Genomic DNA, 56,960 nt, shown 5'->3' with positions numbered 1-56,960 from the left:
TTGTCGGCTCGTCGGCGATCAGAAGCTTCGGATTGCAGGCAATCGCGATCGCGATCATCACGCGTTGGCACTGACCGCCCGACATCTGGTGCGGAAAGTGGTTCAGCCGCTCGGCAGGATCCGGCAGGCCGACCAGCTTGAAGAGCTCGATCGCGCGCTCGCGACGCTCTTTTGCTCCAAGTCCCATGTGCAGACGCAGGACTTCCTCGATCTGGAAGCCGACGGTGAAGCACGGGTTGAGGCTGGCGACCGGCTCCTGGAAGATCATCGCGACGTCCTTGCCGATCAGCTTGCGCCGTTCGGCGGCCGAGATCTTCTGAATGTCTCGGCCCTGGAACTCCATCTTGTCGGCAGTGATCTTGGCCGTCCAGGGTAGAAGCCCCATGACGGCGAGCATGGCGACGGACTTGCCGGAGCCACTTTCGCCCACGATGGCCAGCACTTCGCCCGGTTCGACCGACATCGACACGCCGTCGACGGCCTTGAACCAGCCGGTTGCCGTCTCGAACTGGACAGTGAGGTTCTGAATATCGAGAAGCGCCATGATCAGGACCTCTTCAGCTTGGGATCGAGCGCATCGCGCAGGCCGTCACCCATGAGGTTGATGGCAAGCACGGTGATCAGGATCGCGAGACCCGGGAAAGTGACGACCCACCAGGCGCGCAGGATGAACTCGCGTGCTTCGGCGAGCATGGTGCCCCATTCCGGCGCCGGGGGCTGGGCGCCCATGCCGAGGAAGCCGAGAGCAGCCGCATCGAGGATGGCGTTCGAGAAGGAGAGCGTCGCCTGGACGATCAGCGGTGCCATGCAATTCGGCAGGATCGTCTTGAACATTAGGCGAAGCGGGCTTGCGCCGGCAAGACGAGCCGCCGTCACATAGTCACGCGACTTCTCTGCCATGACAGCCGCGCGGGTGAGACGCACGAAATGCGGTTGCAGCGTCAGCGCAATGGCGATCATTCCGTTGGTCAGTCCGGGACCGAGGATCGCGACGAGAACCAGCGCGAGCAACAACGACGGGAAAGCCAAGATGATGTCCATGAGACGCATGATGGCCGTATCGAGCCAGCCGCCGTAGTAACCCGCGAGGACGCCGACGGCGATGCCGGTGGTCAAGGACAGGGTCGTGACGAAGACGCCGATGAAGAGCGAATACTGGGACCCGTAGATCAGGCGCGAGAGGATATCGCGACCGACAGGATCGGTGCCCAGCGGGTAGCTCCAGTTGCCCCCCTCCAGCCAGGCCGGCGGGAGGAGCACCACGTCGCGATACTGCTCGAAAGGCGAATGCGGGGCGATGACACCGGCGAAGACGGCGATAAAGACGAGAGCGAGGAAGACCACGAGGCCGATGACGGCGCCGCGGTTTTCCGAGAAGTAGAACCAGAATTCGGCCAGCATCTGGCGGCGCAGCTGGGCGCTCGAAACCGGTTGGCTGATTGTTGTCTCTGCCATGGGATTTTATCCTTCTAGTGGCGGATGCGCGGGTTGATCAGGCCGTAGAGCAGGTCGACGATCAGGTTGACGACCATGATGATGCCGGCGATCAGGAGGAGCCCCCCCTGGATGACCGGATAGTCACGGCGGAACACGCTGTCGACCATCCACTTGCCGATGCCCGGCCAGGAGAAGATGGTTTCGGTCAGGATCGCGCCGGCGAGCATGACGCCGATTTGCAGACCGATCGTGGTGATGACTGGGATCATCGCATTGCGCAGCGCATGCAGGCTGACCACACGAAACGGCGACAGACCCTTGGCACGGGCGGTGCGGATATAATCTTCCGACAGCACTTCCAGCATGGCCGAGCGCGTCTGGCGGGCAATCACAGCAAGCGGGATGGTCGCGAGCACGATCGACGGCAAGATCAGATGGCTAACGGCGGAGGCAAATGCCCCCTTCTGTCCCGACAAGAGGCTGTCGATCAGCATGAAGCCCGTTACGGGCGGGAAGAAGAACATCAGCGAGATGCGACCGGAGACCGGAGTCCACTGCAGGATACCCGAGAAGAGGATGATCAGAAGCAGGCCCCACCAGAAGATCGGCATGGAATAGCCGACCAGGGCGATGCCCATCATGGTCTGGTCGAAGGCCGAACCGCGCTTGATCGCTGCGATGATGCCGGCAGGCACGCCGATCGCAACCGCGATGAGGATCGCGCAGAACGACAATTCAACCGTTGCAGGGAACAGCGCGAAGAACTGGTCGATGATCGGGCTCTTCGAGACGATCGAAGTGCCGAAGTCACCCGTCAGAACGCCTCCGAGATAATCGAAATATTGCACCACCAGGGAGCGGTCGAGGCCAAGCTGTGCGCTGATTTCTGCATGGCGCTCCGGCGACATCACCCGTTCGCCGGACAGAAGCGCGACGGGGTCGCCCGGCAGCAGCCGGATGAAGGCGAAGGCAATGATCGAGACGCCGACGAAAGTCGGGATCAGGACGGCAAGCCGCCGCAAGAGAAAGCCAAACATATGTGGACCTGTTGTTTTTCTTGTGATGGTCGATCCCGGAGCTCACGGCATTCCGGGTCTGCTTTGGTGACCGCGACGGACTTCGAACCGAGGCGCGGCCGCAAATGCCTGCAGCTTCAACGACAATCGCCGCGGGCGCAATGGCCCGCGGCGAAAGAGTGATCGTTCCGATTACTCGGCGATGTCGACGTTTTCGAAGGTGAAGTCACCGAGCGGGCTCTGGACGAAACCGGAGACTTCCTTGCGCATCGGAACAACCGAGAGCGAGTGGTCAAGGGTCGCCCAGGGTGCTTCGCGCTTGAAGACCGTCTGTGCTTCTTCGTAGAGCTTGGTGCGCTCGGCCTGATCGGAGGTAACCTTGGCCTTCTTCACCAGCGCGTTGAACTCTTCGTTGCACCACTGAGCACGGTTGTTTCCGCCTACAGCTTCGCAACCAAGAAGTGTGTCGAGGAAGTTGTCCGGATCGCCGTTGTCGCCGGTCCAGCCAAGCATGACAGCACCGTCGCGATCCTTGGCCTTCGAACGGTCGAGATACTCTGCCCATTCGTAGGAGACGATTTCGACCTTGACGCCGATCTTGGCGAAGTCGTCCTGCATGATTTCAGCAGCGCGACGTGCGTTCAGCATGTAGGGACGCGAAACCGGCATAGCCCAGATCTTCATGGAGAGATCCTTGACGCCGGCTGCTTCGAGTTCCTTCTTGGCAGCGTCCAGGTCGTAGGCGTCGTCCTGCGTGGCTTCGTTGTACGACCACATGGTCGGCGGGATCGGGTTCTTGGCCGGAGTTGCCATACCCTGGAAGACGGCATCAACGATGGCTTCCTTGTTGATCGCCTTGTTCAGCGCCTTGCGCACTTCCGGCTTGTCGAACGGAGCCTGGGTCGTGTTGTAGGCGAGATAGGCGACGTTCAGGCCTTCCTGTTCCATGACGGTGAGCGACGAATCAGCCTTCATCGATTCCACGTCGGCAGCGTTCGGGAACGGCATCAGGTGGCATTCGCCAGCCTTGAGCTTCTGGTAACGAACGGCAGCATCCGTGGTGATGGCGAAGACGAGGTCATCGATCTTCGGTGCGCCACCCCAGTAGTCGGCGTTCTTCTTGTAGCGGATGACGGCATCCTGCTGGTAGCCGACGAAGACGAACGGACCGGTGCCAACTGGCATCTGGTTCAACTGTTCCTTCTTGCCTTCGGCTTCCAGCTTGTCGGCATATTCCTTCGACAGGATCGAGGCGAAGGGCATGGCGAGGTTGGCGAGGAACGGCGCTTCCGGACGGTTCAGGACGAACTTGACCGTCAGGTCATCAACCTTCTCGATCGACTTGATCAGTTCCGGGAAGCCCATGCCGGCGGCATATTCCCAAGAGGTACCGGCAACATACTGGTTCCAAGGGTGGTCGGCCTTGATCTGGCGTTCCAGCGAGAAGATGACGTCATCGGCATTCAGGTCGCGCGACGGCGTGAAGAATTCGGTGGTGTGGAATTTGACACCCGGGCGGAGCTTGAAGGTGTATTCCGTGCCTTCAGCGTTCACTTCATAGCTTTCGGCGAGTCCGGCTTCCGCGTCGGTGGTGCCCGGCTTAAATTCCATCAGACGGCTGTACACCGGATGAGCAGAAGCGTCGAAAGTCGTGCCGGCGGTGTACATGCCGGGGTCGAAGCCCTCAGGCGAACCTTCCGAGCAGTAGACGAAAGTCTTGGCGCTGGCCGCGCCCGACAGGAAGGTCGCCGCAGCGAGCGCCGCAGCAGCAAAGGCGAATTTGGTTTTCATCAACAGTCTCCCAAAGGCGAGGACGGCAACCCGTCCCACCGGTTCTTTTGGTTCCGCAGCGCGTGGATCGCGCCCGTGTTTTACGGGTCCGGCCGCAAGCCGAATCCGGCAATCTGTTCCAAGGGCTGGAAAGTCGCAAAATGACAACCCGCCAGCGCCGCCTGTTAGATCACTAATGCAGTGTCTTATCGGCTTGAAAAATGTTGTAAAGAGAAATTCTGCCGCATTTCCCCTGCAATTCGGTCCAGATTTTGGCAAATCGTTGGCCTTGCGCACAATCATTCGGCGTCGTCGCGAGTTCGCCTTAAAGATTCAAGACGTCGCGATCACCCAAATTGGTCGAGTTTATTGCCAAATTCCCTTGATCGCGTCGCAACAAGAAAAGCGGCTTTGCGACCATTCAGGCCGTATAACCGTCCCGAGCTTCCCGGTCGCGCTGTTTACGGTATTGCCAGGCCACGCGCGGAAACGGGCACCCTCCCCCGTGGCGAGCCAACTGCAACCAAGACCGGACCGACAGAGGTACACATACCCAGATGCGAATATGGTGAATGAAATGCCCCATCATACACCAGTTGGCCCGATGTACTGGCGAGCGCCAAATGGCGGCGGGACTGTTGACAGCTGTCAACAGCGACTGCGCTCATAGAACATGTGAGGTCAAAAGGCGTGGCCGAGGCAGGCAACGTTAAGCGAGGTTACGCACCCAACCTCAGAATTGAACTCGGTTTCAAGACGGTCGATAGCCGCGGCGAAGTTTACCGGTGCGGAGGTCGCCCATCACCCGCAAAGCAACCTCCATCGTCGGCACCACAATCTCTCGGCTTTGCCCCCCCGTGCCGATCCGCCCCCAGTTACGCCGGATGACGATCTCGCCGAACAGAGTTGCTTCCAAGGTCACGCGATAGAAGCGCGCCATGTTGCGGGTAGAATCGTAGCGGCGGAGATGGATGCAGTCTGCGGATCTGGTCATGAACGGATTCTCCGACAGAGCCATCAACCGGTCCAACGCATAATAAGAATCGATCCAGGCATCTCGATTCACCGCGCTGATGGATCCGAAGCGTCGGGCCGCCGCAAACCGGGTGAGGTTGACAGCTGTCAACACTTCCAGCCCACACCGCGGACGCCGTGCTGAAATCTGTGGAATGGCCCTTGCGCTGTAGCTCGAGACAGGGATCATGGCGCCGCATTTTGAATGCGGAGCAGCGGCACGGGCCGCGGTTCCACCGCACGAGGAGGAGCATCATGGGAAGAATGGACGGCAAGTTTGCCGTGGTTACCGGCGGCACCCAAGGATTGGGCGCGGAGGTCGCGCGCCTGTTTGCAGAGCGGGGTGCCGCGGGTCTCGTCATCTGCGGTCGCAGCGCCGACAAGGGGAAGGCAAGGGCCGAAGACCTACGACAGCGTTACGGATGTCGCGTTGAATTCGTCTCCGCCGACCTCGCGGAAGTCGATGCATGCCGCAAGGTTATCGCCACAGCCAGGAGCGCCTTCGGTCGGATTGACGCCTTGGTCAATGTCGCTGCCATCACCGATCGCGGCACCATCCTCGACACCGATCCCGCCCTCTTCGATCGCATGTTCGCCATCAATACCCGCGCCCCGTTTTTCCTGATGCAGGATACTATCAAGCTGATGATCGAGACCGGCACGGAAGGAACGATCGTCAACATCTCCTCCATGTCGGCGATGGCCGGCCAACCCTTTATCGCCGCCTATTGCGCGTCTAAGGGTGCCATCGACACGCTCACCCGCAACACCGCCTTTGCCCTGCTGAAGAACCGCATTCGCGTGAACGCACTCAACATCGGCTGGATGGCAAGCGACGGTGAGGATCGTATCCAGCGGGAGCACCATGGCGCCGATCCAGACTGGCTGTCTCAGGCAGCCGCGCGGCAACCCTTTGGCCGGTTGGTGGATCCTGCAGAAGTGGCCCGCGCCTGCGCCTATCTCTCCTCCGAGGAGTCGGGTCTGATGACGGGTGCCACAATCAACTTCGACCAGTCGGTGTGGGGCGCGTATGAAGACAGTCCACACCCGCGTGTTGCGATGACGGTATGACAAAATTGCCGACGGGCTGCGTGCAACTTTCACAGGGGTGCACGTGGCCTGTCGTCGTGCTGGACGTCAGGACGGATAGTCTGGGAATATGCCGGCGGCTCTAGCGAGCGTGGCGCCCAACGCAATCTGTGAATCTTCGACAAAAAACCAGCGTGCTGCAGCCTAGGCCCTTCCCCCGGTCGGCCCCTTGCACTAGCTTTGAGTCGCGAGACGCGTTGACACCCGACATCGGGTTTACAAGGCGATGAGGGAGTGGCGAACCCTAACCCTTGGATAGCTTTCGTTTTACGTTTCGTTTACCATAAATTCAATGTCTTATGATCTGGCACATCTGCCCGTGAAAACCCTGCTGCGCCCTGCCATTGACGCGGCCGCAGGTCTTGCGCGGCTCGATGAACGGATCGCTTGCTCCAGCCTGGGCCGAGGCTTAGTCGAACGAGCCCATTTCGCAGACGCCTGCGCTTCGCTGTGGGTCGACGGTGAACTTGTGACTGTAGAGGACCTCGTCCTGCATTCGGACGGCCACGATATCCGCGCCCCGACGCATGAACTGACCATTGCCCGCGATGTCCTGCGATGCCGCAGACGAATTGCGTCACATCCCCCGGACTGGGTGTTGAGCCAGGCGGGACTGAGCGCCTTGCGTGGGTTGGTGCGGGCGGCGCCGGAGACGAAGAGCTTGCCGCAGAGACCAATGGATGCTGCATCGATCACCGCCGCCGATGGCCGGGATGGTGAGAATGAGGATGCGCTCTCGCGCGAGCTCAGATCCCTCGATGCTTTGCTGAAACGAACAGAGGCAACCCTTGCCGGCGCGACGTCGCCGACAGTCCGACACTCACGCGAGCGCGACCCCTTCCTCTACGATCTGGATTGGGACGAAGATGCAAGGCTGGAGGAATGGCTCCAGATCGTGCTTCGCACTGCAGATCTGCCTCCTGTCTTTCAGGCGGTCATCGCGCTGGATGCCTGGAACTCGCTCGCCGTGCTTCAGCACGCCCCGTGGCTTGGGCGGCTGCTTGCAGCCGCAATACTTCGACAGTCGAGACTGACGACCGCTGGGCATCTCGTAACTTTCAACCTCGGCCTGAAAACCGTCGCCATCGATCGCAGGCGACATGCGGACCGGGACGTGCGCCTGCTTTCTATCACCCAAGCGCTGCAGGCGGCAGCCGAAATCGGGCTCAGGGAGCACGACCGGTTGGCGCTTGCCCGACAGGTGTTGGAACGCAAGCTTCAGGGACGACGCACCTCGTCGCGCCTTCCGGCGCTCATCGACCTCGTCATGGCGCGGCCACTAGTCTCCGCCGCTATGGTGGGCGAGACGCTCGGGGTGACGCAACAGGCAGCCCGCCGCATCGTGGCCGAACTCGGCCTGCGCGAAATGACGGGCAGGGGACGCTTCAGGGCCTGGGGGATTCTCTAGCCGGGATCGAGGCCCGCTTGCGGCGAAAGGATCATCGACACCACCGCAACGGCTGGCATCGGGACAGCCCGGGGAGGGGGATCACCGGGAGAGCCGCTGTTCGTCGTCGATCAGGGTAAGACGCGACGGAGCGACCGGACCCCACCCCCAGAGCACCAGATTGAGGTCGTCTTCAGTCGAGCCAGGTGCGAAACTTCTGACCAGAAGGCCGTGGTAACCGGCAGACACCAGTTCTCTTGCAAAGGCCTGCGTTCTCGCTTCACCCTTAGTCTTCATCTGATCCCGCCAAGTTGGATCCGCGAGGAGGGACGCGGTCATGCCGATGCGCGACAGCTCGGCGCCGTCCCGGGTATCGAAGACCCGCTCGATATCCGCATCATAGGCAATCAATGTGGTGGGCTGCAGACGACCGGCCTGGTTGGCCTCCCGCAGCGCCGTCATCACGGACAGGCACGTGTAGAGGGCCGGCGTACCCTTCCTGTTGAAGCGACCGCCATAGAGTTCGGCCCCGCGACCCGACAAAGGCTCGCGCGCAAAAACTGGATTGAGCGCTCTGTAGAGCTTCCCCTGAAATCGCATCGGCCGTCAGGCATGGACGCCGGCATCGACGGCGTCGATATAGTCGAGAACTTCTTCGGCACGGCCGTCGCGCACCAGTTGCATCGCCGTCATCCCGGAGAAACCCGGCAGAGGCTCGGAACGGTACCAGGCATAGGCCATCAGCGCCGATCCGAAGCGCGGCTCGACCTTGTTGACGACCTCGGTCATCTCTCGCAGACGTCGCTGGGTCTTGTCCGAGCGGATCCGATCCTTGCGCTGAATGGCATCCTTGCCCAGCCCGGCGGTCCGAGCGATTTCCTCGCTGGTCGTGCGCAGAACTTCCGCGATCTTACGCGGCGAAAACAGGCCGTCATCGGCGTATTGGGCAAGTCCCATGTGATGGCCTCTGTTTCATCTCAAACATTCTGCCGTAATATAGCGTCAATTTTTTTGGCATTCAAGCGTGGCGCGGGGGAGGGGAGGGCGGCAGTTGGCATCTTCATCGCCATTAGCGTCTTGCACATTCAAGTCGTCCTTCTGCGGATTCTTGGAGCCGCAGCCCGATCCGCCCCGTTGAAGCTGGCGCTTGGCGTCGGGGCGCCGTCACCACATCATCGCACATCCGTCCAAAGTGTCCTCATCACCATTTCCGCCAGGCGCCGGCCGGAAAAGGTCGGCGGCCAGGCGAGGGTGAGCTTCAGGTCATAGGCCGGGTCAAGAGCAATCGCCGATAGCGGCTCGTCAATATCGGAGAAGGCCGCCTCCGGTAGCACGGCGAGAAAGCCGTGTTGCAGAACGAGGTTGACTAGGATCGGCAGAGAATCGACTTCCACCAGCGTCATCGCCTCCCGCTCGGCCTCTGTCATAAGCCCGCCTAAAAGATCGGAAAAGCGCTGACGCAGTCCGCTGCGCTTGCTCGGCACGGCAATTGGCAGTCGTTGCAATAGGCTCCGCAGACTTTCCGCGCTGTCGCTCATCAGAGCCGGCTGCCCGACGACCGCGAGCCGAAGGCTCGCGACGATCTTCTGCTCCAGATGCGGGGGCACGAGGTCGGTGTCGAGCAAGGCAAGGTCAAACTGCCCAGACTGCAATCCGGCGAGCAGGTCCTCGGCCGTCGTGCTGGAGATGAAGAGCGGCGTCTTCGGCCGCTCCGAGAGCCAGCGCGCGGCAAGAGCCGCGAGTTGCCGCGCCGTCTCACTTTCATGTCCGAGCGGGATGATGGTGCCGAGCCGGAATGTCGAGATGGTCCGGCGAAACGCGTTGTCGGCCTGTCCGGTCATGCTCTGCCAGGTGGTCTCCAACATTTCGGCCAGCACCATGAGTGCACGACCGACCGATGTCGGCTGCGTGCCCCGGCCGCTGCGCTCAAGGAGGGGCTGGCCAACCATTGCTTCGAGGCCTGCGATCTGTCGCGACAGTTGCGGCTGGCCCGTCTGCAGACTTTGTGCCGCTCGCCGGATGCTGCCGGACCGCACGACCTCGCAAAACCGTCGTAAAGCGAGGAGGCTCACGGTGTTTACCGGTTTAGAGTCAGGTCGGGCAGTCACGAAGAGAGCATGCAGCTTCAGGCAGATGTCGGCTGCTCGCTCCAACTCCGATCGCAGGCGCTGCGCCTCGAGTGTGGGAGCACTTCGCGAGGGCGCCTTGATGATCAACGGCGTGGCAAGCGCCTTTTCCAAACGGGAAAGAGCGGCCGATACGCTGGCAACGGGACGTCCCAGCAAACGCGCAGCCTGACGCAGTCCCCCTGTCGTCAAAATCGTGTGGCCGGCAATCAGCGTGAACGTATCCATCCCGGTCCTTGGCGGAAGGGGACACGGTCATCCGCATCCCCTGTTCAACATATGGGATATCCCGCTTCGACGATAAAGCAATACACTTCCATTGCTGACATCACACAGGACGGCCGCAGGGGAGAAGGTCATGACGGACTTCGATCTGGTTCTCAAGGGAACCCTTGTTCTCCCCGATCGCATCGTCCCCTCCGGCTACATTGCCGTTCGCCAAGGCATGATCGCCGAAATCGGCGTCGGAACGGCCCCTGCCGGTCGCGAGCGGCATGATCTCGGCGATGCGCTTATCCTGCCAGGCGCGATCGATGCGCAGGTCCATTCTCTCAGCCAGAAGGATCAGGAGGATTTCATCTGGTCCACTCGGTCTGCGGCGGCGGGCGGTGTGACCACGATCGTCGACATGCCCTATGACGAAGGCGATCTGATCTGCTCGGCTGCGGCCGTGAAGCGAAAGGTGGCTCATGCTTCTGCCCAGGCGCGGGTCGATTTTGCACTTTACGGCACCATAGACCCGGAAGAGGGGCCGGCGCGGATCCTCGAACAGGTCGAAGCTGGAGTCGCGGCCTTCAAATTCTCCACCTTCGGCACCGATCCGAAACGTTTCCCCCGCATCCCGGCTGCTCGTCTGCAATCCTGTTTTGCCGCGATCGCCCCAACAGGGCTAACGGCCGGAGTGCATAATGAAGATGACGAATTCGTGCGGGCGGCCATCGAGGCCGTAAAGGCTGCGGGCATCACCGACTACCGCGCCCACGGTCTGTCGCGCCCCCCGCTCACCGAACTCCTCGCCATGCACCAGATCTTTGAGACGGGCGTGGCGACCGGCTGCCCCGCGCATGTCGTGCATTGCTCGCTCGGTCGCGGTTACGAGATCGCCGCTGGCTATCGCGCGCAAGGCCATGCGGCAACCGTCGAGGCCTGCATCCACTATCTCGTTCTTGACGAGGAAAACGATGTGCGGCGGCTCGGCGGCAAGGCCAAGATCAATCCGCCGATCCGGCCGCGCGCCGAAGTCGAAAAACTCTGGCGCCATGTCGCGGCCGGCAATGTCACCCTCGTCTCGACCGACCATGTCAGCTGGTCGGAGCAGCGCAAGACCCATCCGGACATGCTCGCCAATTCCTCCGGCGTGCCGGGGCTCGAAGTCATGCTGCCGCTTTTCGTCAAGGGCGCACTGGATCGCGGCATTTCGCTCACCTGGGCAGCGCGGCTTATGGCTCAGAATCCGGCCCGACATTTCCGCCTGGATCACGTCAAAGGCGCACTCGAGGTCGGCAAACATGCCGATATCGCGGTGATGACCCCCAGCAACCATAGCTATGACGCCTCTGCGAGCGGTCACAACGTCGTCGGGTGGTCGCCCTATAACGGCATGACGCTGCCCTACCGGGTGGCGGCCACCTATCTCCGCGGACGGCTCGCCTTCGATGGAAGCCGCGTGCTCGCCGAACCGGGCAACGGACAGTTCATGCGCCCGCCGGCAAGGCTGCCACTTCAGGATCTTCCCGCATGAGGCAGAACCTCGTCGTAGATGCCACGCGCATCTCAGCAGATATCGAGGCGCTCGCCGCCATCACAGAACCGGATCGCCCATACACGCGACGCGCCTTCACCCCGCTCTTTCTCGATGGGCGCGCCTATCTCGAAGCCCGTTTCAAAAGTGCCGGTCTCGAAACGCGGATCGATGCGAGCGGCAATCTGATCGGCAAGCGTCCGGGGAAAGTGCCCGGCCTCGGGGTGCTGATGCTGGGATCGCATTCGGACACGGTGCCGGAAGGGGGCCGCTTCGACGGCGTTGCCGGCGTTGTGGCTGCACTCGAAGTCGCACGCAGCCTTGCAGACCGGGGCATCACTCTCGCCCATGACCTGGAGATCGTCGATTTCCTCGCCGAAGAAGTCTCCATCTTCGGCGTCTCCTGTATCGGAAGCCGGGGTATGGCAGGTTTGCGCCCTCCCGAATGGCTGGAGCGACGGGCAGGGGATCTGACCTTGGAAGAGGGGCTCACCCTGGTCGGCGGCAAGCCGCAAACCTCAGGCGCCCGCAGCGATATCCGCGCCTTCCTCGAACTCCACATCGAACAAGGCCCCGTGCTTGAAACGGCGCGTCTCGACATCGGCGTGGTGACCGCGATTGCCGGCATCACCCGGATCGAGATCGTGGTGCAGGGCCGCGCCGATCACGCCGGCACGACACCGATGACGGCGCGGCAGGATGCGCTGGTCGCCGCCGCGAAACTGGTGCTCGACATCCAGCGTCTCGGTTTAGAACTCGCCGCGACGCCCGGACATTTCGCGGCCACGGTCGGGGAATTCGAAATCGAGCCGAACGCCGCCAATGTGGTGCCCTCACGGGTCCGCATGCTGCTCGATGTCAGGGCGGAGCAACGTGAAGATCTCGATCAATTTCAACGGCAGCTGCACAGTGCGGTCGACGCCGTGGGCCGAGAGACAGGCGTCATGATCGCCGCGCCAAGAGTGATTTCCGACAATCCCGCAACCCCGATGGACGATCAGGTGATCGAGGCCCTGGAAACGGGCTGCCAGACAACGGGCGCCACTCATCGCCGCATGGCCTCGGGCGCCGGCCACGACGCGGCCTTCATGGCGCGCATCTGCCCGACCGGCATGGTCTTCATCCCCTGCGCCGGTGGACGCAGCCACACACCGGAGGAATGGGCAGAGACCGCCGATATCGCGCTGGGCTCGGCCGTGCTGCTCGAAGCCGTCCTCACACTGGACGATCAACTCGCCAATCCAACCAGGGAGATCGATGATGGGACGCATACTGACTGAAAAGGACGTCGAAGCGGCAGTCAAGGGCGGTTCCGTCTATGCTGCGGGTGGCGGAGGCTGGGCCGATCACGGCCGTATGCTCGGCTATGCAGCCGTCAGCATCGGCAAGCCGGAACTCGTCTCGATCGACGAACTCTCAGATAACGACTGGGTGGCGACGGCCGCCGCGATCGGGGCGCCGGCTTCGACAACCCCCTGGGAAATGCAGGGCGTGGACTACGTCAAGGCGGTGCAGTTGCTGCAGGAGGCGCTGGGCGAAAAGCTCGCCGGCCTGATCATCGGCCAGAATGGCAAGTCCTCGACGCTGAACGGCTGGCTGCCCTCGGCCATTCTCGGTACCAAGGTCGTCGATGCCGTCGGCGACATTCGCGCTCATCCGACCGGCGACATGGGCGCGATCGGCATGGCGGGATCGCCGGAGCAGATGATCCAGACGGCCGTCGGCGGCAACCGGGCGGGAAACCGTTACATCGAACTGGTCGTCCGCGGTGCCACCGCCAAGGTCTCGCCGATCCTGCGCACAGCCGCCGACCAGTCCGGCGGCTTCATCGCCTCCTGCCGCAATCCGCTGCGCGCCTCCTATGTTCGGCGAAACGCGGCGCTGGGCGGGATCTCGCTGGCACTTGCACTCGGCGAAGCGATCATCGCTGCCGAAGCCAGGGGGGCGGGGGCCGTCATCGACGCCATCGTCAAGGCGACGTCCGGCACGATCCTGAAGGAAGGGATCGTGACAAAGAAGTCGGTCGTCTACACCAACGAAGCCTTCGACGTCGGGACCGTCACGGTCGGGTCCGACGACACGGCCATCACGCTGCACATCATGAACGAATACATGGCCGTCGACGATGCCGGCGGCAACCGGCTGGCGACCTTCCCGGATGTCATCACGACGCTCTCGACCGAAGGCGAGCCGCTCAGCGTCGGACAGTTGCACGAGGGCATGCCGATCTTCGTCCTGCATGTGCCGAAAACGGTGATCCCGCTCTCAGCGGGGGTGAAAGATCCAGCCGTCTATCCGCCCGTCGAAAAGGCGCTCGGCATCCGGATTGCCGATTACGCACTCGCCGACTGATCGAACGCCGAAGGAAATTTCCCATGCCGAAACCCAATCCGCGCCATCCCGGCTTTCCCATCCCCGGCGGTCCAGAACTGAGGGCGAAAGGCTGGCGGCAGGAGGCGCTTCTCCGTTTGCTTGAAAACGTGCTCTCCGTCGGCGAGGATCCCGATCGGCTGATCGTCTATGCCGCGCTCGGCAAGGCCGCGCGCAACTGGCCGGCGCATGCCAAGATCGTCGAGACGTTGTTGTCGATGGACGAGGACCAGACGCTGATCATCCAGTCGGGCAAGCCGGTCGGCCTTTTGAAAACCCATGCCAAGGCACCACTCGTCATCATGGCGAATTGCAACATCGTCGGACAATGGGCCAAAGCCGAGATCTTCTACGACCTGGAGAAAAAGGGGCTTATCTGCTGGGGCGGACTGACCGCCGGTGCATGGCAGTATATCGGCTCGCAGGGCGTCATCCAGGGCACCTACGAAATCTTCATGCGGATCGCCGAACGACGCTTCGGCGGATCGCTCGCCGGCCGCTTCATCCTGACGGCGGGCCTTGGTGGCATGGGTGGCGCCCAGCCATTGGCAGGGCGCATGGCTGGGGCTGCGATCCTCGCCGTCGACATCGATCCGGAACGTGCCGAAAAGCGCCGGGCGATTGGCTTCCTCGACGTCGTCGCGCCGGATCTCGACACGGCGTTACGCCTGATCGACGAGGCGGTGGCGGACAAGCGCGCGATCTCCGTCGGCCTCGTCGGCAATGCTGCCGACATCTACCCGAAGATCGAGGCGCGCGGCATCGTGCCCGATATCGTCACGGATCAGACCTCGGCGCATGACCTGGTCTATGGCTATGTACCGAAAGGCATGAGCCTTGCGGACGTCCGACGGCTGCGGGAGGAGGGACCGGCGCAGCTGATGGCTGCCAGTCGCGCGTCGATCGTCGATCATGTGCGCGCCATGCTCGCCTTCCAGAAAAAGGGTTCGGAAGTCTTCGACAACGGCAACCTCATCCGCACCCAGGCACGAGAGGGCGGCGTAGCCAACGCCTTCGACATCCCGATCTTCACCGAGGCCTATCTGCGTCCGCTGTTCTGCAAGGCGATCGGGCCCTTTCGCTGGATGGCTCTGTCGGGCGAGGAAAGCGACATCGCCCGCATCGACGATCTCGTGCTCGAACTCTTCCCCGACAACCAGATCGTCACCAACTGGATCTCACTGGCGCGGCAGTATGTGCCCTTCGAGGGCTTACCCGCCCGCATCGCCTGGCTCGGCCATGGGGAGCGCACCCGCCTTGCGGTCGCGGTCAATGAGCTGGTCGCCACTGGCGCGTTGAAGGGTCCGGTCGCATTCTCGCGTGACCATCTCGATGCCGGGGCCATGGCCCATCCCAACATCATGACGGAGAACATGAAGGACGGATCGGACGCCATCGCCGACTGGCCGCTGATCAATGCCATGACGCTCTGCGCCTCGATGGCCGATCTGGTCGTGATCCATTCGGGTGGCGGCGGTTATGCAGGCTTCATGACGAGTGCCGGCGTCACCATCGTCGCTGACGGGACAGAAGCGGGGGCCGAACGCCTTTCACATGCCCTCACCAATGACACCTCTCTGGGTATCATCCGCTATGCCGACGCCGGTTATGAGACGGCGATCGAGGCCGCAGAAGCGTCCGGCGTCGGCTATCTTCCGCTCGGATCGGCGTGAACACAAAACACCGGACGAAGATTTCACTTCGCGGTCGTCATAAGCAAGGAATTTGCTGCCTATTTATCCAGCAATAGACTAACAGAGAGGCAAATCTCTCGTGGAATTGCCATGTCCTTGCTTCAACGCCTCAGCCCTGGGCTGGTCCGCACCAGTCTGCGCGAGAGGCTTCGTGTTTCGGCCGGTGCCTTGACCGGTATCTGCCTTACCGGTCTCGTCAGCTCTCTGGCGCTGGGGGGCAATGGCAGCGTCCCAATGATCGTCGCCCCGATGGGCGCGTCGGCAGTGCTCCTGTTCGCAGCGCCCGCAAGCCCGCTCGCCCAGCCGTGGTCCATCCTCGGCGGCAATCTGGTGGCGGCCTTGATCGGGGTCACCTGCGCGCTTTTCATCCCCAATGTGCTGATCGCCGCTGGCGTCGCCATTGCGCTTGCGATCGCCGCCATGCTCGTCTTCAACTGCCTGCATCCACCGAGCGGTGCCGTCGCGCTCACCGCTGTGCTCGGTGGACCGGCCATTCATGATGCGGGCTACTGGTTCGCGCTCTCGCCGATCGCCCTGAATTCGGTCGTCCTGCTATCGGTCGCGCTGCTCTTCAACAATGTCACCGGTCGCCGCTATCCGCATCTTGCACCCGCGCCCGGCCAGCCGGCGCAGAAGACATCCGATCCCTTGCCTGGCCACCGCATCGGCCCCGGTGAAAGCGACATTGCCGCGGCGATCCAGGATTTCGACGAGGTCGTCCCGGTCAGCACGGATGATCTGGACCTCCTGTTTCACAAGGCGCAGATCCGCGCCTTCGAGCGTCAGGCCGGCGGCGTCACCTGCGAAGATGTCATGTCTCGTGACGTGCTGTCCGTCGAGACGGGCACCAGCCTCAAAACGGTGTGGCGCATCTTCATGACGCGTCACATCAAAGCTCTGCCTGTCACCGACGAGACGGGGCACCTGGTCGGCATCGTCTCACTGGACGATTTCCTGGAGAACTCGGTCCTCTCGGGGGAGGGCACCCTTCGCCTCGGCTTCGGCCATACGATCATGGCGTCGCTGCGCAGAGAAGCCTTGCCGAAGCGTGTCGAAGAGATCATGCGCCGCAAGGTGCAGTCGGCCATGCCCCAGACAACAATCACCGCGCTGGTATCACCCATGGTCGACCAGGGCATCGATCAGATGCCGGTGGTCGACGGTGACAACCGGCTGATCGGGATCATCAGCCAGTCGGATCTGCTGGGCGCACTCTTCCAGTCGAATCTCGACAGCATCGCTCATTTCTGACCAGAGACGAAAGTAGGCCGGAAATCAGGCGACGTCACACGCCAGGCGCTTCAGGAGCGCGACCAGTTTCTCGACGCCCTCGTCGAGAGCTCCGCTGTTGTCGATGGTCACGACGTCAAAGCTCTCCGGCAGGGGATCGACAGCGCGGGCGAGCCTTGCCTCGATCTCTTCCCGAGTTTCACGGCCACGACCGGCAAGTCGGGCGGCCAGAACGTCAGGGCTCGCCGTCACGTTGACGACCAACAGGCGAGGGAACACCGCCTGGAAACGGCCAAGTGCCGAGCGAGAGCCATTGACAACAACGACGCGGCCAGCCGCGAGTTCATCCAGGACCGCTGCAGGGACACCGTAGTTCAGCCCATGTGCGTCCCAGCTGACGGCAAAGGCTCCGGCCTTTTCGAGCTGATCGAAATCTTCCGCTGAAACCGGCATGTGATTCTCCCCGGCCTCATCGGCCGGGCGGGTAATCAGGCGCCGCGCGAAAACAACGGCTGACGAATCTGCAAACGCAGTTCTGGCACCGGCGATCAGGCTGTCCTTGCCGACCCCGCTCGGGCCTACCACCGCCACCAGCATACCGGCCTTCACCGAGACAGGGGATTGCGGCTGGCCGTCCATCACGCCACCCGCCGTCCCTGACGCCAGACGGCCTTGACCACCGGGACGCCTTCCGGCCGGCGGACATGCACCAGATCCGCACGCAAGCCCGGAGCGATCCGGCCGCGATCCTCCAGACCGACCGTGCGGGCCGGTGTCGCGGTCACCATGGCCAGAGCCGACGGGAGATCGATGCCGTCGATATCATCGGCGAGCACAAAGGCGGCATGCAGCAGGCTGAGCGGCACGTAGTCGGAGGACAGTACGTCGAGCACGCCGAGCTTGGCGAGATCGCGGGCGGCGATATTGCCGGAATGGGACTTGCCGCGCACGACATTGGGCGCGCCCATCAGCACGCTCATGCCAGCCTTGTGCGAGGCCTCGGCCGCCTCAAGGCTGGTCGGGAACTCGGCGAGTTTTACGCCATGACCCTTGGCTTCTTCGACATGGGCAAGCGTCGCATCATCGTGGCTTGCCACCGTGATGCCGCGCTCGGCACAGATGCGGGCGAGAGTGTCGCGGTGGATGCCGGAATACCGTGCAGACAGAGCCAGCCGGCTTTCGACGAAGCGAGCGAAGGCTTCGTCCGAGAGACCACGCTTGGTTTTGTAGTACAGCGTGTATTGATCCATCGTCTGGAACTGCCGCTGCCCCGGGGAATGGTCCATCAGGGAAACGAGACGGACATGCGGGTCGGTCTCGAAATCGGCGAAGTGGTCGAGCACGTTGTTCGAGGCGACCTCGCAGCGCAGGTGGATCAGGTGATCGGCGCGAAGACGGTCGTCCTTTTCGGCCGCCTGGATGGCATCGGCCATATCGCGCATCTCGCCCTTGTCGAAGCCACCATCCTCGTCCGAGCCCATGCGCAGGCAATCGAACACGGTCGTGATACCCGATGTCACCACCTGGGCGTCATGCGCCTGGATGGCCGACGTTTTGTCCCAGCGCACGCCGGGGCGCGGTGAATAATGGGCTTCGAGATGATCGGTGTGGAGCTCCACAAGACCCGGAACGATGTAGTCGCCGCCGAGGTCTTCGCCGACGCGGCTTGCGCCCTCATCGATCGCTTCGATCAAACCATTGCGAACGATCAGGCTGCCGTGAACGATACGGTCCTCCAGAACGATGCGGGCATTGGAGAGGACAAGTTCAGCCATGATGATAACCATTGGTTGGGGCAGGGGAGAGGGGCTGCCGGGAATGGACGAGGAAGGGGGCGCCGCGTTCGGGCTCGATGAAGAGCGTGAGCGAATCGATCACAAGCGGCCTTGCGGTGAAGAGGGCGAAACGACGTTCCAGCAGTTTCCGCATCACATCGGCGCGTTCTTCGGAGACGGGGCCGGTCAGTGTCATATGAAAGCGAAAATCCTCGAAGACATGGTGATAGCCCCAGGCCACCAGGTTCTTGCGCTGGCGCTCACTCAGTCGTTCGGGATTGCGCCGCGCGATATCGGCCTCAGAGAGAGGTGCGCGAAAGGGTTCGAAGGCCTCGACCACGGCAGCCGCAAAGTCCTGAAGCGGCGGATGCAGTGTTTCAGGCACCAGCGCGAAGAAGGGACCAAGCTGTCCGACGACAATCGAGGGGATGGCGAAGGCGGTTTGGCGTGCCCCGAACTCCGTAAGCGCTGCGAGCAGATCGGCCTCGCTGCAACCATTCTTCAGAGAAAACGGTGCCTTGAGCGTCGCGTGAAATCCGTAACGGCGCGGATCGTCAGTGAGTTTAAACACTTCGCCGGCTTCAAAGCCCGGATGATCTTCCTGGGGCAGGGTCTCCCCGGTAAAAGCGTCCCGTCCCAGCCAGGCAGAGGCTGCGCGGGTGAGGGGGGCGTCTTCGGCGGGCGTAAAATACAGGGCGTAGCGCAAGGTGGTGCTTTCGGAATGCTGGGGGACGGGCACAACGAGTTGCGCCCGTTCCGGATCAGTGCCGGCTTTTTCCCATGAGTCGGGAGCGCAGGCTATTGGAAATGGCATCGAAGACGAAGACGACGATCAGGATCAACACCACCATATAGGCGACATTTTCCCAGTCGGAGTTGGTGCGCATCGCTTCCCAGAGCTTCAACCCGATACCACCGGCGCCGACGGCACCGATGATCGTGGCCGAACGCGTATTGCTTTCCCAGAAATAGAGCGCCTGTGAGGCGAAGACAGGAAGAACCTGAGGCAATACGCCGAAGCGCTGGACTGTCATGGGCGACGCTCCCACGGACTTGACGCCTTCCCGCTGCTTGTCATCGATGTTCTCAAGCGCTTCGGCATAGAGCTTGCCCAGCGTGCCGGTGTCGGTGAAGAAAATCGCGGATATGCCGGCGAGCGGCCCGGGGCCGAAGGCACGAGTGAAAAACAGCGCCCAGATCAGCATGTCGACGGAGCGCAGGAAGTCGAAGAAGCGCTTGGTCAGCTGGTTCATCGGACGGTTGCGGCTGATATTGCGGGCGGCCACAAAGGACAGCGGGAAAGCCACCAGCATCGCAAGCAGCGTGCCCATGAAAGCCATGACGATGGTCTGCAGCAGTTTGGTCCAGACGTCGAGATGCTGCCAGGAAGAATTATACAGTACGTTGTTCCAGGCCAGCGCCAGATTGCTCATCTTCGGATCGATCCGCTCCTCCGACGCAATCTTGTGCAGCACCTGAGACGGCGTGAGATCGAAGAAGGGCGAGTTGGTGTCGAAGATGAAGTTTTCCCAGCCGAGGAAGCGCTTGCGCACCCGCACCCGCTCGGCGGTGACGTCGATCCAGCCGGCCATGCCGAAATAGGCGATGACGCGACCACCTTCCGAACGCTGCTCGACCCAGTCGGGAAGCGCGCCCTCGACGGTGACAGTGTCCGCGACATGGTCGAGTTTCAGCGAGACGGTCTCGCCGTCCCGCGTCAGCGTGAGATTGCTGCCGTCGAGGTCAATGCTTGCTGCGCTGCCGAGCGAGACATGAGCGCTGGTGATCACCTCTTCCGTCACCGTCTTGGGTGCGGCAGGCGCCGCTTGTTCAGTGCTATTCGCCTGCGGTGCGACCGGTGCGAGGAAGCTGAACGAAGACTTTGGCGCAGCCGGAATTGCCGACGACGCGGCACGGGCGGCATCCGTCAGAGTGCGGGTGATCGTTTCCTTTCTGGCGTCGATCCAGTCCGGGTTTGGATGGGGACCGATCGGGTCGAAGCGCGGATAGGTGATCTGCATCGTACCGTCAGGCGCAATCTGGAATTCAGGGCGGATCTCATAGGAAACCCAGTCGGCGAGATAGTTGCCGGCCAGCCCCCAGTTCGCCTGATTGATCGTCTTGCCAACGGCAAAGAACCACCAGCAGAAGACGAAGTAGAGCGCAACGATGCCGATCGACAGCGGCATCCGGTAGCGTTGCCAGAGACTGCGTTGCAGCACATGCGGATAGCGTTCGGCCAGACGGTTCAGCTCGGCGGTGTTGGTCATCGACATCGTCATATCCTCACGTTACCCCCTGAAAGGCCTGCTCACCGACCAGCCTGCGGCGCAGTGAAGCGGAGAACTGGTCGACAGCAATGACGGTCGTCAGCAGCAGAAGAACGATCGCAAGCGTCTTGGCCTCATGGCCCTGGCTGATCGACAGCCGCAGCAATTCGCCGATACCACCGCCCCCGACCGCACCGATGATGGTGGAGGCGCGGACATTGATCTCGAAGCGCAGCAGGAAATAGCTCAGGAAATTCGGCATGACCTGCGGTGTGATGCCGAACCAGACGCGCTCGAACCAGTTGGCGCCGACCGCACGCAAGCCTTCATCGGGGCGCATGTCGGCATTCTCGATCACTTCGTAAAACAGTTTGCCCAGCGCACCGATCGTGTGGATAGAGACGGCGATGATGGCCGGGATCGGCCCGAGCGACAGGATGGCGAGAAAGAAACCGGCAAGGACGACTTCTGGGAAGGCACGCAGCACTTCCATCACCCGGCGCATCGGCCAGCGCACCCAGACGAGCGGCATCATGTTGCGGGCGGCGAGAAAGGCGAAGCAGAAACCGAAGAGCACGCCGATCACCGTCGAGAGCAGCGCGATGTTGATCGTCTCGACCATCTTGTAGAAATATTCGGGGATGTAGAGGCTCTGGGTCAGGTAAAGCCGGCCATCCGGATAATTGTATTTCAGACTGCCGTCGTCATAGGGGGAGGGCAGATCAAACAGGGCACGCCAGATCTCCCAGCCGTCGCGCGGCACAAGATCGCCGAGGAAATCGAAGAGGTAAGGCAGTCGATCGAAGAACTTGCCGGAATTGGTCTCGTTGGCGAACCACACCGATCCGGTCACCGCAAAGAACAGGATGACGATCCCGAGCCCGGTATAGAGACGGCGCTTCGAGGCAAGTTCCTGCCAATGGCGTTCCACGGCGGCGCCGCTTTCGCTCAGCGGCTGCAATGTCGACATGTGCATCGACCATCCCCTTCGGACTGCGGTTCAAGAAAGAACCGCCGGTCGGCGAAGACCGGCGGTTCCTGACGCGGATAACGGGATCAGCCGCCGATGGTCGCCTTGCGGGCGTCGATGATCGGCTTGTAGAAGTCGACGTTGACTTCGGTGAAGCCCTTGAAGTCACCACCCTGGATGGCGGAGAAGCAGGCCGGGTCAGAGGTCGGCAGGTCCATCATGAACGTCTTGAACTTGGCCTTCATGTCCTCGTTCATCGAGGTGCGCACGACGACCGGGCCGTTCGGGATCAGCGGCGACTTCCACAGCTCAACGAGGTCGTCCATGTTCAGGATACCCTTGTCGACCATCTTGCGCAGGTTGCCGGAGGTGTAGCCGTCCTTGAACTCGCCGACGCCGGAACCGAAGGTCGTGCCGGCATCGAAGGTGCCTTTGAGCACTTCGAGAACGAGGTTCTCGTGGCCGCCGCCGAAGCCGGTTTCAGCAACATATTCCTTGACCGGAGCGCCGAGCGCTTCCGGAAGCGTGACGGAGGGAACGAGATAGCCGGAAGTCGAATCCGGATCGGCGAAGCCGAGCTTCTTGCCCTTGATGTCGGTGACCTTGGTCATGCCGCTGTCCTTGCGGGCAACCATGATCGAGTAGTAGCCCATCGAGCCGTCGGTCTGCACGGTGGTCAGGATCGGCTGAACGGCATCGGCATTGGCGAGATAGATCTTGGCAAAGCCCGAAGCGCCGAGTTCGGCATAGTCGAGTGTGCCGCCGAGCAGACCCTGGATGACGCCGTCATAGTCAGCGGCCGGGAACAGCGAAACCTTTTCAACGCCGATGGCAGCCGGCAGCTTGTCGACCATGCACTGAAAATTGCGCAGACGGTCGGCTTCGTTTTCACCGCCGAGGATGCCGATGCGGAATTCCTTCAAGTCTTCGGCATGAGCGGCACCGGCGAGAGCGCCGAGAGCCACGGCGGCAAGCAGGGTCTTCTTCAACATGAGCTTATCTCCTGTTTCCTGGGATCATTGAATTGTTTGAATGCACACCCGTAACGCCGGGCTTGGCGATCTTCGTGGCTCAGGCCTCGGCAGCTGCCAGCGGGCGAAGGCCAGGGGATGGGATTTTGCGCGCAGCGTCATTGTCCTGATGCGCAATATTGATGCTCGTCGACGTCATGGTCTCATCGATGCCGGCGCCGTGGCGATCGGCGCCATAAATCTCGTGCACGGCGTCCGCTGTCAGTTCCGAGGGGGCGCCATCGAACACCACCCGGCCACGCGCCATGCCGATGATGCGCTCGCAGTAATTGCGCGCGGTATCCAGGGTATGGAGGTTGGTGATGACTGTGATGCCTTCGCGTTCGTTGATGTCGCGCAGCGCATCCATGACGATCTTGGCATTGAGCGGATCGAGCGAGGCGATCGGTTCGTCGGCCAGAACCATCTTCGGCGACTGCATCAGCGCACGGGCGATCGCCACACGCTGCTGCTGGCCACCGGACAGCGTGCCGGCTGCCTGGAGCGCCGTCTGTTCGATGCCGAGACGCTCCAAAGCTGCAATCGCCATGAGGCGCTCTTCGCGAGAGAAGATGTTGAGCATGGACAACGCAGTCGAGCGATGATTGAGGCGACCCAGAAGAACGTTCGTGAGAACGTCGAGACGGGGCACCAGATTGAACTGCTGGAAGATCATGGCGCAGTCGCGCTGCCAGTTGCGGAGTGCTGCACCGCGCAATGTGGATATCTCGACATCACCGAAACGGATGGAACCAGAAGTGGGGTCGACCAGGCGGTTGATCATGCGCAGAAGAGTGGACTTGCCCGCCCCGGAGCGACCGATGACACCAACCATCTGGCCCGCCGGGATCTCGATGCTGACAGAATCGACGGCCTTGTGGTTGCCGAACTGTCGGGTGAGATTGTCCAACCGAAAGCGCATTGTGGTTCCTTCGCCGTCATTGATTGCGGTGCTGGTTATCCACTAGCGCTTCATCGTGAAGCGCGAATGTCAGATTTGTGTAGGATTTGTTAAACTATGCAAGCATTTGGAAAATAACGATTATCACGCATATTTTCCGATAAACTGTTCGGCGTCCAGATTGCGAAAATCCTCCAATGCCGCAAACAGCCGGTCGTGATTCCAGTCCCACCAGGCGAGGGCCTGCATGCGATCGGCGACGGGTTTGGGAAAACGTTCGCGGATGAACTTGGCCGGTACGCCGCCCACTATCGTGAACGCGGCGACATCCCTTGAGACCACCGCGCCGGCGCCGATCACGGCGCCATCTCCAACGGTTACGCCTGGAAGCACCGTCGCACCGTGACCGATCCAGACATCATGGCCGATGGTGACGCGGTTTTCCCGGCGCCAGGCAAAGAAGTCCTGATCATCTTCAGCGCCATCAAAATAGCTGGCGGCACGGTAGGTGAAGTGGTGCAGAGTTGCGCGCCACATCGGATGATTGGTCGCGTTGATGCGCGCCGCCGCAGCGATATTGGCGAACTTGCCGATCGTCGCGCACCAGGCCGCGCCATCACGCTCGATATAGGAATAGTCACCCATCTCCACCTCGTCGAGGCGGCATCGTTCGCCCACCTCTGTGTAGCGGCCGAGCGTCGAATTCCCGACCGTGGCGCCGGGATGAATCAGCGGTTCGAGCCCAAGTTTCTTGCTCATGCTGCAACCTTTCGCGGCGAAAACTGGGTCACGTCGAGAACGCGGTCGGCGACGGCCTCACGCACCTCCTCGTCATGAAAGATACCAAGGAGCGCGACGCCGGCTCTCTTCTTGGCACGGATCATATCCACCACCACCGCACGGTTGGCTGCATCGAGCGACGCGGTCGGCTCATCGAGCAGAAGGATCGCGTGATCGGTGATGAACCCTCGCGCGATATTGACGCGCTGCTGTTCGCCCCCAGAGAAGGTGGAGGGCGGCAACTGCCAGAGATCGCGGGGCAGGTTGAGCTTGGCCAGAAGTTCGGCCGCGCGCTCCTGGGCCTCCTCCGTTGCGGTGCCGCGCGCCACGAGCGGTTCGGCGACAACATCAAGCGTAGAGACACGCGGTACGGTACGCAAAAACTGGCTGACATAACCGAGCGCCGAACGCCGGACCTCCAACACAGCACGCGGATCGGCCGAGGCGATATCAACGATACGGTCGCCCCTGGCGACCAGGATCTGCCCCTGGTCGACCGCGTAGTTGCCGTAGAGCATTTTCAGGATCGAGCTCTTGCCGATGCCCGAGGGACCGCCGAGCACGACACATTCGCCGGCTGCGACGGAGAAGGACACGTTGGCAACGACGGGGAGGACGAGGCCGCCGCGCAAATGCATGGTGAAGCTCTTTGAGACTTCGGAAACGATGAGAGGCGTGGCCATGGGTATCTCCGTCAGACCTGCAGGATCGAGGACACGAGCAGCTGGGTGTAAGGCTCGCGCGGGTCGTCGAGCACGCGGTCGGTGAGGCCGTGTTCGATGACATGGCCGTCCTTCATCACCATCATCCGGTGCGAGAGGAGGCGGGCGACTGCGAGATCGTGGGTGACGACGATGGCCGAGAGGCCGAGGTCGTTGACGAGGCCGCGCACGAGATCGAGCAGGCGGGCCTGGACCGAGACATCGAGACCGCCGGTCGGCTCGTCCATGAAGACGAGGCGGGGACCGGTGACGAGATTGCGGGCGATCTGCAGGCGCTGGCGCATCCCGCCGGAGAAGGCGCGGGGCTGATCGTCGATGCGATCGGTCGAGATCTCGACGCGCTCCAGCCATTCGCTCGCCGTCTGGCGGATTTTTCCGTAGTGTCGATCACCGATGGCCATCAGTCGCTCGCCGACATTGGCGCCGGCCGAGACGGTCATGCGCAGACCGTCAGCCGGATTCTGGTGCACGAAACCCCAGTCGGTGCGCATCAGGAAGCGGCGTTCGGCCTCGCCCATATGGTAGAGTTCGCGGTACTGACCGTCGCGCATGTGGTAGTCGACACAGCCGGTCGTCGGCATCAGCCGGGTGGACAGGCAGTTGAGAAGCGTGGTCTTGCCCGATCCGCTTTCGCCGACGATGGCGAGAACTTCGCCCGGCCAGAGATCGAAGGAGACTTGAGAGCAGCCGATGCGGTTGCCGTAGAATTTCGACAGGTTGCGAACTTTCAGAAGGGGCTGGTCGCTCATTCTGCGGCCTCCTTGTTCTGGGCGAGCATTTCGCCGACATGGCCTTCGGCCTGGCGGGTCTCACAGTGGTCGGTGTCGGAGCAGACGAACATTCGGCCGCCCTTGTCGTCGAGCACGACCTCGTCGAGATAGACGTTGTGGGCGCCGCAGAGCGCGCAGGGCTTGTCGAATGTCTGGATCTCGAATGGGTGATCCTCGAAGTCGAGGCTAACGACGTCGGTATAGGGCGGAACGGCGTAGATGCGCTTTTCACGGCCCGCGCCGAAGAGCTGCAGGGCCTCCGACATGTGCATCTTCGGGTTGTCGAACTTCGGCGTCGGTGAGGGGTCCATGACGTAGCGGCCCTCGACCTTTACCGGATAGGCATACGTCGTGGCGATGCGGCCGTGCTTGGCGATGTCTTCGTAAAGCTTCACATGCATGAGGCCGTATTCTTCCAGCGCATGCATCTTGCGGGTCTCGGTCTCGCGCGGCTCGAGGAAGCGCAGGGGTTCGGGGATCGGCACCTGATAGACCAGAATCTGACCTTCTTTCAGCTTCTCCTCGGGGATGCGGTGGCGGGTCTGGATGATCGTCGCTTCGCTGGTCTTGGTGGTCACCGCGACCTCGGCGACCTTCTGGAAGAAGGCGCGGATGGAGACGGCATTGGTCGTGTCATCGGCGCCCTGGTCGATGACTTTCAGCGTGTCATCGCGGCCGATGATCGAGGCCGTCACCTGCACGCCGCCGGTGCCCCAACCATAGGGCATCGGCATTTCTCTGCTGGCGAAGGGCACCTGATAGCCAGGGATGGCAATCGCCTTCAGGATCGCGCGGCGGATCATGCGCTTGGTCTGTTCGTCCAGATAGGCGAAATTGTAGGTGGCGAGTTCCTGCATGGCGGCTTACCCTTTGCCTGGCTTACAAGCGTGGAGGCGTGACATGGACCCGAGCGGATCGGCTGTCTGGATGGAGGCGGTGGTGCTGTTTGCGGTGTTCGCCATCGTTGGGTTCATCTTGTTTTTGGGGGCCCGCCACGACCAGCGTGTCAAAAGCAAAGGCTCAGGAAACGCCGACGGTGGCGGCAACTGGACCGATGATTGCGGCGGTGACGGCGGGGGAGACGGTGGCGGGGACTGACGCATCATTCGGCGGCCTCCTTCAGATCTGTCTGTTCAATTCGGCTCGCATCGTGCTTTGCCCGCATGCGGCGGACGAGATCGAGTTCGGCCTGGAAGTCGACGTAATGCGGCAGCTTCAGGTGCTCTACGAAACCGGTCGCCTGGACGTTGTCGCAATGGGAAATCACGAATTCCTCGTCCTGGGCCGGAGCGACGACATCCTCGCCGAATTCCTGGGTTCGGAGCGCCCGGTCGACCAGTGACATGGACATGGCCTTGCGTTCGCTCTGGCCGAAGACGAGGCCGTAGCCGCGGGTGAATTGCGGCGGGGCCTTGGCCGAACCCTTGAACTGGTTGACCATCTGGCATTCGGTGACGCGGATTTCGCCGAGCGAGACCGCAAAACCCAGCTCCGGCACGTCGAATTCGACCTCGACCAGACCCATGCGGATTTCGCCGACAAAGGGATGGGTGCGGCCATAGCCGCGCTGGGTCGAATAGCCGAGGGCGAGCAGGAAGCCCTCGTCGCCACGGGCGAGCGCTTGAAGACGCAGGTCGCGGGGCATCGGGAATTCCATCGGCTCGCGGGTGATGTCGCCGGCGACGTGATCCTCCGGCATCTCGCCATCCGGCTCGATCAGACCCTCGCCATCGAGAATGTCGGAGACCCGCATGACGTCTTCATAAGCGTCATCGCGGAGTTCCGGCACGTCGACGTCCTGATCCTCGAGCAGGGAGGGATCGAGAAGACGATGGGTGTAGTCGAATGTCGGCCCGAGCAACTGGCCGCCGGGCAGATCCTTATAGGTGGCCGACACGCGACGTTCGACCCGCATCTTCCCCGTTTCGATCGGCCGCGAGGTGCCGAAACGGGGAAGGGTGGTCCGGTAGGCGCGCAGCAGGAAGATCGCCTCGATCATGTCGCCGCGCGCCTGCTTGAGGGCGAGCGCTGCGAGCGCGCAGTCATAAAGCGAGGCTTCCGCCATCACCCGATCGACGGACAGGCCGAGCTGCGCGACGATCTGGTCGATGGTGATCGACGGCAGATTGCGATCGCCGCGACGACGATCGGCGAGCAGGCGATGGGCATTGGCGATGGCCTTTTCGCCACCCTTGACGGCAACATACATGGCTCAGGCCTCCATCTGACTGATTTTCGTGGTGCGTGGCAGCGCTACGAAATGGCGGCCACAGGTCAGGACCACGTCAACGCCACGCGGAAACTGGGCGCGATTGTCGGCCCACTGGCGCAAGACGGTCTCGGTCATTCCCTTCGGCGCTATGGCGGCGGTCGCACGGATACCGGGACCGGAGAGCTGCAGGGCAGGGCCCCCTTCCAGGCTCTGGACTTCGATCACAACAGTTGTGGAGCGGTCCGGGTAGTCCTGGCTGCCGAGCGTGAAATGCGCAAGCGAAGGCGGCTGGGCGCCGGCCTCGACGAAGGCAAATTTCGCTTCGGTCTTTTCTGATGTCAGCGGCGCACCCGTATGGAAGCCGATCCAGCCGGGCAGGGCGGACTTCGACAATGCCGAGGTGAGCCAGACCGGCGTGTCGTGGTCACAGAGTGTCAGGAGCAGCGCGCCAGCGGCGGCACCGAGCGGGGAGGGCGGCGCCACCTGTGGCAGGACCGAACCAATTGTGCCCGGACGCGCCATGGCGTCCATCACGGCGCGGAACACCGTCTGGGCATCGAAGACGGGATCGGCAAAGCCACCGATCAGACTTTCAGTCGTTTGGCTCATCAGTCTTCTCCCCGCACCATGGTGAAGAAATCCACCTTCGTGGCTGCTGTTTCCTTGCGCGTCTGCCGCGCCTCATCCTCGAGGCGCGCCGTGATCTCGCAGAAAAGCCCTGCCTCGAGGGTTGCAAGCGTGGATGCGTCCTGCGCCAGCGCATCGATGACGGCCGCGAGCGTTGCCGCCTTGCGATCAGTGCCAAGGCGATACCCGTGACCGATCCGGCCATCTGTCAGCCGAATGCTGGCCCGGCTCATGGTCGCCTCGCCCAGATTGAACGGCGCGCCGCCGCCGCCGATGCGGCCCCGGACCATCACAAGGCCCGTTTCGGGACCGCGTAAAAGAATGTGCTCCGGCACACCGGCGTGATCACCCAGGGCGTTTTCGAGTTCGGTGCGCGTGGCACGCGCGAGCAGATCGACGATCCGCTTGCGCGCTGGCGTCGCGGCAGTTTGCATCTGTGGGGCTCTGTCCATGGACGATCCTCTTAATGTCTATTAATATAGACAACCATACAAGTTACTGTATGATTAGACGCAGGGCATGACAAGGGTATGACAGGGGCGGGGCAGACCGTGATTCAGAAGCAGAAGGGCGTCTCGCTCTGGCGGCAGATCTCAGACCGCATCCGGGCCAATATCGCCGCCGGACTCTATGACGCCACCGAGATGCTGCCGGCCGAAACGGCGCTGGCGCAGGAGTTCGGGGTAAACCGCCACACGGTGCGAGCGGCCCTTGCGGCTCTGGCTCAGGAGGGGATCGTCAAGGCTTCGCAGGGACGCGGCACGATGATCGAGCGACGCGACAAGTTCGATTTCCCGATCGGCCGCAGGACGCGTTTCACCGAAGGCATCGGCGATCAGGCACGGGATCTGAAGGGCGTGCTCCTGGCCTCACAGAGGGAGGCCGCACCTTTGGACGTGCAGAAACGACTGGGGCTCAATCCCGGCGAGGCCGTGCTGCGGCTCGACGGTGTTCGCAAAGCCGATGGGCGCGCCGTGTCCCGCTCGACAATGTGGTTTCCCGCTGACCGCTTCGCGGGCATCGACACCGCCTTTGCAGAAACTGGCTCGATTACGAAAGCGCTCGCCCGTTTCGGCATCGACGACTATCTGCGCGATTTCACCGAAATTTCGGCTGTACATGCAGAGCCTGACGATGTCGCCAGCCTGGAACTGACGCCCGGCGCCATCGTCCTCGTCACCCACGCACTCAATACAGATACGGCGGGGCGACCGATCCAGTATGCAATCACCCGTTTTCCGGCCGACCGCGTCCAGTTCACCATCCGCAGCTGACCAAGGCCCATGAGGGCAGCGTCGCCAATCCTCTCCCGCCATGGACATCATCGGACGGTTTATGGCATCGGTGGCAGGCGCGGGAACAGGAGCCCGGCGCGACAGACGGAGGAAACCATGTCGTTGAAACTCTTCGATCTCAGCGGTCGTCGCGCATTGATCACCGGTTCTTCGCAAGGCATCGGCCTCGCGCTCGCCAAAGGCCTGTCGGATGCCAGCGCTGAGATCGTGCTGAATGGCCGCGACGCCGTCAAACTGGCGGACGCTGCGGCTGGGATCGGTGGCCCGGTTCACATCCTGCCATTCGACGTCACCGATCACCAGGCTGTGCGCCAAGCAGTCGACGCATTCGAGGACAATCACGGAGCGATCGACATCCTCGTCAACAATGCCGGCATGCAGCACCGCAGCCCGCTCGAAGATTTTCCCGAAGAGGCCTTCGAGCAGTTGCTGAAGACCAACATATCCAGCGTCTTCCATGTGGGCCAGGCCGTCGCCCGCCACATGATCAGGCGCGGTCGCGGTAAGATGATCAACATTGCCAGCGTCCAGACTGCCCTGGCACGACCATCGATCGCGCCCTATACCGCGACCAAGGGGGCAGTCGGCAACCTGACGAAGGGCATGGCCACCGACTGGGCAAAACACGGACTGCAATGCAATGCGATTGCGCCGGGCTATTTCGACACCCCACTCAACTCGGCGCTGGTGGCCGATCCGGAATTCTCCGCATGGCTGACAAAGCGCACGCCGGCCGGTCGCTGGGGCAGGGTGGAGGAACTGGTTGGCGCCTGCGTTTTCCTCGCGTCCGATGCTTCCTCCTTCGTCAACGGCCACATCCTCTATGTCGACGGTGGCATAACCGCGTCACTGTGAGCCGACCCGAAAGCGACAGCCTTGGTACCGTCAGAAAAGCCGGGTGCCACTCCACGAGATGACACTGCTCCACCGGCCGGCTGATTGGCTCAGGCGTTCAGGTGTCTGTCAGCTTTTTCCGTCAGGGGTTGCTGCACATGTAATGACTGACCCTCGAAGGATACCGCATTGCCGGCCTTGCTCCGCTCTCTTCCTCGGCCCCGCATCAGCAGCGAATGGCTAAGCATCATCGTTTCGGCCTACCTGCTCGTCTTCATGAACGCGACCTTCTGGCAAAAGTCAGCGAACTACCTCTCCGGCGAGCGGGTCGCACTCGCCTGCTTGGCGGTCGGCTTGTTCGCCGGCTTTGTCGCGATCCTCGTCGCCTTCTCGGCGAAATATGTCATCAAACCGGTGCTGATATTCCTGATCCTGTCGGCTACGGCATCGGCCTGGTTCATGGACCGTTTCGGTGTGGTGATCGATAGCGAGATGATCCGCAATGCGGCGGAGACCACTGGACCGGAGGCGGGCCACCTGATCACCCCCACGTTTCTTCTACACATCACGCTCTATGGCATTCTGCCGTCCCTTCTCGTGGTTTGGGTGGAGGTCAAGCACCGGACGCTCCTGCGAAAGGTCCTTCGCAATCTGACAGTCATCGTGCCGGCTGTGCTTGTTCTCGCAGGCGCAGGCGCCACGAACAGCGGCACCTTCATCTTCAACATCCGCGAACATCGGGACTGGTTCCGAAGCCTCAACCCGATCTTCCCGATCGGCGCGGCCCTCAGCTATGTCGTCAAATCGACGGAGGAAGTGAACATCAAAGCCGAGCCGATCGGCCTGGATGCGAAGGTAACGGATGCCGCCGCACCCGGCACGCGGAAACCCCGCGTGACCATCATCGTCGTTGGCGAAACGGCAAGGGCACAGAATTTCCAGCTTGGCGGTTACGAGCGTGAAACCAATCCGGAACTTTCGAAGCGCGACATCTTCTATTTCAAGGATACCTCGAGCTGCGGGACGGCGACCGCCGTTTCCGTGCCCTGCATGTTCTCGCGTTATACCCGCAGCGAATACAGTCACGCCAAGGCGCTGGCGACAGAGAACTTGGTGGATGTCCTCGGCCATGCCGGCGTGCGCACAGAATGGTGGGACAACAACACCGGCGACAAGAATGTTGCCGACCGTATCGGCAGCCAGGACTTCTTCAGAATGAAGGATCCGCGCTACTGCACCAACGGAGAGTGCCTCGACGAGATCATGCTGGACAAGGTCGATGGCTGGCTCGACAGCGTGAAGGGCGATTCCGTGCTTGTTCTGCATCAGCTCGGCAACCACGGTCCGGCCTATTACGCCCGCTACACCGACGCCTTCCGCAAATTCACACCCGACTGCCGTACCGTCGAATTCAAGGACTGCACCACGGACAGCATCACCAATGCCTATGACAACGCCCTGCTTTATACCGACTTCATCCTCTCGTCGATCATCGACAAGCTGAAGGCGCGCGATGCAGCTATCGACGCCTCGATGATCTACATGTCGGACCATGGCGAATCGCTTGGCGAAAACGGGCTCTACCTGCACGGCACGCCCTACTTGTTTGCGCCGAGCCAGCAGACCCACATTCCGTTCGTCCTGTGGCTCGGCTCGACGGCCCGCGCCCAGATCGACACGGCCTGCCTGAATGCCCGCACGTCGGAACCGGCCTCGCATGACAATCTGTTCCACACGGTGCTCGGCATGATGCATGTTAAGACCGAGGTGCGTGATCCGGCGCTCGACATCGTGGGCAACTGCCGGCTCGCGGGAAGCTGATTGCAAACGGGGAGTGCCGAGGGTGAGCCATCTCTGCAGGCGCCGAAGCCGTTCGGCCCTGCCTAGACTTATTTCATGACGGTGAGGCCCACAACGGCGCGGCGCTTCTTGCCGCTTCTGTCTTGCTCTGGGCCGAAGAGCTCAGTCAGCCGTTCTGACGTCGACCGTCCGGAAACTGTGCGGATCGAATTTCGCGATCACAAGCCGGCCAAGTCCGTCGACGGCCGCCGCCTCGTAGCAGCCGTCTTCGGCCTTGATCGATCGGACCTGCCAGCCGAGCCCCTCAAGCTGTGCCTTCAGCGCCTCGCGCGGCCGCCACTCGGACAGCGGGATCTCGCATTTTTCAGCCGCTTCGACGACACACCCGGCGCTTGCATATAAACACAGAGTCAAAAGTAAAGGTCGCACGGCCGGGTCCTTGTCCGAGGTTTCGCACGACCATGCGTTTGAAACCTGACGGACAGCTGAAGCCCTGAAGATTCGATGTCGTCTCCCAAATTCGACATCCGCATCGAACCAGTGCACCAAGAGGCGAGACTGTCGCATCCCTCACTGGCCCAACTGTCAGACCACCAAATAGCACCTACTTTTTATCGCATAATCATTATTATGGAACTTATGTTAGCTGGTACGCAAGCGATCGCCGGACCCTTACTGAACCGGTTTCCATAAGAGTTCCCATATCGGGGATCTGCAAGACCCTCTCTTGCCGCCTAGTCACCTCCCGACTCCGTCTTTCCTGGTTGATTTGCCAAGTCCCATATTTTTGGCGAGGCGCGACCTCGCTGCCGCGTAGGCCGGAGCGACCATCGGGTAGTCGGGCGGCAGGTCCCATTTTTCCCGATACTGGTCCGGCGTCATGTTGAAGCTCGCCTTCAGGTGTCGCTTCAACGACTTGAAACGGCGGCCATCCTCAAGGCAGATCAGATAGTTTTCTTCGATGGACTTTTTTACTGGCACGGGGGGCTTGGGCTTCTCAGGCACGGGTCCCGCGAATTGTGCATGTGAGGCGCTCTGTAGCGCATCAAAAACGCTCGCAATCAACTTCGGCAAATCGGCCGAGAGCACTACATGATTGGAAACATACGCGGAAATAACCCGCGAGGCGTAATCGACCATCTGCAGGTCGCTGTGTTTCGTTGCTATATCGGTCACAAGAGGCTCCTTTCTCAGACCATGTCAGGATTTGGGTGATGGGTGACGCAGCGTGAAACCACCTGCTGCGCCGAACTCTGCCAGTCGGGTATTTGAACGCCGTGAATTGACGCCAGCTTTGCCGTATCCAGCCGCGAATTTGCCGGGCGTTTTGCAACCGTCGGGTAATCCACGGTTGAGATGCGGTCGATCTGAGCAGATGGGCCGCCGAACCGGTGCGATGCTTCAAAGATAACCGCAGCGAAATCAGCCCAGCTGGCAGCACCCTGACCGGCAAGATGAAACGTTCCCCGCAACTCACTCGCGCGGCTGTGCAGGAGATTTTTTGCGACCGCCACGACCCCGTCGGCGATGTCGAATGCGGATGTCGGATTGCCGACTTGGTCGTCCACGACACTCAGGCGCTCTCGCGCCTCCGCGACCTTGAGCATGGTCTTGAGAAAATTCCGTCCGAAAGGGCTGTAAACCCATGCCGTCCGCAGGATGACATGATTGTCAGTCGCTCCGGCCAGAGCCTGCTCTCCCTCAAGTTTCGAACGGCCGTAAACACCCAGCGGGTTCGTCGGATCGGTCTCCCCATAAGGCGAACCCTTCGTGCCGTCGAACACATAGTCGGTGGACAGATGAATGACCGGGATATCCAGAATTGATGCCACACGTCCGATTTCCCCCGGGGCAAATTGGTTCACCGCACGGGCGTTCGCTTCGTCCGTCTCCGCAGAGTCCACTGCGGTGTATGCCGCGGCGGAGACAATGATGTCGGGCTGGCAAGAACGGATTGCCACCTCGATCGAACCCGGGTCGGCAAGGTCGAGTTCCGGTCGTCCAAGGGGAACGACGTCAAACAGGTCCTGTCGCCTCCCCCGTTCTGCAAGTGCACTGACCACCTGGCCTGCGCGTCCGGTTACGATCATACGCAACGGCTTTCGCCCCAGTTGGCCATCCTGACGGCTGGCGTCGATCGGCCCTGATCTCGATGACGCGATGTCTTCGAACCCGCTCATAGCTTGGATCCCTCGTAATGGAAAACCTCCCCCAGGTCCGCAAGCTTTGGCTGTCGTGAATCCTTGTCCGACAGGCGGGCGGAAAGGCCGTCGACAGGCCATTCGATGCCAAGCTGCTTGTCGCTCCAGAGAAGTCCCCTGTCATGCTCCGGACTGTAATAGTCGGTAACCTTGTAGGCGACGATCGTGTTGTCCGTCAGCGTGCAGAAGCCGTGCGCAAACCCCGGAGGCACCCACAATTGCAGGCCGTTATCGGCCGAAAGCTCAACAGAGACATGGCGGCCAAAGGTCGGCGACCCACTCCGAATGTCCACGGCAACGTCGAACACGGCGCCAGCCACGCAGCGCACCAGTTTTCCCTGGGATCTGGGCGCAAGTTGGAAGTGCAACCCCCGTACGGTTCCCTTCTCCGCAGAAAGCGACTGGTTGTCCTGAACGAATGCAAAGTCACCCACATTCTGGCAGAACACATCCTGGCGAAAGGTCTCCGAAAAATATCCACGCCCGTCCCCGAAGCGACTGGGTGACATCTTGAAGACGCCCTCGATTTCAAGTTGGTCAAAACGCAATTTGATCTCCTTTTGAGATTGGCATCACCGCTTCGGCGGGATCGAGAAGACTGGTCAGCACCGCCTCCTCGTCTGTGGTCGGCACCGCCGAGGAACCCGACGCCCGGGCGAACAGGAAAGCGGCATAGAAGACGAAGAGAGAGGCCATCCCCATCGTGCGCAGCGGATAATCGACTGTGGAATGGGCGAGGATGATGAGGATGCCGATGAAAGCGGTGCGCGCCGCGTCGCGTCCGCGTAAGCTTATGAATCGGGCTCCTATGGCCAACAGACACGCCGCCACAATGAGGGTTCCAGCAAGCCCTCCCTCGAGAAGCAATTCCAGAAAATCGTTGTGTGCGTGATTGACGAAGGCCGGATAGACCTGCTCGAGTTTTTCGTAGCGTGGATACACGAGATCGAAAGTGGAAAATCCCGTCCCCAGCGGCCAGTGGTCACGAATGGCATCTAGTGTCGTCAGTGCGTAGTCCCGGCGGTCGAGAAACCGGTCCGACCCGGCTTCGCTGAACTTGATCCACAGACCGTAAAGGTAGGCCACTGCCAAAACGCAGAGGCCAGGAACGAGCAGGGTTGCGGACCTGGAGCCACGCGCAATCATCAGAAACGCCAGCAGCGATATGAAGAGGCCAATCACCACCCCCGCCCGCGAGCCTGCGGCGAGGAGTGACAAAAGCACCAGCGTCACGAGAAGCAGGGTCCATACACGCGTATAGCCCTGCGGCCGTGCTGTCAGGGCAGCGAGGATACCAACAGCGACATAGACCGAGTAGTGGTTTTCATTTTGGAATGTGCCGAGTTCTGCCTCATAACCCAGCAAGGCAGACAGCCAGGAGATGTCCGACTGCGAAAAGGTCGCGAACGAAAGCGCGAGATTGATCAGCACAGCAAAGATCACGAACCGTCCGATGAAGCTGAGCTCCGCTTCTTCGAGTTTGCTCAGGGCCGTGAAAAGAAATGCCATGCTGAGGCAGAACATCAGCCCGAAAATCGTCCGGTAGGACGACAGGCTCAGCGTGGTCGTCGAGCATGTACCATGAGCGGGAATGTAAGGTTCCGGTCTCATGCCGTGCAGCCAGTCGCATGGCCAGGGCACGATCTGAATACACGCCAGAAGCGCAATCGCTGCGAACAGCCCAAAACCGGCGATCGAGGCGCGGCGCTGCCCGAGCTTCACGATGACATAGGCCGACGAGCCGATGATCAGGACCTGCAGGATCTGGTCGACCAAAAGGCCCCGCTCTGTGCCTCCGCCGAATATCTGGCAGGCCAGCAATGCAGTCCCGATGACAAACAGCACGCTGTTTGGCGAAGTGCTCTGGTTCATGGCACGCTCGCGATCCGGATTTCGTCGAAAAGCAAACGGCCGGAATATCGGTCGTTCCAGCTTCCCGTCATGGTCCGGGTCCCCAGGCGCAGAACCTGCAATCCGCATGCGTTTGCGGGAACCTCAAGATCAGCGGTTATCTCCTTCAGGGGATAGGTTCCCTCCGAAACCGGCAACATGGCCAGGATCTTACCGGGCTTGAAGCAGGCGATGCTCCAGAAAAGCGTCTTGGGCAACACGGCGCCCTTTGCCGATACCTTCATCGACAGTTGGTACCGTCCAGGTGACAGAACCAAATACTGGCGGACACCTGGATCCCTGACGGGAATATCGAGGAACTCAAGCGACAGACCGCGGGCAAGAGTGCCCTCCTCTGCGATGGACAGGGCCAAGCCTGGCTGCCGTTTCACCGACCAGTCGAAGGGTGCCCCACTGGGAATAGCCGAAAACAAGCCGTTGTAGACATTGCCAAGCAGTGTCTCCCGCTCGCCGTCGAGGGTCACGAGAAAGGTCCGATAAGCCTCGTCATAGCGGCCCGCTGCGAGCAGAGCATTCAGAACCTGATTGATTTCGCCGGCATACTGTCCGCCTTTCCCTTGCGCCACTCCCCAAAGAAGATCTGCCGCAAACAGCGCTCCATCCGGAGACTTGCTCAAGCTGCTGATCAGAGCACCCCGCCATGGCGGCGCCCGCTCGAGATGTTGCATCAGAAGCCGGCGCTGCTCGGGTTTCGACAAGATCTCGGAGAGCCGGTCGGCGTAGACGGGAATCATATCGGGCCATCTGCGGAAGAGAGCGTCGATGAGATCCACCATCGGCACTTCGCCGTCCTCGTCGGCCGCGTAGCCGATCATCCACTGCAGCGCCTGCCGTTCGGTCGGTGCCAATTCGAGGGCACTGGCGGATGCCTGCTGGGCCGCGGGCAAATCGCCATTCTCCCATTCGACAAGTGCCTGCACGCTATAGAGACGGCCATCGCCCGGATTGACGCTCATCATGCGCCGAGCAACTGAGCGCAACTGATCGAGATCAGAGGGTTTTGTCGTGCCGCCGATCATGCTCTCGGAAAGCGCGACTAACGCGTCCACATTGAACGGGTTCAGGCGCAGAGCGAGTTTCGGATCACTCTTCTCAAGCAATTGACTTGATGCGATCAAGAAGAGTGTCGAAATGCTGGCGGATGCGAAACACAAGAAAACCCACCGACCAATTCCAGACATCGCGATCTTGCCCCTGCGTATTCGATGATACCTCCGGCAACAGCGTGCTGGATGAAGTATACGTGTAGTATTTGTAATTCAGGTTTCCGTACCTGTAGTTGTGTTCGAACTTTCCGACCGTGAACATTGTCAGCGCGACACCGACCACATTTGCGCCTGAGGAGGTCAGGCGCCGAACAGCCATGGCCACCGATTTGCGGGACACCTTGCTGGTCGAGACAATGAAGAGCGTCGCATCGGCAAGGCGGCTGAGAATGGGCACGTCAGCAATCCCGATGACAGGCGGCGCATCGATGATGATCATGTCGAACTGCTTGCGCAGACTGGAGACGATCAGGCTCATCCTGGGGGATGACAAAAGATCTGCCGGGTTCTGCGGCACTGTGCCAGCCGAGATGAAAAAGACATTCGAGGACTTGCCGCGCCGGACGAGGCGCGCAAGGTCACCCCTCCTCACGGTGTTTGTCAGAAGGTTGCTGAGGCCAATCACGTTGTCCTCGTTGAAACGGCGATGGATGCTGGGCTTGCGCATGTCGGCATCGATGATCAGCACCCTGCCGCCGAGTGAGGCGAAGTCTTCCGCAAGCTTGATGACCGTCGTGGATTTCCCCTCGCTTGGCTCGGAGCTGGTCACCAGAAGCGTCGCCGGGGCGCCGTCGGAACCTGAAAACTGCAACGAGGTTCGCAGGGATCGATAGGTTTCCGAGAGAGCCGATTGAGGGTTTGTCAGCTGCTGTTCCAGATCGATTTCGGCCACCAGGGGCAAGACGCCGAGAACCGGCAGACCAAGCTCTTTCTCGACCTGGTCGGAGCTGCTGAAGGCGTTGTTGATGAGTTCAGCCACGTAGATGACGGAGGCGGCCAGCAGAAGCGAGATGATCGCGCCGATCGTGAGATTGATCGGCAGGCTGGGCGAGAAGGGTGTCGACGGGCTGACCGCCAGATCGACCACGGCGGCGTTCTGGGTCTTCAGTTCGGATCCGACCGCAACATCATTGAGTTTGCCGATCAGGCTCTCATATTGAGCGCGGTTGGAATCGACCTCCCTCTTGAGGATGGTGTACTGAATGTTCTTGTCCTGGTACGCCGACTTCTCGGCTTCGAGTTCGCTGAGCTTCTTCTGAAGATCCGCGACCTTCGCAACAGTCTCCTGGTGCTTGAGCCTGATCGAGTCGGTGATGGTCAGAACGCCCATCTTGAGCTGTTTTTCAGCTTCCCGAATCTGCGACGAAAGCTGAAGCATCTCGGGAAAGTCCGGCTTGAAGAGCAGCCTCTTCCGCTGATACTCGCCCTTGAGATCGACCAGCGTGTTGCGCAGCTTATCGAGTGCCGCGCTACCGAGCACCTGTTCCAGACTTTCGCCCTGCCCGGCGTCGATCTGTTTGACCAGTCGTTCAAAATCAAGGTTTTCCTGGATGGCCTTTGAAAGGGCGGCGTTGATATCCGCGAGATTAGTGTCAAGAAGCGAGCCATCATTTCCCGTCACGGTGATGCCAGCGGTTTTCGCATAAGCGACAAGTGCCCTCTCGGACTCCTGAAGCCTCTCCTTCACGAGAACAACCTGCTCCTGGATGAATTCCCGGGCCTGCACAGAGGTTTTGCTGCTTTGATCGATGCGCTGATCGATGAAGCTCTGAGCGATCTGGTTTGCAATGTCTCGCGCATAGGCGGGGTTCTGATCACGGTAGTCGATCGTCAACAGGCTGGTGTTCGGGACGAGATCGACCTTCAGGTTGGACATCACGCGGGATGTGGCAATCCGCACCAAGGCGTCCTGCGGTAGCGTATCATCGGTCTTCTTGGGCTCCGCGCCAAAGGCCCTGTAAAAGATGTTCAGCGGCGATATTCGGGCGCGGGGAAACAGAAAGTCCTCACGCTCCGTCAGGCTCAGCGCAAAGACGACCCGCTCGGCCAAAGCACGGCTTTTCAGCTTCTCCTTCGCCGTCTGAAACGCTCTGATATCGCTGCTCTCGCTCATGAGTTCGAGATCTTCGAACACCCTTGCAGAGGGAACCAGAACCTCCAGTTTGGCGACGGCCTGATATTGGGGCGTCTGCATCAGCGTCAGAAGTGCAGCCAGCAGAAGACCCGCGCCCAGGAGACCGAAGATCAGTCGTCTGTATTGCAACACGCGAAAGAACAGGCCGATCATGTCGAGGCTGGCCGCGCGTGGATAATAATCCAGGCCTATGTCCCGCCCCCGATGATAACCGGCGTAAAACGCATCCGTCGGAGGCGTCATGGGCTGGTAGGGATCTCCTGCAGCGGCCGGCTGGTTTCTATCGAACATCTTCAATCCATTCTTAAATTGCCAAGAGCATGTGCTCAGGGAATTGCTGCAATTCCCGTGGCGACCCGTGCCGAAAGGCCAAGCGCTTCCTTGAGGCTGTTGATTGCGACCAGGCTTTGCGACCTGAAGACGACCACGACGTCGCCACCAAAGATGCGGGGGTTCTCCGCACGCCCGTCACGGATCGTGCCGACGTCGTAGTTGGCGACCAGTTTGCGTTGGCCGAAGGCGCGATAGACGTAGACCTTGCGTTGGTCGGCGAGTTCCCGGAACCCACCGGCCAGCGCGATCGCATCGAGAAGCGTCGTCCCGGGCGAAACGGGATAGAGACCGGCCTTGGCAACCTCCCCATCGACTGTAACCCGCTGCCCCGATGACTCTTTTAGGAAGATCGACACCTCGGGATTTTGAAGGTAGCGCGCGCCGTAGAGTTGCTCGAGTTCCAGTTCGAGCGACCGGATGCCTTTGCCGGCAGCGGTGACCGGGCCGATCAGCGGAAGAGACAAGGCACCACGGGAATCAATCTGAACCGTTCGACTGAGTTGTTCCGCTTGAAAGACATCGATGGTCAACACATCGCCCGGGAGCAAGGGCTGGTCCATTCCACCAGCCGTATCGGCCGGTGCGGGAAGGGTCCGGACAAGTTGCAGGTCACCGGACACCGTTTCTGCATGCTGAGGCGATGTCGCAGGATGCATACCCGAACTGCCGCATGACGTGAGCACGAGCGTAGCCACGGAGAGCCCTGCGACAAGAAGGAGACGGGGGATCATCAGCATCTCACCACCCCGCCCGCAGGAGCGTGAGCAGCCGATCGACACGGTTTGCGGTGACCGCAATCGGACGCGATTCCAAGCTACGGCCGACGGCACCCGAAAGCGGTCCGTCCTGCAGAATGATTTCGGGGATCTCGACAAACATACGATGGGCCGCCGCCTCACCCCAGCGGCTGGCGACCAGTTTCATCGCTGACGCCAGGCGCGGAGCCCGAACACGTGGGCTATGGGCATCGCTTGCGACGAAGACCGGGCGGCCCGAATCGATAAAACTCGCCGCCTGCAATTGCGCGGCCGTACCGAAGCGGCCCAGGAGCGAGTCGGCTGTCAGCTGTAACGGGCATCCCAGATCCGCGATCTTGAGAAGTAGGTCCTGACGCAGCGCCGGCCAACCGAGCCGTTCGGGATGCGCTATCACCGGGATGAAGTCGTAGTCCTTCAAACGCAGAACGAAGTCATTCAGCTTCTGCGGCACCACCAGAGGAGGAAGTTCCAGAAGGAAATAACGAGTGTCGTTGAGAGTCGGAATATCGCCAGCAAGAAGCTTGTCGGGCAGATCCCACGCAAGATGGGCTTCTGCCCCACAAACTAAGGTCAACGGGATGCGAAGCTCGCGCAGCGCCTGTTGAAGGACATTCAGGACCGGACGGATGGTCGCATTGTCGTTCGAGTAGACACCGCCGTGAACGTGAGGCGTGCAGGCCATGTGGGTGATGCCATCCGCGACAGCGACACGGGCCATCTCGATGGACACGTCGAGCTCGCTGGCGCCATCGTCGAGCCCGAAGAGGATGTGCGAGTGGAGGTCAATCATGCTGTCTCTGTTCCCTGGTGGAAGGTGCTACGGGCCGCGGCGAGCGACATGCGAGGTGGATGAGGGTCAGCGGCTGACCCGTTCGTCTTTCCGTGCGATCGAAATCATGACTTTGCTGCCTGCGAGAATGCCAAGGACGCTGATGGGGACAGGGGACTGAGGAGCCGCCTGCAACGGTCCGACTGGTCGGGCAGCTTCAGCACGAACACACCAGAACCCTTCCTCGTCCTCGATCCGGATTAATCGCTTCTCCGGCACCGACAGAGTGCATGTGTCGCCGATCTTGAGTGTGGTGGTCGATGACGGCCCGGTGAGCAATTTTGCGGGCAAGGACACGCTCGCATCGACCTGCGCAGGCCGCATGCCCTCGGTCTGTGAAACGAAAACTTTACCGGTGACTTCCCGGAGAACTGCCGTCGATGCGAGGGGTGCGCGGCAACCGCAAACTGAAGGTTCAGCGACGTCAGGCGGAGCATCCAGCCCCATGGATGCAAGCCCGATCATGCAGAACACTGCCGCCTTCTTGAACTGCCCATTCATCGTTTTTCCCCTTGATTGACTGTCAGAATTGTCTTGCCCACCTTCTGCTCCGCTAAGAGCAATTCGAAGTATTGAGCTGCCACGACGCTCCAGCGGTATTTCCGCTGAGCAATTTCCTTCATCCTGGGCCCTGAAGTCGCACCCTCGCCTGCTCGGAGCAGGCGGCTCAAATCCGCGGAAGAGCGAAAATAGCGGGCACAATGATCAGTAGAGTGCCGGTTGTAGACGCAATCAAATGCCAGAACCGGCAGTCCGAAATGCATCATCTCCACCAGCGAAGGGTTGGTCCCGCCGGCGGAGTGACCATGCACGTAAAGACCGGCGGCGCTGCGTATCCGATAAAGCTCGGCCGGGTCGTAGACAGGATCGACAAGATGCAGATTAGGGTGGGGCGCATAGCGACGCCGCAACTGGCGCCCGTAATCACTGCTGTCCCAGTTGCCGACAAAGACGAGATCACGAGTGTCCCCTGCGAATGCGTCCAGGATCATCGCAATGTTGTTTTCCGGTTCAATCCGGCAGAGCGCCAAGGCGTAGCCCGCCGGGCACGAGACTTTAGGCGTGGCATCACCGGTCTGAGACGGTGGCACAACCGCGTGGTCGCCGCCATAGGCGATCACCTTGGGGCTTATTCCATAGGCATCACGAAGATAGTCGGCGATGCCCTGGTTGTCGGCGACCACCTCGTGGGAGAAGCGTACAGCCATCCATTCGGAAAAACGGAGGAAGTGGCGCGCAAGCCCTTTCCACTTGTCCCTTCGCCACTCGATGCCATCAACATTGGTCACAATCCGCATGCGGGAAATCAGTCGGATCAAGGGAAGGATCGAAGCTCCGGAAACACCGAGCAGCAAAGCGACATCGTGGCCGCGCCAGACGCAGTGTAGCAGCGTGGTCGCATCGTAAAGGACGCTTTGCAGCCCATTTGCCTTCCACCGCGAGTAATAGAGCTGGGCGCCGAGATATTTCTCCGGCCGGACGTCGTAGGCCGGGGCGCTGCAATAGACGGCAAGATGGTTCGTTGAGCCGAATTCCTGATGTTGCCGCACCAGGTTCTCCGCAAGCGTCTCGAAGCCGCCGTAGCAACCGGGCACGCCCACGGTGCCGAGAATTGCCGCCTTCATGCGCTGACCTCCCGGTTGCGGAGGCTTGCAATTTGAGTGCGCAAAAGGCTCGCGAAGTTTTCCTGGCTGTATCGCTCGGCTTTCTGCCGGGCCGCAGACGACAGTTGCAGGCACAAAGCGGGGTCGTCAGCGAGACGGCAGACGCACTCGGCCAACTCGGCCAGGTTTCGAGAATCGATCAGAAAACCGTCACGGCCATCACTGACAATCTCCGCGGGTCCACCCACAGGCGGCGCAATCACCGGCACCCCGAACGAGAATGCCTCCGCAATCGTCAACCCGAACGTCTCTATACAGAGGTCGACCCGGGAAAGATTCACAACGAGATCGGCGAATGTGTAAAACCGGGCGGGATTACTGACCTTCGCATAAATCCTGAGGTTCGATGGGACCTGAACCCCCTCGAGATATTGGCCGATCTCGTCGCTGTTGGCGTTCAGAACAAGGTCCAGCGCAATATCGTCCCGCCACAGGAGCGTCCGGGCGAGATTGATGAACTCGGGTACGCCTTTGAAATCCCGGGGTGACGCAAGCATCAGAACCCGAAACAGGCCGCTGCGGCGGGGCCAAAAAGGTGTGTCCCTCCCCTTGGACTGAAGCGACGACGACACCGGATTGGGAATGACTATCGATCGACCGGGATTGGTGGGCAGTCGATCGCGATGATCCTCCGAAACATAGACCAGCAGATCCGCATAGTGCGTGGCCGCCGCCTGCAGCAGCCACCGCAACGGGGCCGGCGACAGCGACACTTCGTGCAGATGCCAGACAAGGCGCCGTCTTTTCACCCATGCCCAGATCGCCGCGCCCACCGGCAGCAGCGTGTTCACGTAGATGATCGTTTCCGCCGAGATCTCCTTGGATTTGCAAAGCATCCGATAGAGGCGGAACTGGCTAGCGATCAGGGACGCCAACGTCAAAAGACGAAAACGACTTCGGCGGTACCCATAACGTCGTATCGTGACGTTGGCACTGTCCAACAAACCACTTCCGGCGGAACCGACGAAAAGAAGACTCCCTTCGTTCGAAGGTGCCAGCGCTTCAATAGCGCTCAACAAAACCCGCGGGCTTCCAGAATTGTCGTTGAGTAGATGGCAAAACACGATCATCACCGGGCCACCCGCAACTTTGACCTTGCTGCTCCGTCGCGATCGGCAAAAATATGGTCGACGATCGCGGCTGCGGCCTCTTCGGGAAGCCCGTTGTTTGCAACCTCCGTCATGGCGCCGCGTCGAACCAGATCGCCGTAGGCCAGGTTGAGTTGGGTGATCTCTCCGACCGTCAACTCCTGCTTGCGCGTGCGCGCAACCTCGGGACTTACGCTGATGAAGAAGCTGTAGGTCGGAAGCGGGATGATAGAGGCGAAAGCGCGCAACAGCCATTTGGACAGCCGAATACGGCTGCGACCGGGATCGGCGATGACATCGTAATAATAACGGTCAAACAACACGATCCGACGGTCCACAAGTGCTGGCCGAGCAAGCCGGAAATAGCCATAGACATAGTCGGCCACATAGTAGGAAAGCCGGGCCAGGGACCCGGCGAAACCGGAGGCTGGGCTGCGATGCGGTCTGGAATAGTCGACATCGACCGTTTTGGCGGCGCCAGTGGCAGCCGCGAGTTCTGCGATCCGTGGCAGGACGGACGGTCGGAAATGGCCCCTGTGGGCAAGACCATCCTTGCCGAATGCGAGTGCCAGGTCAGCAAGCACGAGTTCAATCACCGTCGTCTTGCCAGCGCCGTCAGGTCCGCTGACCGACAGCCAGAACCCTGATGGTTTCACCCGATCGTAGAGCCGATTGAACATGAATTGAGGCAACAGCAGATAGGCTGCCGCTCGCTGTGTCCTCCAGGCGTTCACTAGCATCGTGAACCATTGCACCGCAGACAACGGCTGCAGAGCAGAGGCGCGTCCTGCCCGTATTTCGTTGACCATTTGGCGCCCATCTTTGTCGCCTACCAATGGAATGAGCTTTTCCAGGAGAGCCATGCGGCTTCGACCGGCAATGCCGGCAAACATCATGTCGTATTTGGGATGCAGTGGCTTGCCGACCGCCAGATGGAACAACAGCTTATCCAGGAGCACGACCGGCTGAGAAACGACAGGTATGCCGTTGTGCCACCGCAGATCCTTGAGCATCTCCGCAGCAGACAGAAACTCCACACCATAAATCTGGCAGGAGGTGATGAAGTCGATTTGCAGTTCCGCGAGTCCGGCAGAGGTCCGCTTGGTCAACACCAACTGGGCGAGCTTCTCGTCGGTGTAATATTTGGCAAACAGATAGCCGAATTCCTTTGCCAGACGAGCAACGACTTGAACCGCCTTGGAGCGGTGTGCGGGAACGACGACGATATCGATGTCCCTCGCCCCAACGCTGTAAGGAAGCTGCTCATAATTCCGCGTCACCGCGTATTCGACCTCCGAGAGGCTGAGATCGTAGAACAGCCGGCCGAGTAGATCAGCCGGTGGTAGGGGCGCATCTTCGAGCCGCGAGGTTGAGGTCATGACTGCACCGACTGTGTCTTGAGTTTCTGAAGGATGAGTTTCGGCGACGTGACTGCGACGAGGCCAAGGAAAAGGGCCATGCGGAGGTAGTGTCGCTTTGCATAGGCGAAGCCGGCCCGCTTGTAGGAAGCCGCGGCGAGATCTGAGCGCCAGTCGGCCCACCGTTCAATCGGCGTTCGAGAGGCCAGGAACTCGGCAAGCGTACGCTCGCCGGCCCCCTTGCGTCGACGGACCATGCAGTCCTTGATCCACCGCATCTTGAGCTGCATGACCGCAACATTGCGCGTGGAAAGAGACCCGACGGGCTTGCGATAGAAGAACAATGCTTCCGGGATCGTGATGAAGTGTCGGCCCTGTGCACCAAGGTCGGCCATGCGGCACCAAAGGTCCAGATCCTCGGCGTAGTCCTCGTAGCGGAGGCCCGCCGGGTTCGGCAGCAGGTTCTGCCGGTATCCACCAACAGCAAGGGCATCGCGCCGCCAGAACATCGTGACCGGAGCCATGAAGACCAGCTTGTTGCCGCGATATTGGTGAAGAGCTGCTGCGCGGCTGGTTGCTCCGACCCGCTGGTTCCCCAGACCGCCGCTTGGCTTCTCCGACGCAAAATAGGTCGCGTAGGATCCGACGCCCAATAGGGACGGGTCTTTGCCGAGCAATGAAACCTGCTTTTCGAGGAGGCGCGGTGTCGCCACATCGTCGGAATCAAAGAACAGAACAGCCTCGCAGGCAGCCTCGTTCAAACCCCGTTCGCGCGTGAACGCGGTTCCCCGGTTGGACGTGTTGCGCAGCAACCGGATGCGGCCGTCGTCGGTGGCGCGCTCCGCAACGATCTCGGCCGAACGATCGGTCGAACCGTCATCGATCACCAGGATTTCCTTAGGCGGATATGTCTGTCGGGCCAGCGAAGTCAGGGTATCGCCGATCGTGCGCTCGGCATTGTAGCAGCACACGATGACGGTGACGTCCAGCGCCTGCAGCGCGGTCCTTGTATCGGTCATGAGCGCGCCCCCATCTCACGGTAGATCTGTTCGATGCAATCGGCGAGCGACGCGTAAGCGTGGCGTTCGCGTGCAATGGTTTGGGCCGCACGAGCCAATGATTGCCGGTAGGTTTCGTCGATGGCGAGGCGATGTATGGCTGAGGCCAGGCCATCGACCGGATCCCGTTCATTCGAAAGGGACACAGTGATACCAGCCTCCTGCTTCACCGTGCGTCCAGTGGCATCGCCCTCAAGGCAGACAACCGGAACACCCGTGAGCATGGCCTGCAGCACCACCGTCGCCAGTCCGTGATGGAAAGACGGATAAAGGAAAACGTCACTGTGGTTGATGGCCTGAACCAGTCCTGCCATGTCGAGACGTCCGGCAAGCGTGACCCTGTCGCCATGGGGATGCGCCGCAACCATCCCTGTGATCTTGGAGAGCAGGGGGCCGTCGCCAACGATCGTGAGGCGCGCAGAAGGATAGATTTCGAAGAAACGGAGGGCGGCCTGAAGCGCGAGGAGCGCGCCCTTCCAATCTTTCAATTCGCCGGCGAACAAAAGGCGCAGTTCCCCTCCCCGCCCCACGTTTTCCCTGGGCAACACCATGGATGGCGTTTCCTCGATCCCCGTCTGGGTGAAGGGCGTCATCTTGCAAACCAAGTGCCGCGGCATGGTCTCGGGCGTATGCGACAGAATCCGGCCGGCTCTTCGCCCTGAGAGCCGCACCAGAGGATCGAAGCGCCGCATCGTACCTCGGGCGATCAGCCTCAGTCGGTCTTTCCACTGGGACAGGGCCGAAAGCCCGCGACGCAGGACCGGATGTGTGTCTTCGCTGCCGACCGGCCCCCAGAGGAAAGGACCTCGGACAAGCGCCAGCCCAGCTGGCATCCAGTCCATCCCACCCGTCAGATGGTGGCAGAGATCATAACACGCCTGTTTTTGGAGGCGTCTTGCAAGGAGACCCGACCCGATCTGCCACAGGTAGTAGTAAAGAAGGAAGAAGCGTCTACCCTTCTTGTAGAAGCGGAAAATCCAAGGGAGATCGAAGTAGATGAACTGCAGATTGACCGGCCGGCCATGCCTCTGGAAAGCCTCTTCGTGCACTGGACGCAGGTTGGCGCGGGTGATGACGGCAATGTCATGGCGCTTGGCAAGCTCGAGAACGAGCCTCCAGGCGATTTCACCTTCGCTGCCGCGGCCGGTTTCGCAGGCATAGGCTGAGATGAGAATCTTCATGGGTTCGCCCCGCGCATAGACGCTTTGCGAGTGGCTGACGTTACGCTCGTAAAGTGGTGAACGGCGCGCAGCAGCAGCAGACTGTACCAGAAGATCTGGCTGTTCCAGGCGGAGCTGGCGAGTGCCGGGATCCACAACAGGAGCAGAGGCAAGGTCTCCATGCTCGCAAAGCGAAACATGTAGGCGCGCAAGAAAAGGGCCGTCCCGGTGATGCCAGTGATCATGATGTAGCCTGGAATGAAACCGGCCATAGCCACATCTTCGCCAGCACCCACAATATTTCCCTGAATATACTGGTTGATGGTCTGGTAACCGCCTCCGAACCAGACTGTAGGGTTGTCCAGACTTGCCGATTGCAGAAAGAGGAGCAGCGGCATGACGCGCACCGCACCACTTTGGTCCGCCTGGACCAAAGCCATGATGTCCAGCGTCGGCAGCGCCGTCAGGAAGCCGACAAGGCGGCGAACCGACTCTGCTTCGACGGATTGAAGGAACGGCCAGGCGACCACGAGCAGCCCACAGCACGTCGCTAGCCAGCGCAGTTGCAAAGCCAGCACGATCGTCAGGGGCAGAAGCGCCGCCGCCAGCGAGCTGCCCGTCAGAACCTGGGTAACGGCGAAGGCAACCAGCACCCATTTCTCCCGACGCCAGAGGTCTCGCAGACTCAAGGCGGGCCCACCACGGCGCGCGAGGATGAGGTAGGCGAGCAGGGTGACGGACAGCGCGCGCGCCGCGTGAGACGGCTCAACCGCAAGGGAGTTGTAGCTCCAGGCGCCTTTGGACAACATGCCGTTCAGGATCGGCAGACCTGCCAGCGAGCAGACCATTTGCGCGACGGAAACCGCCGTGAAGGCAAGGATCAGCTGGCGCAGCAGTTCGATCAACCGCTCGCGATCGATGAAACCGCCCTCCAGCGTCCCCGCAAAGGCAATATAGGAGAGTGCGAACATCCCGGTGTATCCGAGACTGGTGAAGTTGGCGGCTCCTCCATGGGCGAGTTCTACGACGATCAGATATGCGATGGCGGCAGCGGATGGACCGAAGTCGCGCTCCAGCGGCAACCGCAGTATGATGATGCACGGCAGCGACAAGGCGGCTACCAAAATGACCAGCACATTGCGTTGGTCTCCCAAGACGAACAGGGAGATGGCAGTGCCGAAAGTAACGAGCAGGACCTTTGCCACGAGCCATTGGCGCGCCGGCGACAAGGGGCGTCCGCCATGCCATCCAGCCATTCTTGGCGATACTCCGGAATAAGGAGCGAAGACGTCACTCATAGGAAGCCCCCTTGCACCCGTGCCCGAAGACTGGTCATGGCCAGCATCACCCCATGGGAGAGACGCAAGGCCGCAAGCGAAATCCGCCCCCTGCCGCGATAGCGGACATGGTAATATCTGCGGCTTTGTGCCCAGAGGGAAAAGCGGCGTACGGGATCGCCTTTCTCGGCGGTCCGATGGGCATGAACGGCCGAGATTTCGCCATTGTAGACGGAGCGGAAGCCGGCCCGCCGCACCTGCTCGGCAAGAATTGCCTCTTCGCAGTAGAGAAAGACGTTCTCGTCGAAGTAGCCGATACGGTCCAGGAAGCTGCTACGCACCAGGAAACAACATCCGCTCAACTTGTCATTGCCAGTCGGAAGCTCCGGTTTCGGATTGCCCCCGATGCGTCTGCGCGACAGACCGGCGAGGAGCATGAAAAACGGTGCCAGAATTTCCCTTGCGAGACCTGGCTCGAACATGGGGTTTTCGTTGACACCGGCAAGGCTCAAGATCGCCGACGCCGCCACTGCATTCCGTTGCGACCGAAATAGCGTGGTAGCAAGTGTGGTGAGATAATCCACGTCCTCGATCCGGACGTCGGGATTGACGACGAGGATCGCGTCGCAGCCGAGCGACACGGCGAGGCGCGCGCCAATGTTATTGCCTGCCGAATAACCGGCATTCCGATCGTTGCATACAAAGAGCCCGGCGCCCTGTCTGTAGTCTGAGGGTACACCGTCGCCGGCCTGGACCTCCCGCACCCGAGGCAGAGCAGCCCTTACGTCTGATCGCATTCTCGCGCGGCTTACACTGCTGGACCCGTTGTCGACGACGATCACGTCCACGACCACATCGCGCTGGGTCAGAATCCCATTGAGGCACAGCCGCAGGTCGCGATCGCTATTGTAGGTGAGGATGACGACCGCCAATCTCAGCATCCCGCAGCCTCCCATTGCCGGAGGCAGGCATCGACCAGGCGGCCGCGCCGGTCACCGTCAGTCCAGCCATCGGTGTTTCCGGCATAGTCCAGTTGCCGTTGCAGATAAAAAGCCGCGTGGAACAGCAGAGACGCAAGTATGCAGGTCCGTACAGTCTCCAGATCCAGATCGGAAAAGAGTGCTGCAACCTGCTGGTTCAGCCGCGAGATGACGGCGACCGGGTCGTCATCGTGACGGATTGCCAGCAGATAGTGAACGAGATCGTAGCCAAGCGGCAAATCCTCGGCTGCGTATTCCCAGTCGAACACGTAGAGCCGAGACTCCAGCATGATGCAGTTCCAAGGGGTGAAATCCCCGTGTGCCATGGAGACAGGAAGACTTTCGGCAAAGCGCGAGACTATCGCTGCACTGGACAGCATACGGCCAACCCAGGCTGCGGGCAGTCGGATGTCGCGCGACAAGCTCCGGATGTGCTCGATCACTGAGGTCGCACCGGTACGTCGCGTTCGCGCCGCCAGTTCGCACAGAAAGTGGAGATGGGCCTGCCCCAGACGGACCCCACTTTTGGTCGCCATGGTCTTGCGACTGTCTGTTACGAGCACACTTGGCCTAACCGCACAGCCAGAATCAAAAGCCAGCACGGTCGGCACGTCGACAGTCGACAGCGCGAGGCGGTCGATACGCGATAACATCTTGGCCTCGCGCGCCAGATGCGGCTTCACAAGGGCTCGTCGACTGACTTTGGCGTAGCCGAGAATGTCGCCATTCTCAGCCATCAATTGAATCGCGGTCTTCCGATGAGGCCCTGCGGTTCCTGTAAAATACGCACAATGCGCCAGCCCTGCCGGATGCTTCCCGGGCAATTCTGGAAGAGTAGCGAGGCGCAGACGACCGGAGCTCCAACCGCTGGGGACACCAAGCCGAGCGGCCAGTGTAACCCCGGCTTTCATAAGGCTCGCCGGGAAAGACATAGGCTGGAACATCGCCATGGCGGCAGCCGATACACGGCCGCCGCTGGTTGGGATGACCCACCAACGATCGTTGGTCCGCGCTTTCAAGAGCCCATAGGACCGCCCCCCATCGGACACCTGAGCGACACCGAGGGCAGCCAAATCCTCTAGAAATTCTCCGAAGGAGCCGGAGGAGGAGGCGAATGAAACACGCGTGTTCACCAGATCCCCCTATAGTCACGAAGGACACTCAGGAGGCCACTGCTCATCCGCCAGTAGTCACGATTGAAGAGCTCATTCAAGGCTCGCTTCGCACTTCTCTCCCGGCGCAAATCGGCCCGAGCTTTCAACAGCGCAATCTTGCGGTCGAGGACCGAAAGGGACGTGGCCAGATCGATGTCGGCGCCAAGCGAAAATGAGCGGACGCTCTCTCGCACAAGCCGGAAAGCCTCGATCTCCTGCTCAAACCGAGCCCGCTGGACCTCAGCCCGAGCGGCCAGATCATGCGGTTTTCGTCGTGCCAGCACGCTCGTCTGCAAGGCATGACGCCGATAGGCCACCAATTTCTGAGAGAGAGGCAGTCCCGGATGCCCGCTCGCCGTTGCGCAGAGAGCCAGCCAGGTGTCGTGTGTCATCACGGAACCTGCGGGCTTGATGTCCATGAACGGCTCGATCACGTCACGACGGAAGGCCGAAGCCATGCCGTAGACGACGTTTCCACCCGATATCATGGTTTCCAACGGCTTCTTGCGGAATCGGGCCTGCCGCGTGGTCGTGAAGCGAGCAAGATTCCAGAGCGTTTTCGACTGATACCGGTCGGAAGAGGAAAACTGGACCGCGTCGCAGAAGACAAAACCAGCGTGAGGCGCTCCGCCGAGTGCCGCCAGCATGACTTCAATCTTTGTTGGCATCCAGATGTCGTCTTGGTCACAGAAGAAGATGACGTCACTTGACGCCTCGCGGAGGGCGGCGCTGAACGCCGCATTGACGCCCCGGTTTCGTTGCCCGCGAAGAACCTTCATCTCGAAACGCGATTTGGCAGCGTAGTGCTGCAGGACAGCCCATGTTTCATCCGTTGAGCCGTCGTCATAGACGACAAGTTCATTTGGGAGTCGCGTCTGCTGAGACAGGCTTGTGAGCTGCTCCTCCAGATATTCTGCGCCGTTGAAGGTCGCCATCACGACAGAGGCCGTCAAACCGTGCTGGATCCCGGTTTGCTGTGATGCGGCATCGCTTGGTCTACGAGCACTCATGGCGAGACCTTCCGAGACCGGAGGAGGCGGTCCTTGAGCATGCCAGACAACCACCGGCGCTCTTCATCGGAGAAGCCGAGCCCGTAGATTGCACCGGCCGTCACCATGCATGCGGCCATAAACCTGGAAATGTCGGGGAGCGGCAGGTGCGACATTGCAGCGCCGAGAAGCGCACTCGCCGCAAAAGACAGCAGTGTGACGACCACAGCCGGCCGCAGTACGGCCCGAGCGAAGTATCCGGGAGCAAGCCCTGTCAGTTGCACGACGAACCGCGTTCGAACCGCCAGAGCAAGAGACGAAAGCAGAAGCAGCAACCAAAACAGCGACAGCGGTCCTGCTTCCACGGAAAGCAGGAGTGCGCCGAGCGGCAGTGCCGTTAACATCAATCCACCAACGACGATCTGATACCGGCGAATGTTTCCGGTCGCCTGAATGACGGAGACCAATGGATAGGACAGACTGTTGACGAGACCGGTCACGAGCAGCAGCCGGACCATCCCCACGGAATGTTCCGGAGTGTTTCCTAGCCAGATGCCAAGAACCACGTGAGCCTCAAGGGAAACAGGCACAACGAGGATCAGCATCAAGAAGAAGGCCGTCTTAGAGTTCCTCGCGATCAGGTCGTGTAACTGCGATGAATTCTGCTGGAAGTATGACTTCACGATACCTGGACTTGCCGTGATCTGGAGGTTTGACGCGAGCGTCGACGTTGCATTGGCAAGCTGAACTGCAATGCCTTGCGACGCATTCACCACCGGGCCGAAATGCAGGTTCAGAAGCAACGCGAAGCCGTGGATGTTCAGGACGACCGACAGGACCTCGATGAGGCTCCATCCGGCGAAACCGGCCAGCCGTCGCAAAAGATCGAAATCTGTGCACGGCCTGTATCGACTGGCCTCGATCACCCATCGGCAATATCCGACCTTGGCCAGGAAATTGACGACAACGAGACACATCATCAGAGACGAGAAGAGTTCAAGACGATCGCCGACAGCCGGGACGAGGGCCAGGGCAACCAGCACTCGCAGGAGCGCGTGCGCAATATCGAAAGCGGCATAGGCCGAGAACCGCTCGGTTGCCGCCAACAACGCATTGTACGGAACCTGAAGCACGGTCAGAGCAACCGTGAATGCGGCGCAGTGGAAGGCCCATGTAGCAGCCTGCATCCGTGCCGGAGGAATAACCATGTGGGTATGCAGGAACCAAAGGCCCAGTGTTTCGCAGACACACAAGACAAAGAGCGCAATTGCGGCATGGATCTGGAGGGACGCGCTGAAAACGGCGCCCAGCCGCTCTGCATTGTGGAATGCGAGCTCGACGCTCAGATGGCGCTGAGTGCTGGCGGCAAGGGCCGAGTTCAAGAACGCGATGACGAAGGTGACACCGGCCACGGCTACATAAATTCCGTAGTCCACGGCACCGAGTTCGGCGAGTATAATGCGCGACGAGTACAGAGAAACCGACATGGTCAGAAGCGTCCGCCCATACATGACGAGCGTGTTCGTCAACAACGAGCGGCAAACCGGCTGGCCTTCAGCCACAGATGGGGCCGCCGAGCGCGCGCCCTCGCCGCCTGTCTGTGCCCTCTCGGCGGGTCGTATTGCAGCAAGAGCGGCGGTCATGCGCGCGCCTCCGGCTGAGTTGCCTGCGCAAGGGCGGTCGCGCGTGCGGCGCATGCGGTTGGCAGAATGCGGTCCAACGCATCCCAAACCTCGTCGGTCGAGACTCTCGCCCAAACCATCATTTCAGCAACCCCGCCAGATAGCGGCCGTATTCGTTCTTGCCGAAGAGGTTCACACGCGAGACGAGGGCATTCTGATCGATCCAACCCTGGTCGAAGGCGATCTCATCGGGTGATCCGACCTGCAATCCTTGGCGCATCTGCAGCGTGCGGACAAAATTTCCGGCGTCCAGCAGGCTGGAATGGGTCCCGGTGTCGAACCATGCATAACCGCGCCCCATCTTCTGGACGGTCAGCGTGCCTTCTTCGAGATACTGTTCGAGCAGGGATGTAATCTCCAGCTCGCCGCGCGCAGACGGAACGACCATTCTCGCTTTGGCGGGGGCAGTGCCGTCCATGAAGTAGAGGCCGGTGACCGCATAATCCGAGAGGGGCACGGGTGGCTTTTCAATGATGCTCGATACCCGCCCGCAGTCGTCGAAGGACACGATTCCATAGCGCTGCGGGTCGGCGACGCGGTAACCGAAAACTGTCGCGCCAGTCTCCTGTGCGGCGGCCTCCGCCAGAAGAATGGGCAGACCGTGGCCAAAGAAGACGTTGTCGCCCAGCACCATCACAGACGGCGCGCCGGCGAGGAATTCCTCCGCGAGGATATAGGCCTGTGCGAGGCCATCCGGCGACGGCTGCTCGATCCAGGTGAATTCGATACCCCACTGGCTGCCGTCACCCAGTGCCTTTTCGAACTGCTGGCGGTCCTGTGGCGTCGTGATGATCGCGATTTCACGAATGCCGCTCAGCATCAGGATGGAGATCGGGTAATAGATCATCGGCTTGTCGTAGAGGGGCAACAGTTGCTTCGAGAGGCCCACGGTGATGGGATACAACCTGGTGCCCGAACCACCGGCGAGAACGATCCCCTTACGAGACGACATGTCCAACCTCCGATGTAGCGCAGAAAGGTGCGAGAAATCCGCTTTCCGCGAAATGATGATGCGTGTGCGTCATGCGCTCGCCCCAAGCCGTGCGGTAACGGCTTTTCGGTCCATCAACGGACGCCACCAGGCCTCGTTTTCGATGTACCAGCGAACGGTTCGCCGGAGCCCTTCTTCGATGGTCACCGATGGCTTCCACGAGAGCTCGGTGCGGATCCGTGTGGCGTCGATCGCATAACGCACATCATGGCCCGGTCGATCTGCGACGAAGACGATCTGGTCGGCATAACGGCCCGAGGACTTTGGCCTCTCGGCGTCGAGGATCGAACACAATGTCCGCACCAACTCGAGATTGGTGAGTTCATTGTCGCCGCCGATGTTGTAGCTTGAACCGACGGAGCCTCGGTCGAGTACAGTCATCAGAGCTTCGGCGTGGTCCTCGACATAAAGCCAGTCGCGGACGTTGCTGCCGTCGCCATAGATCGGGATCGGTTTACCGGCCAATGCCCTGAGGATCGCGAGCGGGATGAGCTTTTCCGGGAAGTGATAGGGTCCGTAGTTGTTCGAGCAATTGGTCAACAGCACGGGCACGCCATAGGTTTCGTGCCAAGCACGGACCAAATGATCGGAAGCCGCCTTGGATGCCGAATAGGGACTGCGGGGGCTGTACGGTGTCGTCTCGGTGAACTTGACCGAGGGGTCGCGAGGAAGGGAGCCAAAGACCTCATCGGTGCTGATATGCTGGAACCTGAAACTGTCCGGCTTCCCGCAGCTCAACCAGTATGCGCGCGCGGCTTCCAACAGGCAGAACGTGCCGACAATGTTTGTCTGGATGAAATCTCCCGGGCCATCGATCGAGCGGTCGACATGGGATTCTGCAGCCAAATGCATCACGGCGTCTGGCCGGAAGCTGTCGAAAATCCGATCGAGGGCGGCGCGGTCCTGAATATCGACGCGCTCCAATGCATAGAGCGGGTTTCCCGCGACCGGGCTGACGTTCTCGACACGGCCGGCATAGGTCAAAGCGTCAACATTGACGACAGAATGCCCCTTCTCGACCGCCAGCCGCACGACAGCAGAGCCGATGAACCCCAAACCACCCGTCACGAGCAATTTCATCAATCGATACCTTTCCAATTCACGTTGCTCGCCTCGATGGGCGCGCGACAACCGTCATGATTTCAAAACATAGACGGTAAAAAATCTTACTTTGCACCAAATCCATTTATGATTATCGCAACAGTTTTTATGTACACTATGATATCCATCCAAGGAGAAAAGTTCTTTATGTAGTAAAAATCATAATGCAACTTTTGCCTGACGTCCTCAACATCTGAAACATGCCCCTGATTAACCTGTGCCCACCCGGTAATTCCCGGCTTTACGATGTGTCTGTATCGATAAAAAGGCAGCTTTTCTTCATACCAACGCGACAACGGCAGGGCCTCGGGACGCGGCCCCACCCAGCTCATTTCGCCTCGGAGGATGTTGAGCAACTGCGGCAGTTCATCGATGCGCGTGCGCCGCAGGAACCGGCCGAAGCGGG

General features: G+C 60.9%; 56 protein-coding genes (2 of these 56 cut by a window edge). 11 read left to right on the top strand and 45 right to left on the bottom strand.

What is annotated here, in order from left to right:
* The 5 genes from ACT53S_RS20635 to ACT53S_RS20615 form a co-directional block, all read right to left on the bottom strand.
* On the bottom strand, positions 1–544 hold the 5' portion of the coding sequence (locus ACT53S_RS20635; protein ID WP_113376907.1) for an ABC transporter ATP-binding protein. 305 nt of this gene lie to the left of the window's left edge; only the first 544 of its 849 coding nucleotides appear in the window; it begins with the start codon at positions 542–544; the stop codon falls past the left edge of the window.
* Between the two features lie 2 nt (positions 545–546).
* Positions 547–1,455 carry an ABC transporter permease subunit gene (locus ACT53S_RS20630; protein WP_476068371.1) on the bottom strand — a complete coding sequence of 303 codons (909 nt, stop codon included), beginning with the start codon at positions 1,453–1,455 and terminating at the stop codon, positions 547–549.
* 14 nt (positions 1,456–1,469) lie between these two features.
* Positions 1,470–2,474 carry an ABC transporter permease subunit gene (locus ACT53S_RS20625; RefSeq protein ID WP_113376909.1) on the bottom strand — a complete coding sequence of 335 codons (1,005 nt, stop codon included), beginning with the start codon at positions 2,472–2,474 and terminating at the stop codon, positions 1,470–1,472.
* A gap of 171 nt (positions 2,475–2,645) precedes the next feature.
* A complete protein-coding gene (locus tag ACT53S_RS20620; protein ID WP_476068370.1) occupies positions 2,646–4,244 on the bottom strand; it encodes an ABC transporter substrate-binding protein in 1,599 nt (532 codons plus the stop codon).
* A 730-nt stretch (positions 4,245–4,974) separates the two neighbouring features.
* The gene (locus ACT53S_RS20615) at positions 4,975–5,217 is read right to left on the bottom strand and encodes a WGR domain-containing protein (RefSeq protein WP_476068369.1); all 243 of its coding nucleotides are present in this window, start codon (positions 5,215–5,217) and stop codon (positions 4,975–4,977) included.
* 275 nt (positions 5,218–5,492) lie between these two features.
* Here ACT53S_RS20615 and ACT53S_RS20610 point away from each other — a divergent pair, with 275 nt between their 5' ends.
* A complete protein-coding gene (locus ACT53S_RS20610) occupies positions 5,493–6,308 on the top strand; it encodes an SDR family oxidoreductase (RefSeq protein WP_476068368.1) in 816 nt (271 codons plus the stop codon).
* A gap of 310 nt (positions 6,309–6,618) precedes the next feature.
* Positions 6,619–7,734 carry an RHE_PE00001 family protein gene (locus tag ACT53S_RS20605; protein ID WP_476068367.1) on the top strand — a complete coding sequence of 372 codons (1,116 nt, stop codon included), beginning with the start codon at positions 6,619–6,621 and terminating at the stop codon, positions 7,732–7,734.
* Positions 7,735–7,815: 81 nt separating this feature from the next.
* On the opposite strand, the gene ACT53S_RS20600 is transcribed toward ACT53S_RS20605, so the two are convergent.
* The 3 genes from ACT53S_RS20600 to ACT53S_RS20590 form a co-directional block, all read right to left on the bottom strand.
* Entirely contained in the window at positions 7,816–8,313 is a 498-nt protein-coding gene (locus tag ACT53S_RS20600) for an RES family NAD+ phosphorylase (RefSeq protein ID WP_142073341.1), read from the bottom strand.
* A gap of 6 nt (positions 8,314–8,319) precedes the next feature.
* Positions 8,320–8,670, bottom strand: a complete 351-nt coding sequence (locus tag ACT53S_RS20595; RefSeq protein ID WP_113376915.1) for an MbcA/ParS/Xre antitoxin family protein — start codon at positions 8,668–8,670, stop codon at positions 8,320–8,322.
* 215 nt (positions 8,671–8,885) lie between these two features.
* Positions 8,886–10,067, bottom strand: coding sequence for a LysR family transcriptional regulator (locus ACT53S_RS20590; RefSeq protein ID WP_476068366.1), 1,182 nt, complete (start codon positions 10,065–10,067; stop codon positions 8,886–8,888).
* 130 nt (positions 10,068–10,197) lie between these two features.
* Here ACT53S_RS20590 and ACT53S_RS20585 point away from each other — a divergent pair, with 130 nt between their 5' ends.
* The 5 genes from ACT53S_RS20585 (at position 10,198) to ACT53S_RS20565 (ending at position 16,895) form a co-directional block, all read left to right on the top strand.
* Positions 10,198–11,580 (top strand): dihydroorotase, encoded by a 1,383-nt coding sequence (locus ACT53S_RS20585; protein ID WP_476068365.1) that lies wholly within the window; start codon positions 10,198–10,200, stop codon positions 11,578–11,580.
* On the top strand, positions 11,577–12,860 hold the full coding sequence (locus tag ACT53S_RS20580; RefSeq protein WP_476068364.1) for a Zn-dependent hydrolase: 1,284 nt from the start codon (positions 11,577–11,579) through the stop codon (positions 12,858–12,860). The genes ACT53S_RS20585 and ACT53S_RS20580 overlap by 4 nt, the downstream gene beginning before the upstream one ends.
* Complete coding sequence (locus ACT53S_RS20575; protein WP_476068363.1) at positions 12,841–13,932, top strand: DUF917 domain-containing protein; 1,092 nt, start codon at positions 12,841–12,843, stop codon at positions 13,930–13,932. Before ACT53S_RS20580 ends, ACT53S_RS20575 begins: the two co-directional genes overlap by 20 nt.
* A gap of 23 nt (positions 13,933–13,955) precedes the next feature.
* The gene (locus ACT53S_RS20570) at positions 13,956–15,623 is read left to right on the top strand and encodes a urocanate hydratase (protein ID WP_476068362.1); all 1,668 of its coding nucleotides are present in this window, start codon (positions 13,956–13,958) and stop codon (positions 15,621–15,623) included.
* A gap of 111 nt (positions 15,624–15,734) precedes the next feature.
* Entirely contained in the window at positions 15,735–16,895 is a 1,161-nt protein-coding gene (locus tag ACT53S_RS20565) for an HPP family protein (protein WP_476068361.1), read from the top strand.
* 24 nt (positions 16,896–16,919) lie between these two features.
* On the opposite strand, the gene phnN is transcribed toward ACT53S_RS20565, so the two are convergent.
* From phnN to ACT53S_RS20510, 11 genes are all read right to left on the bottom strand, one after another.
* Entirely contained in the window at positions 16,920–17,516 is a 597-nt protein-coding gene (gene phnN, locus ACT53S_RS20560; RefSeq protein WP_476068360.1) for a phosphonate metabolism protein/1,5-bisphosphokinase (PRPP-forming) PhnN, read from the bottom strand.
* Entirely contained in the window at positions 17,513–18,649 is a 1,137-nt protein-coding gene (locus ACT53S_RS20555; protein WP_476068359.1) for an alpha-D-ribose 1-methylphosphonate 5-triphosphate diphosphatase, read from the bottom strand. The genes phnN and ACT53S_RS20555 overlap by 4 nt, the downstream gene beginning before the upstream one ends.
* Positions 18,642–19,355 carry a DUF1045 domain-containing protein gene (locus ACT53S_RS20550; protein WP_476068358.1) on the bottom strand — a complete coding sequence of 238 codons (714 nt, stop codon included), beginning with the start codon at positions 19,353–19,355 and terminating at the stop codon, positions 18,642–18,644. Before ACT53S_RS20550 ends, ACT53S_RS20555 begins: the two co-directional genes overlap by 8 nt.
* Before the next feature lie 55 nt (positions 19,356–19,410).
* Entirely contained in the window at positions 19,411–20,925 is a 1,515-nt protein-coding gene (phnE, locus tag ACT53S_RS20545; RefSeq protein WP_476068357.1) for a phosphonate ABC transporter, permease protein PhnE, read from the bottom strand.
* Positions 20,926–20,935: 10 nt separating this feature from the next.
* Entirely contained in the window at positions 20,936–21,895 is a 960-nt protein-coding gene (gene phnE, locus ACT53S_RS20540) for a phosphonate ABC transporter, permease protein PhnE (protein WP_476068356.1), read from the bottom strand.
* An 80-nt stretch (positions 21,896–21,975) separates the two neighbouring features.
* The gene (gene phnD / locus ACT53S_RS20535; protein ID WP_476068355.1) at positions 21,976–22,881 is read right to left on the bottom strand and encodes a phosphonate ABC transporter substrate-binding protein; all 906 of its coding nucleotides are present in this window, start codon (positions 22,879–22,881) and stop codon (positions 21,976–21,978) included.
* A 79-nt stretch (positions 22,882–22,960) separates the two neighbouring features.
* Complete coding sequence (phnC, locus tag ACT53S_RS20530; RefSeq protein ID WP_476068354.1) at positions 22,961–23,821, bottom strand: phosphonate ABC transporter ATP-binding protein; 861 nt, start codon at positions 23,819–23,821, stop codon at positions 22,961–22,963.
* Positions 23,822–23,944: 123 nt separating this feature from the next.
* Entirely contained in the window at positions 23,945–24,559 is a 615-nt protein-coding gene (locus tag ACT53S_RS20525) for a DapH/DapD/GlmU-related protein (RefSeq protein WP_476068353.1), read from the bottom strand.
* Entirely contained in the window at positions 24,556–25,263 is a 708-nt protein-coding gene (gene phnL / locus ACT53S_RS20520; protein WP_476068352.1) for a phosphonate C-P lyase system protein PhnL, read from the bottom strand. The genes ACT53S_RS20525 and phnL overlap by 4 nt, the downstream gene beginning before the upstream one ends.
* An 11-nt stretch (positions 25,264–25,274) precedes the next feature.
* Positions 25,275–26,051 (bottom strand): phosphonate C-P lyase system protein PhnK, encoded by a 777-nt coding sequence (gene phnK, locus ACT53S_RS20515; protein ID WP_476068351.1) that lies wholly within the window; start codon positions 26,049–26,051, stop codon positions 25,275–25,277.
* Positions 26,048–26,929, bottom strand: coding sequence for an alpha-D-ribose 1-methylphosphonate 5-phosphate C-P-lyase PhnJ (locus tag ACT53S_RS20510; RefSeq protein ID WP_476068350.1), 882 nt, complete (start codon positions 26,927–26,929; stop codon positions 26,048–26,050). Before ACT53S_RS20510 ends, phnK begins: the two co-directional genes overlap by 4 nt.
* A 43-nt stretch (positions 26,930–26,972) precedes the next feature.
* On the opposite strand from ACT53S_RS20510, the gene ACT53S_RS20505 reads away from it, so the two are divergent.
* Positions 26,973–27,170, top strand: a complete 198-nt coding sequence (locus tag ACT53S_RS20505) for a hypothetical protein (protein WP_142073301.1) — start codon at positions 26,973–26,975, stop codon at positions 27,168–27,170.
* A 4-nt stretch (positions 27,171–27,174) separates the two neighbouring features.
* Here ACT53S_RS20505 and ACT53S_RS20500 read toward each other — a convergent pair whose 3' ends face one another.
* From ACT53S_RS20500 to phnG, 3 genes are read right to left on the bottom strand one after another with little or no spacing between them, the layout of a single operon-like run.
* On the bottom strand, positions 27,175–28,281 hold the full coding sequence (locus ACT53S_RS20500; RefSeq protein ID WP_476068349.1) for a carbon-phosphorus lyase complex subunit: 1,107 nt from the start codon (positions 28,279–28,281) through the stop codon (positions 27,175–27,177).
* Positions 28,282–28,284: 3 nt separating this feature from the next.
* Positions 28,285–28,893, bottom strand: a complete 609-nt coding sequence (phnH, locus tag ACT53S_RS20495; protein WP_476068348.1) for a phosphonate C-P lyase system protein PhnH — start codon at positions 28,891–28,893, stop codon at positions 28,285–28,287.
* A complete protein-coding gene (gene phnG, locus ACT53S_RS20490) occupies positions 28,893–29,363 on the bottom strand; it encodes a phosphonate C-P lyase system protein PhnG (RefSeq protein ID WP_476068347.1) in 471 nt (156 codons plus the stop codon). Before phnG ends, phnH begins: the two co-directional genes overlap by 1 nt.
* 78 nt (positions 29,364–29,441) lie before the next feature.
* Here phnG and phnF point away from each other — a divergent pair, with 78 nt between their 5' ends.
* From phnF to ACT53S_RS20475, 3 genes are all read left to right on the top strand, one after another.
* Positions 29,442–30,185, top strand: coding sequence for a phosphonate metabolism transcriptional regulator PhnF (phnF, locus tag ACT53S_RS20485; RefSeq protein WP_113376733.1), 744 nt, complete (start codon positions 29,442–29,444; stop codon positions 30,183–30,185).
* Positions 30,186–30,302: 117 nt separating this feature from the next.
* The gene (locus ACT53S_RS20480; protein WP_476068346.1) at positions 30,303–31,061 is read left to right on the top strand and encodes an SDR family oxidoreductase; all 759 of its coding nucleotides are present in this window, start codon (positions 30,303–30,305) and stop codon (positions 31,059–31,061) included.
* A gap of 168 nt (positions 31,062–31,229) precedes the next feature.
* Entirely contained in the window at positions 31,230–32,861 is a 1,632-nt protein-coding gene (locus ACT53S_RS20475; RefSeq protein WP_476068345.1) for a phosphoethanolamine transferase, read from the top strand.
* A 141-nt stretch (positions 32,862–33,002) separates the two neighbouring features.
* On the opposite strand, the gene ACT53S_RS20470 is transcribed toward ACT53S_RS20475, so the two are convergent.
* The 23 genes from ACT53S_RS20470 to ACT53S_RS20360 form a co-directional block, all read right to left on the bottom strand.
* Complete coding sequence (locus ACT53S_RS20470) at positions 33,003–33,407, bottom strand: PepSY domain-containing protein (RefSeq protein ID WP_476068344.1); 405 nt, start codon at positions 33,405–33,407, stop codon at positions 33,003–33,005.
* Between the two features lie 171 nt (positions 33,408–33,578).
* Positions 33,579–34,016: a Ros/MucR family transcriptional regulator gene (locus tag ACT53S_RS20465; protein WP_476068343.1), complete on the bottom strand. Its 438-nt coding sequence runs from the start codon at positions 34,014–34,016 to the stop codon at positions 33,579–33,581.
* Positions 34,017–34,030: 14 nt separating this feature from the next.
* Positions 34,031–34,936, bottom strand: a complete 906-nt coding sequence (gene rfbD / locus ACT53S_RS20460) for a dTDP-4-dehydrorhamnose reductase (protein WP_476068474.1) — start codon at positions 34,934–34,936, stop codon at positions 34,031–34,033.
* Positions 34,937–35,016: 80 nt separating this feature from the next.
* Positions 35,017–35,589 carry a dTDP-4-dehydrorhamnose 3,5-epimerase gene (gene rfbC, locus ACT53S_RS20455; RefSeq protein ID WP_476068342.1) on the bottom strand — a complete coding sequence of 191 codons (573 nt, stop codon included), beginning with the start codon at positions 35,587–35,589 and terminating at the stop codon, positions 35,017–35,019.
* Positions 35,579–36,913 (bottom strand): O-antigen ligase family protein, encoded by a 1,335-nt coding sequence (locus ACT53S_RS20450; protein WP_476068341.1) that lies wholly within the window; start codon positions 36,911–36,913, stop codon positions 35,579–35,581. Before ACT53S_RS20450 ends, rfbC begins: the two co-directional genes overlap by 11 nt.
* Positions 36,910–38,070 (bottom strand): tetratricopeptide repeat protein, encoded by a 1,161-nt coding sequence (locus ACT53S_RS20445; protein WP_476068340.1) that lies wholly within the window; start codon positions 38,068–38,070, stop codon positions 36,910–36,912. The genes ACT53S_RS20450 and ACT53S_RS20445 overlap by 4 nt, the downstream gene beginning before the upstream one ends.
* On the bottom strand, positions 38,045–40,423 hold the full coding sequence (locus ACT53S_RS20440; protein ID WP_142073281.1) for a polysaccharide biosynthesis tyrosine autokinase: 2,379 nt from the start codon (positions 40,421–40,423) through the stop codon (positions 38,045–38,047). Before ACT53S_RS20440 ends, ACT53S_RS20445 begins: the two co-directional genes overlap by 26 nt.
* Before the next feature lie 35 nt (positions 40,424–40,458).
* Complete coding sequence (locus ACT53S_RS20435; RefSeq protein ID WP_476068339.1) at positions 40,459–41,196, bottom strand: polysaccharide biosynthesis/export family protein; 738 nt, start codon at positions 41,194–41,196, stop codon at positions 40,459–40,461.
* Positions 41,197–41,203: 7 nt separating this feature from the next.
* Positions 41,204–42,013 (bottom strand): tyrosine-protein phosphatase, encoded by an 810-nt coding sequence (locus tag ACT53S_RS20430; protein WP_476068338.1) that lies wholly within the window; start codon positions 42,011–42,013, stop codon positions 41,204–41,206.
* 66 nt (positions 42,014–42,079) lie between these two features.
* Positions 42,080–42,553, bottom strand: coding sequence for a hypothetical protein (locus ACT53S_RS20425; protein ID WP_476068337.1), 474 nt, complete (start codon positions 42,551–42,553; stop codon positions 42,080–42,082).
* A complete protein-coding gene (locus tag ACT53S_RS20420; protein WP_476068336.1) occupies positions 42,550–43,677 on the bottom strand; it encodes a DUF1972 domain-containing protein in 1,128 nt (375 codons plus the stop codon). Before ACT53S_RS20420 ends, ACT53S_RS20425 begins: the two co-directional genes overlap by 4 nt.
* Complete coding sequence (locus tag ACT53S_RS20415) at positions 43,674–44,786, bottom strand: glycosyltransferase family 4 protein (RefSeq protein ID WP_476068473.1); 1,113 nt, start codon at positions 44,784–44,786, stop codon at positions 43,674–43,676. The genes ACT53S_RS20420 and ACT53S_RS20415 overlap by 4 nt, the downstream gene beginning before the upstream one ends.
* A complete protein-coding gene (locus ACT53S_RS20410; RefSeq protein WP_476068335.1) occupies positions 44,786–46,183 on the bottom strand; it encodes a nucleoside/nucleotide kinase family protein in 1,398 nt (465 codons plus the stop codon). Before ACT53S_RS20410 ends, ACT53S_RS20415 begins: the two co-directional genes overlap by 1 nt.
* Positions 46,180–47,181, bottom strand: a complete 1,002-nt coding sequence (locus ACT53S_RS20405; RefSeq protein ID WP_476068334.1) for a glycosyltransferase family 2 protein — start codon at positions 47,179–47,181, stop codon at positions 46,180–46,182. Before ACT53S_RS20405 ends, ACT53S_RS20410 begins: the two co-directional genes overlap by 4 nt.
* Complete coding sequence (locus ACT53S_RS20400) at positions 47,178–48,401, bottom strand: glycosyltransferase family 4 protein (protein WP_476068333.1); 1,224 nt, start codon at positions 48,399–48,401, stop codon at positions 47,178–47,180. The genes ACT53S_RS20405 and ACT53S_RS20400 overlap by 4 nt, the downstream gene beginning before the upstream one ends.
* The gene (locus ACT53S_RS20395) at positions 48,398–49,609 is read right to left on the bottom strand and encodes a hypothetical protein (RefSeq protein WP_476068332.1); all 1,212 of its coding nucleotides are present in this window, start codon (positions 49,607–49,609) and stop codon (positions 48,398–48,400) included. The genes ACT53S_RS20400 and ACT53S_RS20395 overlap by 4 nt, the downstream gene beginning before the upstream one ends.
* Positions 49,610–49,674: 65 nt before the next feature.
* Positions 49,675–50,598: a glycosyltransferase family 2 protein gene (locus ACT53S_RS20390; RefSeq protein WP_476068331.1), complete on the bottom strand. Its 924-nt coding sequence runs from the start codon at positions 50,596–50,598 to the stop codon at positions 49,675–49,677.
* The gene (locus ACT53S_RS20385; RefSeq protein WP_476068330.1) at positions 50,592–51,770 is read right to left on the bottom strand and encodes a phosphotransferase; all 1,179 of its coding nucleotides are present in this window, start codon (positions 51,768–51,770) and stop codon (positions 50,592–50,594) included. The genes ACT53S_RS20390 and ACT53S_RS20385 overlap by 7 nt, the downstream gene beginning before the upstream one ends.
* Entirely contained in the window at positions 51,767–52,726 is a 960-nt protein-coding gene (locus tag ACT53S_RS20380; RefSeq protein WP_476068329.1) for a glycosyltransferase, read from the bottom strand. Before ACT53S_RS20380 ends, ACT53S_RS20385 begins: the two co-directional genes overlap by 4 nt.
* Positions 52,727–52,797: 71 nt before the next feature.
* Positions 52,798–54,423: a lipopolysaccharide biosynthesis protein gene (locus ACT53S_RS20375; protein ID WP_476068328.1), complete on the bottom strand. Its 1,626-nt coding sequence runs from the start codon at positions 54,421–54,423 to the stop codon at positions 52,798–52,800.
* Positions 54,424–54,541: 118 nt separating this feature from the next.
* Complete coding sequence (gene rfbA, locus ACT53S_RS20370; RefSeq protein WP_113376753.1) at positions 54,542–55,414, bottom strand: glucose-1-phosphate thymidylyltransferase RfbA; 873 nt, start codon at positions 55,412–55,414, stop codon at positions 54,542–54,544.
* Between the two features lie 69 nt (positions 55,415–55,483).
* Entirely contained in the window at positions 55,484–56,533 is a 1,050-nt protein-coding gene (rfbB, locus tag ACT53S_RS20365; RefSeq protein ID WP_476068327.1) for a dTDP-glucose 4,6-dehydratase, read from the bottom strand.
* An 86-nt stretch (positions 56,534–56,619) separates the two neighbouring features.
* On the bottom strand, positions 56,620–56,960 hold the final stretch of the coding sequence (locus ACT53S_RS20360; protein ID WP_476068326.1) for an exopolysaccharide biosynthesis polyprenyl glycosylphosphotransferase. Its footprint extends 943 nt past the window's final position; only the last 341 of its 1,284 coding nucleotides appear in the window; its start codon lies beyond the right edge, outside the window — the gene reads right to left on this strand; the stop codon is at positions 56,620–56,622.

It is taken from the genome of Allorhizobium sp. DMC15 (assembly GCF_056314065.1).
The sequence above is the reverse complement of the archived record's forward strand: the minus strand, read 5'-3'. Positions and strand labels throughout refer to the sequence as shown.

Coding starts and splice junctions, on each gene's coding strand:
- ACT53S_RS20510 (WP_476068350.1), bottom strand. CDS start 26,929: ATGCAGGAACTCGCCACCTACAATTTCGCCTATCTGGACGAACAGACC.
- ACT53S_RS20605 (WP_476068367.1), top strand. CDS start 6,619: ATGTCTTATGATCTGGCACATCTGCCCGTGAAAACCCTGCTGCGCCCT.
- ACT53S_RS20505 (WP_142073301.1), top strand. CDS start 26,973: ATGGACCCGAGCGGATCGGCTGTCTGGATGGAGGCGGTGGTGCTGTTT.
- ACT53S_RS20525 (WP_476068353.1), bottom strand. CDS start 24,559: ATGAGCAAGAAACTTGGGCTCGAACCGCTGATTCATCCCGGCGCCACG.
- ACT53S_RS20415 (WP_476068473.1), bottom strand. CDS start 44,786: ATGATCGTGTTTTGCCATCTACTCAACGACAATTCTGGAAGCCCGCGG.
- ACT53S_RS20375 (WP_476068328.1), bottom strand. CDS start 54,423: ATGACCGCCGCTCTTGCTGCAATACGACCCGCCGAGAGGGCACAGACA.
- ACT53S_RS20595 (WP_113376915.1), bottom strand. CDS start 8,670: ATGGGACTTGCCCAATACGCCGATGACGGCCTGTTTTCGCCGCGTAAG.
- ACT53S_RS20410 (WP_476068335.1), bottom strand. CDS start 46,183: ATGACCTCAACCTCGCGGCTCGAAGATGCGCCCCTACCACCGGCTGAT.
- ACT53S_RS20590 (WP_476068366.1), bottom strand. CDS start 10,067: ATGGATACGTTCACGCTGATTGCCGGCCACACGATTTTGACGACAGGG.
- rfbA (WP_113376753.1), bottom strand. CDS start 55,414: ATGTCGTCTCGTAAGGGGATCGTTCTCGCCGGTGGTTCGGGCACCAGG.
- ACT53S_RS20625 (WP_113376909.1), bottom strand. CDS start 2,474: ATGTTTGGCTTTCTCTTGCGGCGGCTTGCCGTCCTGATCCCGACTTTC.
- ACT53S_RS20380 (WP_476068329.1), bottom strand. CDS start 52,726: ATGGCGACCTTCAACGGCGCAGAATATCTGGAGGAGCAGCTCACAAGC.
- ACT53S_RS20470 (WP_476068344.1), bottom strand. CDS start 33,407: ATGCGACAGTCTCGCCTCTTGGTGCACTGGTTCGATGCGGATGTCGAA.
- phnK (WP_476068351.1), bottom strand. CDS start 26,051: ATGAGCGACCAGCCCCTTCTGAAAGTTCGCAACCTGTCGAAATTCTAC.
- ACT53S_RS20555 (WP_476068359.1), bottom strand. CDS start 18,649: ATGGCTGAACTTGTCCTCTCCAATGCCCGCATCGTTCTGGAGGACCGT.
- phnC (WP_476068354.1), bottom strand. CDS start 23,821: ATGCGCTTTCGGTTGGACAATCTCACCCGACAGTTCGGCAACCACAAG.
- ACT53S_RS20400 (WP_476068333.1), bottom strand. CDS start 48,401: ATGAAGATTCTCATCTCAGCCTATGCCTGCGAAACCGGCCGCGGCAGC.
- phnF (WP_113376733.1), top strand. CDS start 29,442: ATGACAGGGGCGGGGCAGACCGTGATTCAGAAGCAGAAGGGCGTCTCG.
- ACT53S_RS20615 (WP_476068369.1), bottom strand. CDS start 5,217: ATGACCAGATCCGCAGACTGCATCCATCTCCGCCGCTACGATTCTACC.
- ACT53S_RS20575 (WP_476068363.1), top strand. CDS start 12,841: ATGGGACGCATACTGACTGAAAAGGACGTCGAAGCGGCAGTCAAGGGC.
- phnL (WP_476068352.1), bottom strand. CDS start 25,263: ATGGCCACGCCTCTCATCGTTTCCGAAGTCTCAAAGAGCTTCACCATG.
- phnH (WP_476068348.1), bottom strand. CDS start 28,893: ATGAGCCAAACGACTGAAAGTCTGATCGGTGGCTTTGCCGATCCCGTC.
- ACT53S_RS20600 (WP_142073341.1), bottom strand. CDS start 8,313: ATGCGATTTCAGGGGAAGCTCTACAGAGCGCTCAATCCAGTTTTTGCG.
- phnG (WP_476068347.1), bottom strand. CDS start 29,363: ATGGACAGAGCCCCACAGATGCAAACTGCCGCGACGCCAGCGCGCAAG.
- phnD (WP_476068355.1), bottom strand. CDS start 22,881: ATGTTGAAGAAGACCCTGCTTGCCGCCGTGGCTCTCGGCGCTCTCGCC.
- rfbB (WP_476068327.1), bottom strand. CDS start 56,533: ATGAAATTGCTCGTGACGGGTGGTTTGGGGTTCATCGGCTCTGCTGTC.
- ACT53S_RS20610 (WP_476068368.1), top strand. CDS start 5,493: ATGGGAAGAATGGACGGCAAGTTTGCCGTGGTTACCGGCGGCACCCAA.
- ACT53S_RS20585 (WP_476068365.1), top strand. CDS start 10,198: ATGACGGACTTCGATCTGGTTCTCAAGGGAACCCTTGTTCTCCCCGAT.
- phnE (WP_476068356.1), bottom strand. CDS start 21,895: ATGCACATGTCGACATTGCAGCCGCTGAGCGAAAGCGGCGCCGCCGTG.
- ACT53S_RS20580 (WP_476068364.1), top strand. CDS start 11,577: ATGAGGCAGAACCTCGTCGTAGATGCCACGCGCATCTCAGCAGATATC.
- ACT53S_RS20425 (WP_476068337.1), bottom strand. CDS start 42,553: ATGAATGGGCAGTTCAAGAAGGCGGCAGTGTTCTGCATGATCGGGCTT.
- ACT53S_RS20500 (WP_476068349.1), bottom strand. CDS start 28,281: ATGTATGTTGCCGTCAAGGGTGGCGAAAAGGCCATCGCCAATGCCCAT.
- ACT53S_RS20480 (WP_476068346.1), top strand. CDS start 30,303: ATGTCGTTGAAACTCTTCGATCTCAGCGGTCGTCGCGCATTGATCACC.
- ACT53S_RS20435 (WP_476068339.1), bottom strand. CDS start 41,196: ATGATCCCCCGTCTCCTTCTTGTCGCAGGGCTCTCCGTGGCTACGCTC.
- ACT53S_RS20420 (WP_476068336.1), bottom strand. CDS start 43,677: ATGAAGGCGGCAATTCTCGGCACCGTGGGCGTGCCCGGTTGCTACGGC.
- ACT53S_RS20440 (WP_142073281.1), bottom strand. CDS start 40,423: ATGTTCGATAGAAACCAGCCGGCCGCTGCAGGAGATCCCTACCAGCCC.
- ACT53S_RS20390 (WP_476068331.1), bottom strand. CDS start 50,598: ATGCTGAGATTGGCGGTCGTCATCCTCACCTACAATAGCGATCGCGAC.
- ACT53S_RS20620 (WP_476068370.1), bottom strand. CDS start 4,244: ATGAAAACCAAATTCGCCTTTGCTGCTGCGGCGCTCGCTGCGGCGACC.
- ACT53S_RS20570 (WP_476068362.1), top strand. CDS start 13,956: ATGCCGAAACCCAATCCGCGCCATCCCGGCTTTCCCATCCCCGGCGGT.
- ACT53S_RS20430 (WP_476068338.1), bottom strand. CDS start 42,013: ATGATTGACCTCCACTCGCACATCCTCTTCGGGCTCGACGATGGCGCC.
- ACT53S_RS20630 (WP_476068371.1), bottom strand. CDS start 1,455: ATGGCAGAGACAACAATCAGCCAACCGGTTTCGAGCGCCCAGCTGCGC.
- ACT53S_RS20565 (WP_476068361.1), top strand. CDS start 15,735: ATGTCCTTGCTTCAACGCCTCAGCCCTGGGCTGGTCCGCACCAGTCTG.
- phnE (WP_476068357.1), bottom strand. CDS start 20,925: ATGTCGATGACCAACACCGCCGAGCTGAACCGTCTGGCCGAACGCTAT.
- ACT53S_RS20405 (WP_476068334.1), bottom strand. CDS start 47,181: ATGACCGATACAAGGACCGCGCTGCAGGCGCTGGACGTCACCGTCATC.
- ACT53S_RS20450 (WP_476068341.1), bottom strand. CDS start 36,913: ATGAACCAGAGCACTTCGCCAAACAGCGTGCTGTTTGTCATCGGGACT.